The organism is Amycolatopsis sp. NBC_00345 (genome assembly GCF_036116635.1).
Lineage (GTDB): Bacteria > Actinomycetota > Actinomycetes > Mycobacteriales > Pseudonocardiaceae > Amycolatopsis.
Genome location: NZ_CP107995.1, coordinates 1650926 through 1707690 on the forward strand (window position 1 = coordinate 1650926; position 56765 = coordinate 1707690).

51 protein-coding genes and 1 pseudogene (2 of these 52 running past the window's edge) are annotated in these 56765 nt (G+C 70.5%); 20 read left to right on the forward strand and 32 right to left on the reverse strand.

The features are described from left to right. The 3 genes from OG943_RS07515 to OG943_RS07525 all read right to left on the reverse strand — a co-directional run. Nucleotides 1–127: the 5' portion of a helix-turn-helix domain-containing protein gene (locus OG943_RS07515; protein ID WP_328608960.1), read on the reverse strand. 848 nt of this gene lie to the left of the window's left edge; only the first 127 of its 975 coding nucleotides appear in the window; the start codon lies at nt 125–127; its stop codon lies beyond the left edge, outside the window. 110 nt (nt 128–237) lie between these two features. After that, nucleotides 238–1176 carry an NmrA family NAD(P)-binding protein gene (locus OG943_RS07520; protein ID WP_328608961.1) on the reverse strand — a complete coding sequence of 313 codons (939 nt, stop codon included), beginning with the start codon at nt 1174–1176 and terminating at the stop codon, nt 238–240. Next, nucleotides 1173–1997, reverse strand: coding sequence for a polysaccharide deacetylase family protein (locus OG943_RS07525; protein WP_328608962.1), 825 nt, complete (start codon nt 1995–1997; stop codon nt 1173–1175). Before OG943_RS07525 ends, OG943_RS07520 begins: the two co-directional genes overlap by 4 nt. Before the next feature lie 89 nt (nt 1998–2086). Between OG943_RS07525 and OG943_RS07530 the strand changes: the two genes are divergently transcribed. Then, the gene (locus OG943_RS07530) at nt 2087–2431 is read left to right on the forward strand and encodes a winged helix-turn-helix transcriptional regulator (RefSeq protein WP_328608963.1); all 345 of its coding nucleotides are present in this window, start codon (nt 2087–2089) and stop codon (nt 2429–2431) included. Between the two features lie 55 nt (nt 2432–2486). On the opposite strand, the gene OG943_RS07535 is transcribed toward OG943_RS07530, so the two are convergent. From OG943_RS07535 to OG943_RS07555, 5 genes are all read right to left on the reverse strand, one after another. After that, nucleotides 2487–2951, reverse strand: coding sequence for a hypothetical protein (locus tag OG943_RS07535; protein ID WP_328608964.1), 465 nt, complete (start codon nt 2949–2951; stop codon nt 2487–2489). A 44-nt stretch (nt 2952–2995) separates the two neighbouring features. After that, a complete protein-coding gene (locus OG943_RS07540; protein WP_328608965.1) occupies nt 2996–4453 on the reverse strand; it encodes an amidase in 1458 nt (485 codons plus the stop codon). Nucleotides 4454–4485: 32 nt separating this feature from the next. Next, complete coding sequence (locus OG943_RS07545; protein WP_328608966.1) at nt 4486–5688, reverse strand: GNAT family N-acetyltransferase; 1203 nt, start codon at nt 5686–5688, stop codon at nt 4486–4488. Further along, complete coding sequence (locus tag OG943_RS07550) at nt 5685–6326, reverse strand: hypothetical protein (protein WP_328608967.1); 642 nt, start codon at nt 6324–6326, stop codon at nt 5685–5687. Before OG943_RS07550 ends, OG943_RS07545 begins: the two co-directional genes overlap by 4 nt. Before the next feature lie 182 nt (nt 6327–6508). Further along, nucleotides 6509–8167: a gamma-glutamyltransferase gene (locus tag OG943_RS07555; protein ID WP_328608968.1), complete on the reverse strand. Its 1659-nt coding sequence runs from the start codon at nt 8165–8167 to the stop codon at nt 6509–6511. Between the two features lie 257 nt (nt 8168–8424). Between OG943_RS07555 and OG943_RS07560 the strand changes: the two genes are divergently transcribed. Together OG943_RS07560 and OG943_RS07565 are read left to right on the forward strand one after the other, a co-directional pair. Beyond that, nucleotides 8425–9735, forward strand: coding sequence for an NAD(P)/FAD-dependent oxidoreductase (locus OG943_RS07560; protein WP_328608969.1), 1311 nt, complete (start codon nt 8425–8427; stop codon nt 9733–9735). Between the two features lie 62 nt (nt 9736–9797). Beyond that, nucleotides 9798–11009 carry a PucR family transcriptional regulator gene (locus OG943_RS07565; protein ID WP_328608970.1) on the forward strand — a complete coding sequence of 404 codons (1212 nt, stop codon included), beginning with the start codon at nt 9798–9800 and terminating at the stop codon, nt 11007–11009. Between the two features lie 234 nt (nt 11010–11243). On the opposite strand, the gene OG943_RS07570 is transcribed toward OG943_RS07565, so the two are convergent. The 9 genes from OG943_RS07570 to OG943_RS07605 form a co-directional block, all read right to left on the reverse strand. Further along, nucleotides 11244–11609 (reverse strand): peptidase inhibitor family I36 protein, encoded by a 366-nt coding sequence (locus OG943_RS07570; RefSeq protein WP_328608971.1) that lies wholly within the window; start codon nt 11607–11609, stop codon nt 11244–11246. Nucleotides 11610–11699: 90 nt separating this feature from the next. Next, nucleotides 11700–12122, reverse strand: coding sequence for a lasso peptide biosynthesis B2 protein (locus tag OG943_RS07575; RefSeq protein WP_328608972.1), 423 nt, complete (start codon nt 12120–12122; stop codon nt 11700–11702). Next, nucleotides 12119–12370, reverse strand: a complete 252-nt coding sequence (locus tag OG943_RS07580; RefSeq protein WP_328608973.1) for a lasso peptide biosynthesis PqqD family chaperone — start codon at nt 12368–12370, stop codon at nt 12119–12121. The genes OG943_RS07575 and OG943_RS07580 overlap by 4 nt, the downstream gene beginning before the upstream one ends. Further along, a complete protein-coding gene (locus tag OG943_RS07585; protein ID WP_328608974.1) occupies nt 12367–14160 on the reverse strand; it encodes an asparagine synthase-related protein in 1794 nt (597 codons plus the stop codon). Before OG943_RS07585 ends, OG943_RS07580 begins: the two co-directional genes overlap by 4 nt. A 191-nt stretch (nt 14161–14351) precedes the next feature. Then, on the reverse strand, nt 14352–14495 hold the full coding sequence (locus OG943_RS48285) for a lasso RiPP family leader peptide-containing protein (protein ID WP_442874695.1): 144 nt from the start codon (nt 14493–14495) through the stop codon (nt 14352–14354). Nucleotides 14496–14497: 2 nt separating this feature from the next. Further along, on the reverse strand, nt 14498–14617 hold the full coding sequence (locus OG943_RS07590) for a lasso RiPP family leader peptide-containing protein (protein ID WP_328608975.1): 120 nt from the start codon (nt 14615–14617) through the stop codon (nt 14498–14500). A gap of 344 nt (nt 14618–14961) precedes the next feature. Continuing rightward, the gene (locus OG943_RS07595; protein ID WP_328608976.1) at nt 14962–17346 is read right to left on the reverse strand and encodes an ATP-binding protein; all 2385 of its coding nucleotides are present in this window, start codon (nt 17344–17346) and stop codon (nt 14962–14964) included. Nucleotides 17347–18351: 1005 nt separating this feature from the next. Further along, nucleotides 18352–19056 carry an IS630 family transposase gene (locus OG943_RS07600; protein ID WP_328608977.1) on the reverse strand — a complete coding sequence of 235 codons (705 nt, stop codon included), beginning with the start codon at nt 19054–19056 and terminating at the stop codon, nt 18352–18354. A 117-nt stretch (nt 19057–19173) separates the two neighbouring features. Next, entirely contained in the window at nt 19174–19971 is a 798-nt protein-coding gene (locus tag OG943_RS07605) for a hypothetical protein (protein WP_328608978.1), read from the reverse strand. 163 nt (nt 19972–20134) lie between these two features. Here OG943_RS07605 and OG943_RS07610 point away from each other — a divergent pair, with 163 nt between their 5' ends. After that, the gene (locus OG943_RS07610; RefSeq protein WP_328608979.1) at nt 20135–20593 is read left to right on the forward strand and encodes a YybH family protein; all 459 of its coding nucleotides are present in this window, start codon (nt 20135–20137) and stop codon (nt 20591–20593) included. A gap of 67 nt (nt 20594–20660) precedes the next feature. Here OG943_RS07610 and OG943_RS07615 read toward each other — a convergent pair whose 3' ends face one another. The 5 genes from OG943_RS07615 to OG943_RS07635 form a co-directional block, all read right to left on the reverse strand. Then, a complete protein-coding gene (locus OG943_RS07615; RefSeq protein ID WP_328608980.1) occupies nt 20661–21020 on the reverse strand; it encodes a hypothetical protein in 360 nt (119 codons plus the stop codon). A gap of 142 nt (nt 21021–21162) precedes the next feature. Next, a complete protein-coding gene (locus OG943_RS07620) occupies nt 21163–22668 on the reverse strand; it encodes a long-chain-fatty-acid--CoA ligase (protein ID WP_328608981.1) in 1506 nt (501 codons plus the stop codon). 13 nt (nt 22669–22681) lie between these two features. Beyond that, a complete protein-coding gene (phaZ, locus tag OG943_RS07625) occupies nt 22682–23479 on the reverse strand; it encodes a poly(3-hydroxyalkanoate) depolymerase (protein ID WP_328608982.1) in 798 nt (265 codons plus the stop codon). Then, nucleotides 23476–25137 carry an alpha/beta fold hydrolase gene (locus OG943_RS07630; protein ID WP_328608983.1) on the reverse strand — a complete coding sequence of 554 codons (1662 nt, stop codon included), beginning with the start codon at nt 25135–25137 and terminating at the stop codon, nt 23476–23478. The genes phaZ and OG943_RS07630 overlap by 4 nt, the downstream gene beginning before the upstream one ends. Nucleotides 25138–25161: 24 nt before the next feature. Then, nucleotides 25162–26328, reverse strand: a complete 1167-nt coding sequence (locus OG943_RS07635) for an acyl-CoA dehydrogenase family protein (protein ID WP_328608984.1) — start codon at nt 26326–26328, stop codon at nt 25162–25164. Between the two features lie 61 nt (nt 26329–26389). On the opposite strand from OG943_RS07635, the gene OG943_RS07640 reads away from it, so the two are divergent. Then, complete coding sequence (locus OG943_RS07640; protein WP_328608985.1) at nt 26390–28960, forward strand: LuxR C-terminal-related transcriptional regulator; 2571 nt, start codon at nt 26390–26392, stop codon at nt 28958–28960. Nucleotides 28961–28996: 36 nt separating this feature from the next. Here the strand turns inward: OG943_RS07640 and OG943_RS07645 are convergent, their stop codons facing one another. Beyond that, entirely contained in the window at nt 28997–30160 is a 1164-nt protein-coding gene (locus tag OG943_RS07645) for an FAD-dependent oxidoreductase (RefSeq protein ID WP_328608986.1), read from the reverse strand. Between the two features lie 41 nt (nt 30161–30201). Between OG943_RS07645 and OG943_RS07650 the strand changes: the two are divergent. After that, nucleotides 30202–30414: pseudogene (locus OG943_RS07650) on the forward strand (TetR/AcrR family transcriptional regulator); the annotation flags it as partial. A gap of 235 nt (nt 30415–30649) precedes the next feature. Here the strand turns inward: OG943_RS07650 and OG943_RS07655 are convergent. From OG943_RS07655 to OG943_RS07675, 5 genes are all read right to left on the reverse strand, one after another. Further along, on the reverse strand, nt 30650–31204 hold the full coding sequence (locus OG943_RS07655; RefSeq protein ID WP_328608987.1) for a TetR/AcrR family transcriptional regulator: 555 nt from the start codon (nt 31202–31204) through the stop codon (nt 30650–30652). Between the two features lie 55 nt (nt 31205–31259). After that, the gene (locus OG943_RS07660) at nt 31260–32372 is read right to left on the reverse strand and encodes an SGNH/GDSL hydrolase family protein (protein ID WP_328608988.1); all 1113 of its coding nucleotides are present in this window, start codon (nt 32370–32372) and stop codon (nt 31260–31262) included. Between the two features lie 32 nt (nt 32373–32404). Beyond that, nucleotides 32405–33331 carry an NADP-dependent oxidoreductase gene (locus OG943_RS07665; RefSeq protein WP_328608989.1) on the reverse strand — a complete coding sequence of 309 codons (927 nt, stop codon included), beginning with the start codon at nt 33329–33331 and terminating at the stop codon, nt 32405–32407. A 127-nt stretch (nt 33332–33458) separates the two neighbouring features. After that, nucleotides 33459–34796, reverse strand: coding sequence for an amidase (locus OG943_RS07670; RefSeq protein WP_328608990.1), 1338 nt, complete (start codon nt 34794–34796; stop codon nt 33459–33461). Further along, complete coding sequence (locus OG943_RS07675) at nt 34783–34971, reverse strand: hypothetical protein (RefSeq protein ID WP_328608991.1); 189 nt, start codon at nt 34969–34971, stop codon at nt 34783–34785. Before OG943_RS07675 ends, OG943_RS07670 begins: the two co-directional genes overlap by 14 nt. A gap of 91 nt (nt 34972–35062) precedes the next feature. Here OG943_RS07675 and OG943_RS07680 point away from each other — a divergent pair, with 91 nt between their 5' ends. The 8 genes from OG943_RS07680 (at nt 35063) to OG943_RS07715 (ending at nt 44888) form a co-directional block, all read left to right on the forward strand. After that, nucleotides 35063–35941 (forward strand): MBL fold metallo-hydrolase, encoded by an 879-nt coding sequence (locus OG943_RS07680; RefSeq protein WP_328608992.1) that lies wholly within the window; start codon nt 35063–35065, stop codon nt 35939–35941. 393 nt (nt 35942–36334) lie between these two features. Continuing rightward, the gene (locus tag OG943_RS07685) at nt 36335–37702 is read left to right on the forward strand and encodes a serine hydrolase domain-containing protein (protein WP_328608993.1); all 1368 of its coding nucleotides are present in this window, start codon (nt 36335–36337) and stop codon (nt 37700–37702) included. 9 nt (nt 37703–37711) lie between these two features. Continuing rightward, on the forward strand, nt 37712–39367 hold the full coding sequence (locus OG943_RS07690; protein ID WP_328608994.1) for an ABC transporter substrate-binding protein: 1656 nt from the start codon (nt 37712–37714) through the stop codon (nt 39365–39367). Between the two features lie 3 nt (nt 39368–39370). Next, nucleotides 39371–40336, forward strand: coding sequence for an ABC transporter permease (locus OG943_RS07695; RefSeq protein ID WP_328608995.1), 966 nt, complete (start codon nt 39371–39373; stop codon nt 40334–40336). Next, entirely contained in the window at nt 40333–41274 is a 942-nt protein-coding gene (locus OG943_RS07700; RefSeq protein WP_328608996.1) for an ABC transporter permease, read from the forward strand. Before OG943_RS07695 ends, OG943_RS07700 begins: the two co-directional genes overlap by 4 nt. After that, nucleotides 41271–42269 (forward strand): ABC transporter ATP-binding protein, encoded by a 999-nt coding sequence (locus OG943_RS07705; protein WP_328608997.1) that lies wholly within the window; start codon nt 41271–41273, stop codon nt 42267–42269. The genes OG943_RS07700 and OG943_RS07705 overlap by 4 nt, the downstream gene beginning before the upstream one ends. Continuing rightward, nucleotides 42266–43264, forward strand: a complete 999-nt coding sequence (locus OG943_RS07710; protein WP_328608998.1) for an ABC transporter ATP-binding protein — start codon at nt 42266–42268, stop codon at nt 43262–43264. The genes OG943_RS07705 and OG943_RS07710 overlap by 4 nt, the downstream gene beginning before the upstream one ends. Before the next feature lie 31 nt (nt 43265–43295). Beyond that, nucleotides 43296–44888 (forward strand): N-acyl-D-amino-acid deacylase family protein, encoded by a 1593-nt coding sequence (locus OG943_RS07715; RefSeq protein ID WP_328608999.1) that lies wholly within the window; start codon nt 43296–43298, stop codon nt 44886–44888. 196 nt (nt 44889–45084) lie between these two features. On the opposite strand, the gene OG943_RS07720 is transcribed toward OG943_RS07715, so the two are convergent. Then, nucleotides 45085–46734, reverse strand: coding sequence for a PucR family transcriptional regulator (locus tag OG943_RS07720; RefSeq protein WP_328609000.1), 1650 nt, complete (start codon nt 46732–46734; stop codon nt 45085–45087). A 111-nt stretch (nt 46735–46845) separates the two neighbouring features. On the opposite strand from OG943_RS07720, the gene OG943_RS07725 reads away from it, so the two are divergent. From OG943_RS07725 to OG943_RS07745, 5 genes are all read left to right on the forward strand, one after another. Continuing rightward, the gene (locus tag OG943_RS07725) at nt 46846–47637 is read left to right on the forward strand and encodes a hypothetical protein (RefSeq protein WP_328609001.1); all 792 of its coding nucleotides are present in this window, start codon (nt 46846–46848) and stop codon (nt 47635–47637) included. After that, a complete protein-coding gene (gene menC, locus OG943_RS07730) occupies nt 47634–48746 on the forward strand; it encodes an o-succinylbenzoate synthase (RefSeq protein WP_328609002.1) in 1113 nt (370 codons plus the stop codon). The genes OG943_RS07725 and menC overlap by 4 nt, the downstream gene beginning before the upstream one ends. 16 nt (nt 48747–48762) lie before the next feature. Next, the gene (locus OG943_RS07735) at nt 48763–49878 is read left to right on the forward strand and encodes a serine hydrolase domain-containing protein (protein WP_328609003.1); all 1116 of its coding nucleotides are present in this window, start codon (nt 48763–48765) and stop codon (nt 49876–49878) included. Nucleotides 49879–50218: 340 nt separating this feature from the next. Continuing rightward, complete coding sequence (locus tag OG943_RS07740; protein WP_328609004.1) at nt 50219–51391, forward strand: 4-hydroxybenzoate 3-monooxygenase; 1173 nt, start codon at nt 50219–50221, stop codon at nt 51389–51391. Nucleotides 51392–51407: 16 nt separating this feature from the next. Continuing rightward, a complete protein-coding gene (locus tag OG943_RS07745) occupies nt 51408–53081 on the forward strand; it encodes a methyltransferase (RefSeq protein WP_328609005.1) in 1674 nt (557 codons plus the stop codon). 42 nt (nt 53082–53123) lie between these two features. On the opposite strand, the gene OG943_RS07750 is transcribed toward OG943_RS07745, so the two are convergent. Further along, a complete protein-coding gene (locus tag OG943_RS07750; protein WP_328609006.1) occupies nt 53124–53639 on the reverse strand; it encodes an SRPBCC family protein in 516 nt (171 codons plus the stop codon). A gap of 81 nt (nt 53640–53720) precedes the next feature. Next, complete coding sequence (locus OG943_RS07755) at nt 53721–55151, reverse strand: amidohydrolase family protein (protein WP_328609007.1); 1431 nt, start codon at nt 55149–55151, stop codon at nt 53721–53723. Nucleotides 55152–55291: 140 nt separating this feature from the next. Here OG943_RS07755 and OG943_RS07760 point away from each other — a divergent pair, with 140 nt between their 5' ends. Next, a complete protein-coding gene (locus OG943_RS07760; protein WP_328609008.1) occupies nt 55292–55972 on the forward strand; it encodes a GntR family transcriptional regulator in 681 nt (226 codons plus the stop codon). On the opposite strand, the gene OG943_RS07765 is transcribed toward OG943_RS07760, so the two are convergent. Further along, a protein-coding gene (locus OG943_RS07765; RefSeq protein ID WP_328609009.1) for a TIGR03621 family F420-dependent LLM class oxidoreductase crosses the window boundary here: on the reverse strand, nt 55955–56765 show its 3' portion. The gene runs 77 nt beyond the window's last position; 811 of the gene's 888 nt are visible here — the last part of the coding sequence; its start codon lies beyond the right edge, outside the window — the gene reads right to left on this strand; the stop codon is at nt 55955–55957. The two genes, OG943_RS07760 and OG943_RS07765, sit on opposite strands and share 18 nt — an antisense overlap.

Below are 56765 nucleotides of genomic sequence, written 5' to 3' on the forward strand. Positions count from 1 at the left end.
TCCGGCCGCGGAACCCGTCCCCGGCTCCGGCGGCGCCCGCGGTCACGTGCAACGGCACGAAGGACTGCGAAACCACGGTGCGGAACTCGGTGAAGTCCCGGGCGATCAGGGTCGTGGGGGCGGTCACGGGGCACCTCACAGCGTCGGGAGTGTCGTATACGATAAGCGATACGATCCTCGCCGACAATGCTCCCGCGGTACCGGTCCGGCTACGCCCGGTGGCGCCGGGCCGGCCGATCAGGCCCCGGTCCACCCGGTGCGGCGCAGCCAGTCCTCGAAGGTCAGCAAGCCGGGGTGCAGGCGGCGCAGGAGGGTGATGTCCCGGTCACGGCTGAAGACGTCCCGGTCGCCGAAGAACCGGAACATCGCCGCGTAGTCGTGGCCGGAATCGGGGATCGCGGCGCGCAGGTCGTCGTGCGACATCGGGGTGTAGGCGCAAGGTCGGCCCGTGACCCGCTCGAAGGCGGCGGCGATCTGGTCGCCGGTCAGGCTGTCGCCGATCACCGCGAGGTCGCGGGCGCCCCAGGACTGCCAGTGGCCGAACATGTGGACGGCGAACCAGGCGATGTCGTCGAGGGCGACGAGCGGGTAACGGGCGGCGCCGAGGGGGAGCTCGAAGGTCAGGCCGCCCCGGCCGTCCGGCCGGGGAGCGAGCCGGTCGCGCAGGTTTTCGAAGTACGGCGCCGTGGTCAGCACCGAAACGTGGTTCGTGTACCAGCCGTCGGGCTCCTGGCGGAGCATCTCCTCCGACCGCATCAGGCCGATGTGCGCGGCGACCGCGGCCTTGCTGTCGAAGTGCGGGACGGGGTGGCCGGTCAGCGTCACCGCGCTGTCCAGCGACGACCAGATGAACCGCTCCACGCCCGCTCGGTGCGCGGCGGCCAGCAGGGCCAGGCCTTGCCGGTATTCGCCCACGGCGCTGCCCGTCGCGAAGAAGTCGGTGTTGGCGAACACGGTGTCGGTCTTTTCGACCAAGGCGTCGATGTCCGCCAGGTCGGAGCGGAGCAGCTCGATGCGGCCGGGCGCAGTGGCGGCGAGTTCGGTGGCGTGGGCCGACTCGGGATCGCGGGTGGGGACGATGACGGTGGCGGTGTCGTTGCCGCTGGTGGTGAGCAGGCGGTGGACCACGCGGCGGCCCATCGCCCCGGTGCCGCCGACGACGAGGATGCGGTTCATGACTTCCTTCCTTGGTGGGTGAGCACGTGCTCGGCGGCCTGCGCGTGGGTGGCGACCCAGACGTCGCCGGAAGCGCGGACGTGGTCGAGGATCTGGGCGACCAAACCCGCGAGGAGCGGCCGGCCGCCGACATGGGCGTGGACGGTGAGCCGGAAAACGCCGGGGCCGGGGGCGGCGAGCAGCTGATCCAGCAGCTCCCGGTGCAGGTCGCGGTAGGCGTGCGGGCTCGTCGCGCCGTCGCGGACGTCGGAGTGGTCGCTGTGCATGAGCGAGACCAGCGGGCCGTGGGCGGTGGGCAGGACCTGGGGGAGGTCGTGGTCGCTGTGGTCGCCGGTCCAGCGGTAGCCGGCCTCGGTGAGCAGGCCGGAGGTGTGCCTCGACCCGGTGGCACGCGGGCTCATCCAGCCGGTCGGGCGAACGCCGGTGACCCGGCTGAGGATTTCGGTGCAGCGGCGGATGTTGTCCCGCTCGGCGTCGAGGCCGAGCATCGCCGGCACGATCTCCTGGGCCCAGGAGTGCGCGGCGATTTCGTGCCCCGCTTCGTGCACGGCCGCGACGGTGCCGGGGTGCCGCTCGGCGACGAGGCCGTTGACGCCGAAGGTGGCGGGCAGGTCGCCGAGGACGTCGAGCAGCCGCGGGACGCCGGTGGTGACGCCGTAGTCCACCCAGGACGTGCTGTGGGTGTCGTCGACGCCCGGCAACGGCCACGCCGCGGCCATCGGCGCGTAGGCGGGCCAGTGCCCGGGCGACCACAGCTCCACCGCGACCGTGACCAGCACGGCGACCTTCCGCCCGCCCGGCCAGCCGATCCCTGCTGTCATGCGCTTTCCCCTCTCCGGTGGCTCCTGCCGGAGACGTTAGAGAGGAGGCAGGAACCTCCAGGTTCCTGGCGGCGGGCTACCGTCGGGGGGTGCGTGCGTACTCCGGCAGCGTCTTCCTCGCCGACTGCCCGGCCCGGCTGGCGATCGAGATCATCGCCGACAAGTGGGCCGTGGTCGTCCTTTTCGCGTTGAGCCGGGCGCCCTGCCGGCACGGCGAACTGGTCGGCCTGATCGGCGGGATCTCGCGGAAGGTGCTGACCCAGACCCTCCGGCGGCTGCAGGGCTACGGCCTGGTCGACCGCCACGCCGCGGGCGGGAAGGTCGAGTACGCGCTGACCGGCCTCGGCCGGACGCTGGTGGAGCCGATCGGCGTGCTGACCGAGTGGGCCCACGTGCACGGCGGGGCCGTGGTGGAGTTCCGGGATGCTCGGTGATTCAGGTCTCGTGAGTGTTTATGACGGTTAGAACCGTCATAAACACTCACGAGGCTTACTGCGCGCGGCCCGGGCGTCCGGCCAGTCCGGTGGCCGCGGCCAGCGCCGCCAGGCAGGCGGTCGCGATGAAGAGGTTGGGGTCGAGGCCGAGCACCTTCGGCGTCTGGTCCTTGAACTCCTCGTCCACCAAGGTGGTGCCCGGGAAGAGCGTGGCGCCGTACATGCCCAGCCAAGGGGTGGACATGATCGCCGCCGCGGTCAGCAGGTTGCGGTCCGGGTCGCCCTTCTTGGCCGCGAGCAGCGCCAGCCCGCCGGCGCCCAGCAGCTGGCTCATGACGATGTACTGGGCGTCGTGGAACTTGGCGTGGCCCGGCCACCGGGGGTTGCGCAGGTGCTGGCGAGCGGTCCGCGGCACCAGGAAGTCCGCCGTCAGCGCGCCGACGGTGGTCGTCGCGCCGACCAGTCCGACCAGGAACCGGGCGGCTGACTTCTTCCTGCTCCGAACACTGCGTGGTTTCATGGCGACCAGGAAAGCACCTCCACCTTGCTTGAGGTCAAGCCCGGTCACACCGCCGTCGCCGGTGGACGGCGATCGGACCAGGCGGCGGCGCGTTCGAGCTGGCCGGCGAGCCGGATCAGCACGTCCTCCCGGTTCTGCGCGGCGACGAACTGGAGGCCGATGGGCAGGCCGTCGGCGTTCCAGTGCAGCGGCAAGGAGATCGCGGGCTGACCGGTGATGTTGAACGGAAGGGTGAAGGCGGCGAGTTCGGCGGAGCCGGCGGCCAGGTGCTCCGGCTTGGCCTCAGGCGCCAGTTCGCCGAGTTTTCGGGGCGGTACCGCCGAAGTCGGGGTCAGCAGGACGTCCAGCTCGTCCTCCCACAGGGCGGCCACACCACGAGCCCAGCGCTGGGACGCGCTGATCGCGCTCAGCCACTGGACCGCGGTGACCTGCCGGCCCGCTTCGACGAGCGCCGCGTTCATCGGCTCCAGCACCGACGGGGACAGCTGCTCGCCCAGGCGTTCCGACCAGCTCTCGAGTTCCCACGCGACTGCGGCGGCGAGCACCGGCGGCATCGTGTCGAACAGGCCGGGGGCGTCCAGCGCGGGGGCCGCGGCCGGAGCGACGTGGTGGCCGAGCGATTCGAGCAGGCGGGCGGTGTCCTCGACCGCGGTGACGCAGTCGGGGTGCGCCGGTTCGCCGGTGCCGGGCGCTGCGGTCCGGAAACCGATGCGCAGGGGCTCGGGATCCGTGCCGGCCTCGACCCGGTAGGGACGGGCCGGCGGCGGTGCGCTGTAAGGATCGCCGGCCGCTGCCCCGGCGGTGGCGTCGAGCACCGCCGCGGTGTCCCGGACCGACCGGGTCAGGACGTGTTCGTGGGTAAGGAAACCCCAGTAGTCGCCGTACTGCGGCCCGAGGCTGTTCCGCCCGCGGCTGGGCTTGAGCCCGACCACCCCGCACGCGCTCGCCGGGACGCGGATCGAGCCCGCCATGTCGTTGCCGTGGGCCACCGGGACCAGCCCCGCGGCCACCGCGGCGGCCGAGCCGCCGCTGGAACCGCCGGGCGAGCGCGTCAGGTCCCAGGGATTGTGGGTCGCGCCATAGGAGAGGGGCTCGGTGGTGAAGCTCGTCGCCAGTTCGGGGGTGTTCGTCCGGCCGCAGAACACGAAACCCGCCGCGCGCAGGCGTGTGGCCAGATGCGAGTCCTCCGTCGCCCGCCAGTCGCGGTCGCGCAGCGCGCGCATCCCGCCGTGCACCGGATCACCCGCCCAGTGGGCGAGGAAGTCCTTCAGCAGCAACGGAACCCCCTGAAACGGTCCCTCGGTGATCGAAGCCGCTTCACGCCGCGCCAGCTCGAAACGTGTGCTGATCACGGCGTTGAGGTCGCCGTTGTGCTGTTCGATCCGGGCGATCGCGGCGTCGACCAGTTCCAGCGGCGTCACCGAACCCTGGCGGACGAGGCCGGCCTGAGCCGTGGCGTCCAGCCACCTGAGTTCGTCGGCGGTCGTGGTGGACCGGCTCATCCGTGGCACTCTCCTTCGTTCTCGTGGGCTCGTCAGAAGTAACTCCCGGCCCAGGACGGCCTTCGGGTGGCGAACAGCGCGTCGGCGTCGGGCAGGGCGGCGGGGTCGCGGACCTCGACCCGGCCCGCGCCGGCCAGCGCGGAGAGCCGCCAGCCGCCGAGGTAGGCCATGGCCAGCGTGGCCGCGTCGCAGCGGAGAGCGGCGGGTTCGTCCGTGCGGACAGCTCCGTCGGACGTGATCCGGTAGGGGCCGGTGTTGGCCGGCAGCAGCGGGTCGTCGACCGCCACGACCACGGGCCGGGCCGCGCCGTACTCGCGGGCGGCCAGTGCCTCCGGCACGTCGACGAGCCGGACCCAGTGGTCGTCCTCGATCAGCGTGACCTGGCTGACGCGGTGGTCGGCGAGGATCAGCTCGATCGGCTCGTCGAGCGGCCGGGACCCGGCGACGATCCGGTCGACCAGGTCGGCGCCGAGCAGGAAGCGCCACAGCCCCGCGAACGCGTCCGGGGTGCCCGTGACCAGGTCGGTCAGCTTCAACGTCCTGGTCTTCGGGCGCTCCTGCTCGGTCGTGACGGTGTAGCAGGCGTACCCGTCCGGCCCGTCCGGGCCGTGGTGCACCACGGTTTTCACCGGCGCCGGCTCCCGCCGGGCGAGGTCCTCGTACAGCCGCCACACCACGTCCGGGCGGGTCATCATGCCGGGCCGGTGCGCGATCCGGTCGTAGACGGCGGGCAGGACACCGGTCGCGTCGCCGGCGTCCAGCAGCTCGACCCGGCCGCCCGCCGGAACGCCGGGGGTCAGCCGGGCACGGTGCCGGTCGACCTCGTAGGTGCGCCGGCGGCCCGCCAGGCCGAAGCCGAACCGGCCGTAGATACCGGCTTCGGAAGCGCCGAGGCAGGCGAAGGCGACGCCTCGGGCGGCGAAGTCCTCCAGCTGGGCGGTCATCATCGCGCGCAGGACCCCGCGGCGGGTGCGGTCGGGGCGGACGCCGACCCCGCTGATGCCGGCCGCCGGGAGCCGGGCGCCGCCGGGAACGGTGAGCTCCGCGTCGAAGGAGCGGGAAGTGCCGATGAGGTCCGGGTCGAACGCCCCGATCGCGCCACCGGGCTGGTAGGCGAGCGCGGCGCCCGCCCACTCGGCGTCGGTGTTCGGCGGCAGGTGGAGCGCGCCGCGGAAGAGCGAACTGGCCGCTCGGTGCTCGTCGGTGCGCAGCGTGCGGACGGTGGTGCCGTTCATCCGGGCAGGCAGGCCTCGTCCGCGCCGAACCGCGACCACCACGAGGTTTCCCCTCGCGCGCCGGGACGGCTGAACGAGAAGTGGACGTGATCGGTGTGCGGGTGCGGCCCGGCGTACGGCCGCCAGCCCTGGTCCGCGGCGTAGGCGGCCCAGATGCGGGAGTCCCAGATCAGGTACATGATCCCGAACCGGCGGGCCGCCGCGAACGGGTTGCCGTGCCGGTCGGCGGCCAGCAGCCACGACAGCAGCTCGTCCGCCAGCTCGCCCTGGGTGCCGCGGCAGACCTTCCAGTCCCAGGCCCGGCCCTCCTTGTGCTCACTGCGCCCGGGCGCGTCCGCCGGCCGGACGATGCCGAGGCTCCCGGTGCTCGGGAACGCCCCGAGCACGAGATCCCGGAAGGCGAGCACGCCCGGCTGTGGCACCGGTGTGGTGGTGGTCTGCGGGTCGTAGTCGGCGGGATCGTCGATGCCGGGCCCGAATCCGCGCAGCGCCGCGGCGAGATCCTCGACGGTGTCGGCTCGCCGGTCCGGGCGGGGCCACGTCGTGGTGCCGGCAGTGCTGATGATTACCTCCTCGGTCGCGGGGTTCGGCCGGGGCGGGAGGTGACGCCGAGGGACTGGGCCTCGTCGGATCCGCAAACCCGCGCGGTTCGGCCGATGCGCCGCGAGCGTAGCCAGCCCGGGACGAGCCGGTCCAGCGTTCGCCGGTGCGCGCGGCCGACTCTGCCCGTTCGTCCCTTACACAGGAGGGATTGGACTGTCCACAATGGTCTTTGACCGTAAATGAGGGGTGAACGGCAGGGTAACGCCTTCGCTGTGATTCAGAACCCGGCGGCGACGCCTTCCCGGCGCGGGCCGGTGCACGTGCCGAGCCGGCCGTCCGGCTCCCGCCAGGCCATCTGGTAGGTGCCCATGTGGTAGTCGTACTCGGGCAGCGGGTTGGTGAGCACGCCCAGCCGGGCCAGCCCCGCGGGCACCTCGGGGGAGAGCCGGGATTCGACGGAGATCGTGTGATTGTCCTCGTACGGCAGGCAGCGCGGGGCGTTGTCGGCCTCGTACGGGTCCATGCCGAAGTCGAGGATGTTGGACAGTACCTGCGGGACGGTGCAGTGCACGTTGCCGGGTGAGCCCAGCGACAGCCACGGCCTGCCGTCGCGCAGGACCATCGTGTTGGACAGGATGGAGCGCATCCGCCCGCCGCCGGTCAGCCAGCCCTCGATCGGCGAGTTCAGGCCGTTGAGGTTGTGGCTGCCGACCATCGGGACGCCGCCGACGACCTCGCCGGGGATGCCGCCGCTCTGCAGCGTGTTCATCATCTGCACCCAGTTGCCCTGCTCGTCGACGACGGTCAGCTCGCAGCTGCCGGCGGGCTGTTTGGACGCCCCTGACGCGGCCATCGCCGGCAGGCCCCGGGACAGCTTCACGTGCTCGGTGAGGTCGACGTGCGCCTTGGCGTTACGCAGGATGTCCGCGAAGCCCCTGATCAGCGCGGGCGAGGTGAGCGGGCCGGTGGTGTCGCCGAACAGGGCCGGGTCGTTGAGCAGCCCGGTCTCCAGCGTGGCGCGGCGCAGCGCGTGGGCGAGGTAGTACAGCGCCTCCGCGTTCTCCGACCAGTGCCCGACCGAGGTGATGTCGAGCTCGTCCAGGATGCCCAGCACGATCTGGCAGAAGACGCCCTGGCGTTCCGGCGCCGACTGCTGCACCACGGTGTTCCCCTTGTGCTCCCACCGGTGGCCGGACATCCACAGCGGCGGCATCGCGGTCAGGTGCTCCAGTTTGACCGCCCAGCCGAGGCTGTTGCCGCGGGCGACGAAGTCCTGCGCCCACTTGCCGGTGAGGAAGTAGTCCGGTCCCTCCGCGGCGAGGTTCCGCATGGTCTCGGCGAGTTCCGGCACCGCCCAGCGGTCGCCGACCTGCGGCAGGTGCCCGCCGGGGGTGAAGTGCCTGCGCCCGGATCCGGTGTGCAGGAAGAAATCCACGGTCTGGGCCATGACCAGGTGCTCGAACGACGTGACTTCGTGGCCTTCTTCGGCCCAGTGGACCGCGGGCTCGCACAGCCGCGCCCACGGCAGGGTGGCGAACCGCTCGTACAGCGCCTTCATCCCGGGCATGAAACCGGGGACGACCGCGCTCGGCGTGCCGGGAATCTGCGCGTACAGCCCCTTGCCCGCCGGGATCGGGGCGAACGCCGGGAGGCCGGGCACGATCCGGCCCATGCTGTTCAGCTCGGCGACCTCGCCGGTCTTCGCGTCGTGGACGAGCGCGGTGACGGTGCCGGTGTGGTTGGTCATGTCCGGCTGGACCACCGCCTGCACGAGGGTGGCGGCGATCGCCGCGTCGACCGCGTTCCCGCCCGCGCGCAGGGTGTCGAGCAAGGTGGTGGTGACGACCTCGTGCTGGCTCGAAGCGACCGCCCGCTGGCCGGTGACGGTTTTCTTCGGGCCAACGCGGCCGGGTCCGGACGTCGTAGTGGTGCTCATGGTCCTCCTCGGAGTGATCACTGGCTGGGTGCGGGCCTGTCCCTGAAGGCCACCTTGAGGGCACATACGACCCTGAAGGTGGCCTTCAGAGCACGGTGGATCAGTGCCACTCTGGACCCGGCCGCGACCGGGGGACATGGACATTCGTTGACCACTGCGCTGCCACGGCGCGACACCTGTCGACAGACCGGGCGAGCCCGGCCGGAGAAACTGGACCGGTCCGTGAGAGCACGGGAAACGCAGGGAGGACGGGGACCATGAGCGCGGAAGTCGGCGCGGATGCCGTGGTGGTCGGCGCGGGGGTGATCGGGTCCGCGATCGCGCTGGAGCTGGCCAGGGCGGGCCGCCGGGTGGTCGTCGTGGACCGCGCGGGCGGGGCCGGGCTGGGCTCGACGAGCGCGTCGAGTGCCGTGGTGCGGTACAACTTCTCCACCCTCGCGGGGGTGACCGCCGCGTGGGAGGCGCGCGCCTGCTGGTCGTCTTGGGCCGAGCACCTCGGCCACGACGTCGGCGACCTGGCCCGGTTCGAGCGCAGCGGCCTGGTCATGCTCGACGTGGACGCCGCCCCACGGTCCGGCTGGCTGCCGCTGTTCGACGAAGTCGGTGTCCCGTATGAAGAATGGGACAGCGCGACGCTCGCCGAGCGGGTGCCCGGCATCGACGTGGGCCGCTACTGGCCGCCGCGGCGCATCAACGACGACCGGTTCTGGTCGGACGCGCCCGGCACACTCGGCGGGGTCTACACCCCCGACGCCGGTTACGTCACCGATCCGCAGCTGGCGGCGCAGAACCTGGCCGCCGCCGCGACCGCGGAAGGCGCGGAGTTCCGGTTCCGCGCCACGGTGACGGCCGTCGAATCCGCCCACGGCCGCGTCGGCGCGGTGGTGCTCGCCGACGGCACGAAGATCTCCGCGCCCGTCGTGGTGAACGCGGCGGGCCCGTGGTCGGGCCGGCTGAACGAGCTGGCCGGCGTCGGCTCGGACTTCACCGTCGGCGTGCGGCCGCTGCGGCAGGAGGTCGCCCACGCCCTGGCGCCCGAGGGTTATCACCCGGCCGGTGGAGCCGGGCCCGCGATCGCCGACGCCGACCTGGGCACGTACTTCCGCGGTGAGGTCGGCGGCGGGCTGCTGGTCGGCGGCACCGAGCCGGACTGCGACCCGCTCCAGTGGCTCGACGACCCCGACGACGTGAACCTCAACCCGACCATGGCGGTGTTCGAAGCGCAGGTGACCCGGGCGGCGCGGCGGCTGCCCGGGCTGCGGGTGCCGAACCGGGCCCGGGGTGTTGTCGGCGTCTACGACGTCGCCGACGACTGGACCCCGATCTACGATCGCACCGAGCTGCCCGGGTTCTACGTCGCGATCGGCACCAGCGGCAACCAGTTCAAGAACGCCCCCGTCGTCGGACGGCTGATGGCGACCCTGATCGACCGGGTCGAGGCGGGCGCCGACCACGACGCCGAACCCGTGTCCTACCGGGGCGTGCACACCGGGCTGGCCATCGACCTCGGCAGCTTCTCCCGCAAGCGTGAGCGCAATGCCGGCAGCTCCGGCACGGTGATGGGCTGAGCGTCCGGCCCGGGCGGCGGTCTACCTTGGACAGCAGCGGGTAGCCGAGCGGAAGGGGTTCCATGCCCGAGGGCGATCTTCAGTCCCTTGTGGACGAACTCGCGGAGCGGCTGCGGCGCTCGGTCGCGATCGACGACCCGTCGATCCGCCTGCTCGCGGCCAGCCGCCACTTCGGTGACGAGGACGCGCTGCGGGTCAGCTCGGTGCTCAACCGCGCGGTCGACGCCACGGTGACCGACCCGATCTTCGCACTGGGCATCGCCCGCTGGACCGCGCCCGGCATCGTCGACGTCGACGGGGCGCGGCCGCGGTTGTGCGCCCCGATCCGGTGCAACGGCATGCTGCTGGGTTACCTGTGGCTGATCGACGAGGACGGCGTGTTCACCGAGCCCGAGCTGACCGCGGCCGGGGAGGCGGCGGCCGCGGCCGGCACCCTGCTGTACCGCAGGCTGTTGCTCCACGAGCGGTCGAAGGCGAGGCAGGAGGGCATCCTGCGCGAGCTGGTCTCGCCCGATGCCGCCGTGCGGGCCCAGGCGATCGAGGACCTGCGCGCCGAGCAGCTCTTCGGCGACGACTGCGCGGACTTCACCGTGCTCGCCGTGCAGGGCCAGACGATCGCCGCTCCGCAGCAGGTCGCGTTCGAGGCCGCGATCGAGGACGGTGTCCGCGCCGTCACCGACGACGTCGCGCTGATGGTGGCGAACCGTTCACGCGCCTGGATCCTGCTCATTCAGCGCCTGCCGCCGTCGAAGGCGCTCGTCGGGTCCGTGGCCGAGCGGATCACCGCCCGCTTCCGCCGCCTCACCGATGACAGCGCGCGCCCGGTGTTCGGCCTCGGCGGCACGGTCACGAAGCTCGACGCCGTCGTCACGTCCTACCAGCAGGCGCTGCTGGCCGCCCGCGCCGCGCTGCTGTTGCCCAGCATCGGCGAGCTGGCCCGGTGGGGTGAGCTGGGCCCGTACGAACTGCTGTTGAAACTGCCGCTGGACGACCTGCTCGGCACGTCCCCGGTGCCGGCGCTGGTGGCGCTGGAGCAGGAGGACAGCCACCGCGTGCTGATCGGCACGCTCACCGACTTCTTCGACCACGGCGGCAACATCCAGCGCACCGCGGACTCGCTGCGCATCCACCGCGCCACGCTGTACCAGCGGCTCAAGCGCATCGAACAGATCACCGGCTGCGACTTCGACACCGGCGACGACCGCCTGATGCTCCACCTCGGCCTGAAACTCCGGGCGATCGCGAGCGCTTACCGCGACCATTTCGGCGGCTGACCGATGCTCGCAGCATGTTGATCCACTGTGCTGTGTGTCCCCTTGAGATGATTGAGGCCTCGTGCCGAGTGTGTTCAGAGAACGCAGAACTCCGCAGTGGCCTGGCCTCCGCTGCCGAACCGAGCGCGGCCGATTCGACATCCTAGGCGCCAGCGTCAGGTATGCGGTGGCGACTCGGCTACAAGCAGCCGAGTCGCCCAAATCGCGTCGCAACCGCGCCGGCGGACAGGCAGGTCAGGTATGTGTCACGCCCGTGAAGATGTAATTACTGTACTTGTATCCCGGTTGACCGTAGGGCTGGAGCAATCCTCCCGCCGTCCCAGAGCAGATAGTGTACTCCCACCAGTAGAAGCGTTGCGTCGACATATTGATCAGTGAGTGTGCCTGAAAGCCATCCGGCCAACCACACTGTCCTTCCAGTGAGCTGTAATGCGCCTGCGCTCGAACGCCTCCGAAGTTCTTTTCGCTGTACCAGCAAACATAGTTCGACGGGCAGCCGTACTCGGTGACGGTTGCCTCGGCCGCAGGTGCTCCCGCAACCAGCAAAGAACCTGCGATGGCCACCAACGCGGCCCGGAACACTGTTTTTGAAGTCGACATTTCTTCCCTCCATTATTCGACAACGACACTCGGGCAGCATCGTCGGAAATCCTTGAGTTTCGATCAACAATCCGAGAGGGTCTTGTCATTTCACCCACGAGCGCCAGGGACACTCAGAGTGATATGGAATCTCTCGATCTCGTCGGAATCCTCGCCTACCGGCGTTCCGGCCGCGACGATCCAGGCGTGCGCAGCGAACGGTTCGGTGCGGACACCAGCGCACCAATCTGGCCAGGTTCCTCGGCTTCGGCACACCAGGGCAGCCGCGATCGATCGTTGAAGGCACCAGGGGCCTCCGCAGCGTGGGCTGACCGCGACCACCGAGTTGCGGGCTCGGGCGGCTGTTGCCAGATCAGCGGGTTTCGCGCCACGCCGCATGACTTCGAGCGTTTTCCGGAGGGGACGTGGTCGGAGTTCGGCGAGTCCTCGAGCGAGGAGAACGGCGCAGCGCGCGGTGATTCTCCAGCGCAGCGAGGTCTCCGTGGCGGTTTCGAGTGTCACCTGCCCCGTCATGGCGTCACCAGTTTCGCGTTGACCAACGACTCGACAAGTCGTTCGGCATCAGCAGTCACTTGGCTCGCGCTGGTCGGAAAGCGTTGCTGTAGTTCGTCGAGCGCGGGCTGGATGGTGCCGGTTCGGTCGAGCTCTTCGACGATCAGGCAACCTGTTCGGTTGAGTTGCCAGTATCGTCCGCTGCGTTGGTCGAGCAGGACGGCGCCGTGCTCGGTCACGGTGAGGGTCACGTCTTCGGCGAGCATCATGCTGGTCTCCTGTCGGTAAGTGCGGTGACGGTCCGCAGCCACGTTTCGCAGGCGAGTGTGGGGTCGGCGGGCGCGAGCGTGCGAGCGTCGGGATGCATTGACGGGAGCGTTCTCCGCACCGCGTCCGGGTCGATCAGCCCGAGGCGGGCCAGGTGCGAATCGGGTCCGAGTTCGCCGAGGATGCGTTGTTGGTGTCGCCGGATGCCCGAGTACAGGTGGGGGCTGTAGTCGCCCTTGCTGCGGCGGGCCAGGATCTCGTCCGGCACGATGCCGCGCATGGCCTGTTTGAGTACGGGCTTGTACTCGGTCAGCGAGGTGCGGTCTTCCAGCCGGATGGCCATGACGGCCTCGATCACGCGATCGTCGATGTAGGGTGCTTCATACGACACGCCGAACCGAGACGTCACCTGCGATGTCCGGCGGTTGATGTGTCCGTTGAGACGCATCATCGACAGCAGTTCATGGTGAATCCGCAGTCGCGACCACGGTTGCGTCGTCGCGGCGTCGACCAGGAGTCGTCGGGCTGCCGAGACCGCGTCCCCCGTCGCCCAGGCTGGCATGTGAGGCACATTCTCCCAGCCTGCAGCGGGGGACCAGGTAGAGTCCGTCAGCCGCGTGGCGCAACGGTTCAACCAGTGAGGGTAGGTCGTCTGATCGGCCAGGTTCCGGACAGTGTTCGGTAGCGTCCAGCGCCACAGCGACCTGGCACCGTGCGCCAGCCGGAGCGCGGCGAGCGGGCGCGTCCGGAGCAGGCTGTGCAGCCAGACCGGGCCGGGGTGGAACAGTTCGTCGCCGCCGCTTCCCTGTAAATGACGGCTCGCCCCGAGCGCGCTCACCTGGCGGGCGAGATGTTCTACGGTGCTTCTGGTGCGGAGCACGGGATAGGGACCTTCGAGGTCGCCCTCGCCGAGGGTGTAGTCGCCGTACCACTCAGGTGACTCGTCGGGTTTGAACACGACGTGCCGAGCGTGCGGTAACGCTGTGCGTGCGCGTTCCGCCCACGTCGCGTCGTCGTTCGTGGCGTCCATCGGCGTGTAGTGGGTGGTCAGCAGATCGCGGGTCCGCTGCGTGGTCAGGAAGCACAGACTCGTCGAATCCAAGCCGCCGGACAAGTCTGCCGAAACCCGGTTCGCCTGCGAAGTTCGTGCTTCCACCGCGTGGATCAACGCTTCCCGGACCATCTTCACGCCTGTATCGCGTGAGACCTCCGGCGCCGGCGGGGCCCACCAGCGCACTACGCGGCCCGTTCCGTCCGGGTCGACGCGCAGGTATTCGCCGACATCGAGCGACTCGACCCCGCGCCACAGAGGGCGACCGGCCAGATTCCCCGGCGCACGCAAGGAGAGGAGGTGGAGCGCCAGGACATCCTCGTCAATCCCCGCCCCCACAAGTCGGGCCAGCGTGTGCGGCCGGTCCGCGGCCACGGTCACACCATCGATCTGCGTGTGGAACACCTGGTGGGAGGTGGACACGGTGCCTTGGACCCGTGTGTTCCCCCGGATGGAACCGATCAGATGGAACGCTCCGGCCAGCGAGCCGGAGAGCCGGTCGAGGTCTTCGACTGAGCGCACCCGTCCAATCAGGCACCGCAACCGCTCCGCACCAACGGAGGCGCAGCCCAGGAGCACGACACTGACATCGCCGACAGTCTCGATCGTGAGATCCGAGTCCGCCCACCGACCCATGACCCACGGACGCCCGGAACCGGGATGGTCGAGCCTGCGCATACCACCGGAACACACGACGACGTGTGCTGCGTCCGGGCAATCCGGCAAAACGAGAAATTCCACAGTGCGCTCCAAATCGAAGGTCCGTCTTGTGCCATCACCAGATGAGGCGATGACACAAGACGGACATACTGATCAGCATCAGAACCAGACGGACTCAAACCGAGGGCCAGCGTCATCACACGCGACGCCAGTGAAGTCGCCAGTCTGAGCGAGCACTGTTCCAACGCAGGTAGACGCAACCGGTCCGAGCGCTACCGAAAGTTCAGAGCCACCACGTGAAAAAATCGGTCGAAATACCCCGATCCCCCACCGCAGGTAACATCAGCAAAGCTGCCGATTTCGACGAGTTCCGGTGAGTCGTATTTCGGAGCGTCCTGGTCGATTTCCGTGACCATGGTCAGTACCACCACCCACCCAAGAAGTCGATCCAGTAACCCTGAGAGGTCGCCCGGGTCAGCTTCGTGAACTCGCCGACCTCGACCATGTTCGGAGCTTCGTACTGAGTGATTTCGTGCATTATGCCGTGTCCTTATCTCTTGGAACTTCCTGTCGGCGGCCACTGCTAGGCGTTGCCGCGGTCGCCTACCCCAGGTGCAGGGGACCTTCGTTGTTTGAGGCCGGGGACTGAACACTGAACAACAACGGCTGGTAGCGGCACGGTCCTCGTGCCACCACCAGCTTCCCCGACCTGCAGCGCCGGTGGGGCGCTGTCCGACTAGTCCGGACAGCTCAAATCTCGCATCCAGCTGCGGCTTCGGGGAGGGAGGTTACGAGGGAGGAACTGTGGGATCCTGCGGCACATCTGGCTCAGTGGCAGACCGATCACCATCATCTCGCCCATTGACAGATGGTCCGTACGAGTCAGTTGAGCTCGTCGAGGCGGCGTTCGATCCGTTCGATGTCGGATTTTCGATGCTGTTGTCGGCAGAGCACGAGGGCCTCGAGCCAGAGTTGCCGGGCTCGGCGATGTTTTCCGCCAGATGCGTAGACCTCGGCGAGGTCGGCGAGCACGACAGCCTCCTGCTTGGGGTCGCGCTCTCCACGTAACAGGTTCACGGCGCGTCGGTAGTGGCGAACCGCGCTGTGGTGTCGTCCGGAATGGTGGTCGATGTAGCCGAGAGTATGCAGGGCGTAGGCCTCGGCGTCGAGATAGCTGTGACAGCGGTAGAGGTCGAGCGCAGCGGTGCAGTAGGTGGTGGCCTGGTCGAGTTCGCCGAGACGGGCGTAATGCCACCCCACCGTGTTGAGAGCGTTCGCGGTCCGGGCCGGCTGGTCGAGGTTCTGGTACAGGTTCAGCGCATGTAGTGCCGGCGGTAAGGCGCGCTGGTGGTCACCTTGTTGCTCCCAGGCAGCTGCGAGTGCCTCGTGGGCGCGGGCTTGGCCGGCCACATCATCGGCGTCCTGGAACAATCTGAGGGCGCGGTCGAGGTGTTTCATCCCTTGGTCGTGGTCTCCGACCATAATGTGCGCCCAGCCGTAGAGACGGTGCACATCCGCCTGGTCGGAGACCTCGGGGATGTGTGCGACGGCGTCGATCGCGGCCTGCCAGATGCGGAGGTTGTCGTCTCGGCGATCGTGGCGCATGTGGTACGTGTTCAACGTCCACGCGATCCGCCAGACCTTGTCGTGCCAGCTGTGTCGGATCGCGAGTTGCTGGGCGGCGAGGAGGTTGGCGTGTTCCTCGGTGAACCATCGTTCGGCCGCGGCGCGGTTCCGGGGCGCAGTGGTGTGGCATCCGGGGTTCGCAGGCGGGAGATCGATCGAGGGTCGGCGGGCGTCGAGGAGATGCTCCGCCTTGAACGCCGTGTGCAGGTAGAAGTCTGCAAGCCTGCGGATCGCCTGGTCTTGCGACTCCGCCGGCAGATCGGTGCGTGCGCGATCGCGGGCGTAGAGGCTCACGAGGTCATGCATCCGGAACCGGCCTGGACGGTGCTGCTCAACTAGGTGCGCGCTCTCGACCGTGCGGAGCTGCCTACGGATTAGGTGAGCGGGCAGGCCGACCAGGCTGGCGACGGCTGCGGTTCCGATGTCTGTGCCCGGAACCAGACCAAGATGCCGGAACAGGGCCGCAGCGTCGTCATCGAGCGCGTAATACGAGGCGGAGAACACCGAGGACAGGCGAACAGGCACCTCACCGGCATCGAGCCCGTCGAGTCTGCTGGTTTCGTCCGTGAGTTCGTCCGCTAGCAACGCCAGCGGGAAAGTCGGGTTCAATCTGGCCCGGGCGGCGATGATGCTGATAGCAAGGGGCAGCCCAGCACAAGTTCGGATCAATACACTGCTCGCTTCGGGCTCGGCATGGATTCGGTCGGTGCCGAGATGCTTGGCGAGCAACTCATGTGCTTCAGCAGGGGTGAACGTGGGCAGCCGTATCGTGTGCGCGCCGCGGGCGACGATCCCTGGCAGGTAGTTTCGGCTGGTGACGATCACCGTGTTGACCGTGCTTCCGGGAAGCAGGGGCTCGACTGCGGCAGTGTCCCTGGCGTTGTCGAGGATGATCAGCATGCGTTTTCCGCTGACCAGGGTGCGGTACAACGAGATCTGTGCAGGCAGGCTTACCGGAGTGGCTGACGGTGCCACACCCAACGCGTCCAGGAATCCGCGGATCGCGGCGGCAGTGGGCAACGGAGGATTGACGGGGTCGAATCCGCGGAGATCGACATAAAGTTGGCCATCCGGAAAGCGGTCCAGCCAACGGTGGGCCCAGTGTAACGCAAGCGAGGTTTTTCCCACACCACCGGCGCCTGCGACTGCCGAGATGACCATCACGGAGTCTCTTAGCACCTGGGCGTCGTCACACGCGGCAGAGAGGGCTCGCATCTCGTCTGCGCGGGCCGTGAACTGCAGCGGCGGCGGCGGAAGCTGCCGCGGCACCATCACGTCCGGTCTCAACGACGCCTGGTCCGCGCCTTGCCGATCACCTGAGGAAGCATGTTCGTCATGGGCCGGATCGCTGCTGTTGAGAGGGACAGCCTGCCGGCGAGAGTTGATGAAGCCCAATTCCGAGTCGGTATTGACGTCCAGCACGGCACGGAACGCTTCGCGATATCGGGCATTCGGCCAGCGGATCGTGCCGCGTTCAAGCTTCGCGATGTAGTTGTCATCCAGCGCGGCATGTTGCCCACCGCGCTTCCAGAGATGCGCGTTGACCAGGTCCGCCAGCTCCCGCCGCGACAGACACTCGCCGAGGTGCAGCAACGATTCCGAGCGTTCCCGGGCAGCTCGAAGCTGCTTGTTCTCGGTCACCGCCACTGAGCTTCCTCCCCACAGCTCACGTTCCCAGCGTGACCATCCAGGCGCACCATGTCAACGCCCGAGGTCACGACGTACAGCACCAAAACCCAAGCTCGCCCAGCCTGGCTCCTGCAGTGCACCGATCCGCCCTGGCTTGCGCGTGCCAGGCCGAAGTTCGGGATGATTACGGTGGGTGAGCATCAACCACGCAATGTGAGAAGCTTTGCATCGGCACTTGGTCGCGTCGCCCCGAGGTTGTCCATCGTCCTGACCGCCACGGCGAGCGGCTCAGGACAGCTGTGTGACCATTCGGCATGCGGGCGAGCTTTGAGCACATACTCTCCCCGGGAATCTCGTGCGTGTCGCGGGACTAGGACGACTGCGAGCTCAGCCGCATTATGTGGGTCGCGAATCCCTGGAACGGTGTGCTGCTCTGTAGTTCAGTCGTGACTTGCCCCAGCATCGGCTGCAACGGCAGTTGCTGCGAGGTCAAAGACCAGCCCTACGCCGGCCCGCTGTTTCCGTTCCTGCTCTTGACGCGGTCTCCGAGTGGCTACCGCGGACTCATGCCAGCTTCGCCGTTCACTGCACCCAACGCCTGGACTCGATTTTCGCACCGGCGAATACATGCACCACCCCGGTAAAGTGGGCGAAGCTGCATTTGCTGCGACAGGTGGTCCGGCTGGGGTGTCCGCAATTCAACCAGCTGTGCCGGAATTCTAGTGCCGCATCAAGCAACGTTGGGTAGGTAATCCGGGCGGCGGATCTTGGAGCTGACTGCGAAGTGGCGTTTCGGGTGGCAGTAGCGGTTGCGCCAGCGAGGGGTAGCCGGCGATGGCAGCTTCCTGGGCAGTGTGGCTGGGGTAGTCGCTGCCGTCGAGGGTGCAGTAGCGGGCTGCGGTGAACTCGCACTCGATCCAGCTCAACCACGACGAAGTGGTGGGTGTGTAAACCAGCTCGATGCCGTTGGCCACGCACCAAGTCCTGACCTCGGCTTTGCCGTGTGGTCCCTAGTTATCACAGATCGGGTAGAGCTTCCCAGCCGGGAAGCGACGGCGGAATTGCTTGGGAGAAGTCGAGAAACTGCGGCCAGCGCTTGCGGTCACGGAACCGGTAGAACATCTGCCCGGTGGCGAGGTCGAGCGCGGCGAACATGTGCCGCACCCCGTTAGCGCGGGTGTAGGTTGCGCGCGGCCGGGCCGGTCGGCCGCGGGGGAGCCAGCCGCGGCCAGGGCGGGGTTGCAGGTTCAGCGGCCCGAACTCGTCGACACAGATCACTCTTCCGTCGACGGGCGGATGGTCGTAGAGATCGAGGATGCGGGTCTTCTTGGCCACGAAGTCCGGGTCCTTGCTGGCTTTCCAGGTCTTCGTCGCCTGCCAGGACACGCCCTCCTTACGCAGGACCTGCCAGACGGTCTCGGCACTCGCCTTGATCCATGCGTGCTCGGCGAGGTAGCCGACCAGTTTGGCCAGGCTCCAGGTCGTGAACGGCAACCCTAGATCGGCGGGTTTGCAGGCCGCGATGCGGCAGATCTGATCACGGGCGGCCGGCCCGAATTTAGCCGGTCGGCCGCCCCTCCATTTTGGGGACAACGCCGCGAACCCAGAGGTGTTGAACGCGTGGATCACCTCCCACACGTAGCCTTCGGTCGCCGCGAACATCGCCGCGAACATCGCCGCGAACATCGCCGCGAACATCGCCGCGAACATCGCCGCGAACATCGCCCGCGGACCGGCCCCGCACCGAGGCCAGCACGATCCCGGACCGCCGCAGCCGCACCCGATCCCGGGCGGACCGCGTGATCTTGACGCCATTCCCCGAGCCTGGACCTCGGCGTTTCACCAGCTCAGGATCCGCAAAGCTCTGACGTTGCTGTCCAGGCCGGGCTCGGCGACGCGGTCCCGTAACACCTGGACACCCCACGGCACGAGGACCAGGCACAGGGCGCCGTACTCGAAGAGGTCCGGGAGGTTGGCCGCCTTGAGGACGCCGCCCCACAGCGTGCCCGCCCACAGCAGGATCAGGCAGCGGCCGGTGCCGAACGTGCCCGACCGGAACGCGCCGATCGCCAGCAGCAGCATCCCGGGATATTGGCAGGCCGACGCCACGACGCCGACGCGCCACGGGCCGTAGGAAATGCTCGCGTAGTCGCCCAGCACGAAGTCGGTGGCCCGGCCGAGTCCCTGCGACGCGGCCAGCTGGAAAGCGGCCTGATCGACGCCGGCGTCGTAGAGCCGCGCGAACAGGCCCAGGATGACGAGCGTGCCACCCCAGCAGGCGAGTATCGGCGCCCGCGCCGCGACGAAACGGGCGAGGGTGACGAAGGCCGGGCACAACAACAGCGCCCCTGCCGCGAAGCACGCGTACCCCGCCGTGACCAGCGCGGGGTTCGCCAGGTACGCCGCCAGCTGCGACGGTGCGGCGAACGGTTGCCGGGAGAACGCCGCCAGCTGCTCGGCGGAGAAGGCCCCCGAATGCAGCCCCAGGTACCGCAACAGCAGCCCCGTCCACCACACCAGGGGACCGGCCACGAGCGCGCCGCCCCCGACGAACCGGCCCGGGAACCAGGCGTTCCGGTTGACCGGCGCGGGGGCCCGCCACCGCCGGAGGAGCGGTTGCGAGTTCGTTCGGCTCATGGCTGACAGCCTGGATCGTGGGGCGCGCCCGGCACATCTTCCGATGGGCATCGGCCCGGTTCACTTTGGTCAGGGTGGGTGCGTCACAACCAGGAAGAGCGCGGCCTGGTTGCGCGGCCGTCCTTCGCCGATCATCACCAGGGTGAAACGAGCAGAGCAACTGATGACGGAAACCGTGGTGGCGGCGCACCTGCGCTGGTTGTGTGGCTGGGACCGCGAGCCGGGTGATCCGCCGTTCGACTTCCGGGCGGTCCAGGGCGAGTTCTGCAACTGGGAAGCCGAAGACCTCCGGCTGTACGACGACGCCGACCCGGAGCACCGCGTGGCGCACAGCGCCGAGGAATACCGGTCGCTGTGGGAGCCGGTCTTCGGTGGCCTGGTGACCGCCGAGCACCGGCTCGCCGACGGTCCGCACGCGCTGGTCTCCGGTGACCTCGCCGTCACGCGACTGGTCTTCGTCGCACGGCTCGTGTCCACCGACGGCACGGAGACAGGCTTGCGCGCCACCAGCTCACTGACCTGGCGACACTCGGCCGCGGGCTGGCGCATCGCGTGGGACCACACCTCTTCGGTGATCTTGGACGCTGAAACGCTGGCCGAGCTGATGAACGTCGCGCCGTGAGCCTGAGCAGGCTCAGGCAATTGCCGGCGTCACGTGTTCGCCGTCGACGCACCGAGTGAGTCGTGTTTCAGCAGGGCACCGGTGGCCCGTCCTGGACGATGGTCAGATTGTTTTTGGGAACATATCCCCCTACTTCGTTGTCTCCCAGGACCACGTACCAATCTCCGCCCTCGCCGGACGTCACGCAGTAGAGCCGGTAGCTGTATTTGTGACTCATGTGGTCGCAGATTTTGACGCCGCTGAGCCGAGGTCCGGAGCGGACCCCCATATTCGCCACGGTCGGGTGCACCAGGCCTGTGTACGGTATGCCCCCGTAGTAGCAACCCTCGGCGTTCGCGGTCGGTGCCGTGGCCAACGTGACGACGCTCAATGCGCCCATGGTGGCGAGTGCCAGTGCGAGCGACTTCTTCTTCCCGCCGTACTTCACCACAGGTCCGTCCCCCTCTTTCGGTTGACGCCTCCGCCGACGTGGTGAGGCGATGACGTTGCGTAGTGCGCTGGGACCCTGTGTAGCGCATCGAGGTTGTTCTGTATCGATCGCCGGGCGCAGAACAACAAGATCCGAACAATCAGCGCAGATCCCGCTTGAGCACCTTGCCAGTCGACGTCATCGGGAACTCCTCGCGGAACTCCACCAGGCGCGGGTACTTGTACCCGGCCATGTTCTCCTTGCACCACGCGACCAGCTCCGCCTCGGCCAGTTCGGCCCCAGGATGACGGATGACAAACGCCTTGACTTCCTCGCCGTGGCTCGGGTGCGGGACGCCGAGCACGGCGACCAGGCTGACCGCCGGGTGGGTCATGATCACTTCCTCCAGTTCACGCGGGTAGACGTTGAAGCCGCCGCGGACGATCATGTCCTTCGCGCGGTCGACGATGAAGTAGTAGCCGTCGGTGTCGCGGGTGGCGATGTCGCCGGCGTGGAACCAGCCGTCGCGGATTGCCTCGGCGGTGGCGGCGGGGCGGCCGAGGTAGCCCTTCATCACGTTGTGGCCGCGGATCGCGATTTCGCCGGCTTCGCCGTCGGGGACCTCTTCGCCGTCCTTGCCGACGAGGCGGAGGCTGACGCCCCAGACCGGCTGGCCGATCGAGCCCGGCTTGGCCACCCGGCCGGGGTGGTTGAAGGTGGCGACCGGGCTGGTCTCGGAGAGGCCGTAGCCCTCGCGGATCGGCACGCCGTAGATCTTGCGCACCTGTTCGAGGATCTCCACCGGCAGGGCGGCGCCGCCGGAGACGGCGATCCGGAGCGAGCCCGCGATGGCCTCGAGGTCGAACGCCGCCGGGTCCGCGCCGGCCAGGCCCCAGTACATCGTCGGGACCCCGGCGAAGAACGTCACGTGCTCGCGCTGCATCAGCTCCAGCGCGGCCTTCGGCTCGAACCGCGGCAGCAGGACCATCGTCGCGCCGGACCCGAACCCGGCGTTGAGCTGCACGCTCTGGCCGAAGGAGTGGAACAGCGGCAGCGTCACCAGGTGCACGTCGTGCTCGACCGTGCCGAAGACCCGCTGGCAGGTCAGCGCGTTGAGCACCATGTTGGCGTGGGTCAGCTCGGCGCCCTTCGGGGTGCCGGTCGTGCCGCTGGTGTAGAGGACGACGGCGGTGTCCGACGGCTCGGTCACGACCGTCTCGAACGTCGGCGGCTGCCCGGCCAGGGTGTCCATAAAGGACTCGTTGATCAGGAAGAAGTGTTCGCACGCCGGCGTCGCGTCGAACCCGGCGCGGCCCTCCTCGCCGAGCGGGAGGCCGGGGCCGCCGGCGAAGCAGAAGAACGCCTTCGCGCCGGAATCGCCGAGGTGGTAGGCGATCTCGCGGGCCTTGAGCAGCACGTTGAACGGCACGACCGCGGCGCCGGCCTTGAGGATGCCGTAGTAGACGATCGGGAACGCCGGGATGTTGACCGACGCGAGCGCGACCTTGTCACCGTGGCCGATCCCGTTGGCGCGCAGCAGGTTCGCGACCTGGTTGGCCGCCGCGTCGACCTCCTGGTAGGTGAGCCGGGTGTCCCCGGCGACCAGCGCGTCGCGGCCCGGCCGGGTGGCGGCGCTCTCTTCGAGCATCATGGCGAGGTTCAGCATCGGAGTGTCTCCTTCAGGACAGGAAGCGGTGGATGAGCGGGACGAGTTCGGACGCGTGGGTGAGCAGCGCCAGGTGGCCGCCGCCGGGGACGATGTGGACGGTGCCGTGGCGCAGCAGACGGGCCATCAGCCGCGCGTTGGCGGCGGGGACGATCGGGTCGTCGTCCCCGGCCACCAGCAGCACGGGCTGGCGCAGCCAGTGCAGGTACCAGGCGCTGGTCCAGCCGGCCCCGGCGAGGATCTGCCAGTAGTAGCCCAGCGGGTCCGGCGCCCGGGTGGACGCGGCGAAGTGCGCGGCGAGCCCGGGGTCGTCGCCGAACCCGCCGCCGTAGAGCCGGGCGGCGGTCTCGCGCATGCGGCCAGGGCCGAAGTACCGCAGCGGGCTGGCCAGCGTGAGCAGCACCGACGGCTTGGCCGGGACCATCACCATGCCCATGCTGGTCGCGCAGAGCACGACCCGGCGGCACCGGCGCGGGTAGCGGTGGGCGAACTCCTGCGCCAGCGCGCCGCCCCAGGAGATGCCGAGCACGTCGACCTCGTCGTAGCCCAGCTCGGTGACCAGGTCGGCGAGCATCCGGGCCAGCTGCGGCATCCGCCGGGGCAGCCGGGTGACGGGGGAGCCGCCGGTGCCCGGCATGTCGAACCGGATCACCGGGACCCGACGGCCCGGCTGGTCACTCAGCCGGTCGACCAGCGGCTGGAGCAGTTCGAGGTTGGCGCCGATGCCGTTGCACAGCAGCAACGGCGTGCCCTCGCCGGGACGGTGGTCGATATGGAGGCTGATCCCGTTCGCCCGGATCGCGGTAGTCATGCGCGGACGTAACTGCCGGGCGCCGCTTCGAGCGCCGGGTGCTCCGCACTGCCCACAGTGGACGGTGCGGCGACCTGCCCGCCGGAGCGCTCGCCCAGCCACTCCATCCAGCGCGGCCACCAGCTCCCGGCCACCTTCTCCGCCCCGGCCTTCCATTCCTGCGCGGAGTCCACGCTCGAAGGGTTGCGGTAGTAGCCCGCCTTCGGGTTGCCGGGCGGGTTGAGGATGCTCTGGATGTGGCCGGAGCCGCTGAGCACGAACTCGACGTTCCCGCCGAGCCGCCGCGACGAGCGGTGGCAGGCCTCCCACGGCGTGATGTGGTCGGTGGTGCCAGCCATCACGAACGCGTCCGCGGTGACCTTCCCGAGGTCCAGCGGGGTCCCGTCGACGACGACCGAGCCCGGGTGGGCCAGCGCGTTGTCGCGGTAGATGTCGATCAGCTGGCCGTGGAACGCGGCGGGCAGCCGGGTGGTGTCGTTGTTCCAGTACAGGATGTCGAACGCGGGCGGGCGCCGGCCGAGCAGGTAGTTGTTCACCCAGTAGGTCCAGATGAGGTCGTTGGGGCGCAACAGGTTGAACACCCGGGCCAGCTCACGGCCGTCCAGCACGCCTTGCACGTGCGAGTGCCGCTTGGCCGCGGCGAGGGTCTCCTCGCTGGCGAAGACGCCCAGCAGGGTCTTGTCCTCGGCCATGTCGAACACGCTCACGAACAGCGTCAGCGCGTTGATCACCGGCTTGCCCCGCGCGGCGAAGTAAGCGGCCAGCGAAACCGACGTGATGCCGCCGGAGCAGGCGCCGGCCAGGTTGACGTCCGGGCTGCCGGTGATCGCGCACACCGCGTCGATGGCCTCCTCCACCGCGGTGAGGTAGGTGGCCAGCTCCCAGTCGCGCTGTTCGGCGGTCGGGTTGCGCCAGCTGACCATGAACACTCCGAAGCCGTGGTCGAGGGCGTAGCGCACCAGGCTCTTCTCCGGCGACAGGTCGAAGACGTAGAACTTGTTGATCTGCGGCGGCGCGATCAGCAGCGGCCGCTCGTGCACCTGCTCGGTGCGCGGGGCGTACTGGATGAGCTCCAGCACCTCGTTGCGGAACACCACGGAACCCTCGGTGGTGGCGAGGTTCCCGCCGACGGTGAACTTCTCGGTGTCGACCTGGCTCGGGAAGCCGCCGTTGTGGCGGACGTCGCCGGCGAAGTGACGCGCGCCCTCGACGGCGCTCTCACCGCCGGTGGTGATGAACTGCTTCACCGCGGCCGGGTTCAGCGGCAGGTTGCTCGGCGCGAGCGCGTCGAGCGCCAGCGACAGCACGAACCTCGCCCGCTCGCGGTCCACATCGGACAGTTCGGAGCCGCCGAGCCAGGCGTCGAGTTCGGCGTCCGCGGCGAGGTAGACGCCGAGCAGCCGGCGGTAGAGGAAGTTCTGCGTCCAGGCGGAGTCGGTGAAGCGGCGGTCACGGGCGCCGGGCACCAGCTCGCCGCGACCGCGGGCGGCGGCGACCGCGGTCCTGGCCAGGTGGCGCAGGCTCGCCGCGGTGTTCCGGGGGTTCTTGACCGCCTCGCCGGCCACCGTGCGCAGCGAGTCGAGCAGGTCCTTGCGGCGGAACCCGACGATCGGGTTGGGCCCGCCGATGGCGTCGGCGGCGATCTCAGGGGTGGACATGGCTTCTCCTTGCCGGTAGACGGTTCACACGAAGGCGGACAGGCCGGTGATCGCCCGGCCGACGATGAGGGTGTTCATCTCGCGCGTGCCCTCGTAGGAGTGGATGGCTTCGGCGTCGGCGACGAACCGGCCGACGTCGTACTCCAGCAGGATCCCGTTGCCGCCCATGAGCTCACGGGCCATGCCGACGGTCTCGCGCATCTTGGTGGTGCAGAAGGCTTTCGCCAGCGATGCCTGTTCCTCGGTCATCTTCTCGGCGTCCTGCAGCCGGGACAGCTGCGCGACCAGGCAGAGCGAGGCGGTGATGTTGCCGAGCATCTTCACCAGCAGGTCCTGCACGAGCTGGAATCCGCCGATCGGACGGCCGAACTGCTCCCGCTGCTTCGCGTAGGCCAGCGCGCGCTGGTAGGCGCCGATGGAGCAGCCGACGGCCTGCCACGCCACCGACGTCCGGGTCATCCGCAGCACGGCGGCGGTGTCGGCGAACGTGTTGGCGTGCTGGAGGCGGCTCGCTTCGGGGACCCGGCAGTCGTCGAGCCGGATGTGGGCGTTCTGCACGGTCCGCAGCGCGATCTTGCCCTCGATCTTGGTCGGGGTGAAACCAGGCGTGCCCTTCTCTACGAGGAAGCCCTTGACCTGGCCGTCCTCGACGTCCTTGGCCCAGATCACCACGACGTCGGCGAAGGTCGCGTTGCCGATCCACTTCTTTTCGCCGTTGAGGACCCATTCGTCGCGCTCGCGGCGGGCCGTGGTCTTGAGGCCGCGAGAGGCGGCGGAACCGACGTCCGGCTCGGTCAGCCCGAACGCGCCGATCTTCTCGAAGCGGTGCATCGGCGGCAGCCACCGCTGCTTCTGCTCCTCGGAGCCGCACAGGTAGATCGACCCCATGGCGAGGCCGGTGTGCACGCCGAAGAACGTCGCGAACGACGGGTCGGTGCGAGCCAGCTCCAAGGTGACGAAGCCGTCCAGCAGGCTGGTCCGGCCGGGCAGGCCGTAGCCGGTGTAGGACAGCCCGCCGACGTCGAGCTTGCCCAGCGGTCCGAGCAGGTGGTGGGGGAAGCGCTCCCGGGCCCAGTGCCAGTTCGCGACCGGCGCGACCTCGGCGTCGAGGAACTCGCGCAGCCGCGCCAGCAGTTCGAGGTCCGGCTCCGGCAGGTCGTCGGCCAGTGCGTAGAAGTCCGTGGTGTCCATGTGGATGACGGTAGGTTCACGCGCTGGTCGGCGGCCCTATCCAAGGTTAGGGTTCGAGGTTATGCAGGTGGTGGCGACGAAGCTGCTGATCCCCCCGGCCCGGCCGGCCGCGGTGCCGCGGGCCCGGCTGCTGCGCCTGCTCGACGCCGCCGCGGCGCACCCGGTCATGCTGGTCGTCGCGCCCGCCGGGTTCGGCAAGACCACGCTCGTCAGCACCTGGCTGCGGGAGGTTCCGGCGCGGACCTCGTGGCTCACCCTCGACGAGGACGACGACGTCCCCGGCCGCTTCCTCGACTACCTCGTCACCGCGCTGGGCACCGGACGGACGCTGCTCGACTCCGGCACCGCGTCGACGCCGGCGGTGATGACCGAGCTGGTCAACGAGCTGGTCGACGAGGAGTGTGTGCTCGTGCTCGACGACGTCCACCTGCTCGCCGAGCAGGAGATCCTGGACGCGCTGACGTTCCTCGTCGAGCACTGCCCGCCGCGGCTGCACCTGGTGCTACTCGGCCGCACCGAGCCCGACCTCCCGGTGGCGCGGTGGCGCGGCCGCGGCCTGCTGGCCGAGATCGGCGCGGCGCAGCTGCGGTTCTCCCCGGAGGAGGCGGCGGGACTGCTCGCCGCGGTCACCGGGCGCGCGGTCGACGCGGGCACGGCCGACGAGCTGAACCGGCGGGCCGAGGGCTGGGCCGCGGCGTTGCAGATGCTCGGCATCGGCCTGCGTGACGGGGCCGCCGCGGCGCCGTCGGTGCGGTTCCGGCCGGGCAACCGGTACGTCCTCGACTACCTCGCCGAGGAGGTGCTGGCCGGCCAGCCTGCGGACGTCCGCGACTTCCTGCTTCGCACGAGCGTCCTCGAGACGCTGACGCCGTCCTTGTGTGACGCGGTCACCGGGCGGTCCGACAGCGACCGCGTGATCCGCGACCTCGAACGCGCCAACCTGTTCCTCACCCCGCTCGACGAGGCGGGGGAGTGGCACCGCTACCACGGCCTGTTCGCCGACTACCTGCGTGGCGAACTGGATCCGGCGGTGGCGCGGGAGTGCCACGGCCGGGCCGCCCGGTGGTTCGCCGCGCACGGAATGCCCGCCGAGACGATCCGGCACGCCGTGCCCGGGGGCGAACTCGACCTCGCCGTCGTGACCGTGCGCGAGCACGCCGAGGTCCAGGTCCGCCGCGGCGAGCTGGCCACCCTGCTGTCCTGGCTGAACCGGCTGCCCGAGGAGCAGGTGCGGGCGCACGCCGACCTGGCCGGGTTCAAGGGCTGGCTGCTCTACCTCGCCGGGCGCGCCGACGAGGCCGAGGCGTATGCGGCGATCGCGGACGCGGGCATGGGCCCGGACGCCCCGGCCGTGGACCGGGCGATGCTGCGGACGTTCCAGGCCTACCTCGCGCTGACCCACGGCCGTCCGGCCGACGCGGCCGGGCTCGCGACCGCCGCGCTGGACCTGCTCGGCGACAGCACGTCGTTCTTCCGCGCCGCCGCGATGGGCGTGCTCGGCCAAGCGCGCCGGCTGACCGGCGACCGGCGCGGCGGGATCGAGGTGCTGCGCGAGGCCGTGCGGCTGGGGGAGCGCAGCGGAAACCCATTGAGCGCACTGGAAGCCACCGGGTACCTCGCGCCGCTGCTGTACGTGCAGGGCCGGCTGCGCGAGGCCGTGGTGCTCTGCCGGGACGCCTTGCGCGGGCACGCGGACGCGCCGATGGCGGGCCTCGCCGAGGTGCCGCTCGGCACGCTGCTCTACGAACGCGACGAGCTGGACGAGGCCCGCACCCACCTGGTCGACGGGATCGCCCGGTGCGAACAGCTCGGCACCACGTCGTACACCCTGCTCGGCCTCCGGACGCTGGCCCGGCTGCACCACGCGTCCGGCCGGCCCGACGAGGGGTTCGAGGCCCTGCTGGCCGCGCGCCGCCAGGCGGACGCCGCCGAGGACTACCGCCGCGCCCGGCTCGTGGTGGCGACGATCGCGGAGCTGCACCTGCGGTCCGGCCACCCGGCCGCGGCCGGGCAGGCGCTTGAAGAGATCACCGGCGACCAACCGTCCTCTTCGGACTACGAACAGCTGACCCGCGCCCGGTTGCTGATCGCCCGCGGCACCCCGGACCGCGCCCTGGACGTCCTCGGCCCGATCGAGGACCGGGCCCGTGAGGAAGGCCGGGACGGCAGTCTCGTGGCCATCCTCGCCGTCACCGCGCTGGCGCGGCACGCGCTGGGCCTGCCCGCGCGGGACCTGGTCGCGCGCGCCGTGGAACTCGCCGCGCCGGACGGCTACCGCCGGACCTTCCTCGACGAGGGCGCCCCGCTCGTGCCGCTGCTGAAGGACGTCCGGGCGACCGCGCCCGCCTTCGTCGCCGATCTGCTTTCGCGCTCGCGCGGGACACCGGCGCCGTCCGCCCGCGGATCCGGGCTGCGGACCGTCGAGGGCGTCGGTGTGGTCGAGACGCTCACCGAAACCCAGCGGCGGATCCTCGGGCTGATCGCCACCGGGATGTCGAACCAGCAGGTGGCGGACAAACTCTTCATCACGGTGGGCACCACGAAGTGGCACCTCAACCAGATCTTCGGGCGGTTGCAGGCCCGTAACCGCACCGAAGCGGTGGCACGGGCGCGTGAGCTGGATCTGCTGTGACGGTTTGGCCGGTGGTGAGCCGTCCTTCGGATGCGGTCAGGCCGTGCCCGGGTTGAGCAGGCGTTCGTTGAGCAGTTCCCTTGCGGTGCCGGCGTTTCCGGCCGGGTCCTCGTCCATGAGGACGGCGACCTCGGCGTCGGCCTCGGCGGCGGCGGCCGCGCGCGGGAGCATGATGTTCTCGTAGGCGCGGGCGGCTTCGTCGAGCTCGGCGTGGGTGACGATGATCGTGGCCAGGTCGCTGCCGTCGATCAGGGCGAGGTTCGCGCCGATCCCGTGCGGCGGTAGGAGATGCGCGGCGTCGCCGAGCAGGGTGACGCCGGGGACGTGGTCCCAGGTGTGGCCGGACGGCAGCACGTGGATGGGGCGGATGACGAACCCGCCGTCACTGCGGCGGATGAGGTCGAGCAGGCGGCCGTGCCAGCCGTCGAACCGGGCCAAGAGGTGCGCGCGCACGGCTTCGGTGTCGGCGGGGTCGATGCCGGCGGTCTCGAGCCAGCCGAGGGGGATGCCGTCGAAGTCGGCGGTCACGCGGACGTGCCCGCCGCTGTTGCGCTGGGCGCCCAGCATCGTGCGGCCCGCTCCGGCGACCAGGCTGCCGGGGCCGATCAGGTCCGCGAGCGCGGGGTGCCGGGTGTCGACGTCGTCGAAGAACGTTTCCACCAGGGTGTTGCCCGTGTAGGCGGGCGTGGCGGGGGAGACGGCCGGGCGGGTGCGCGACCAGGCGCCGTCGGCCCCGATCACGAGGTCGAAGACTTCCGTTGTGCCATCAGTGAAAGACACGCTGGCGGTGCCGTCGTCCCGTGCGGTGACCGTGTCCAGCGAGTGTCCCCAGTGGACAGTCCCGGGGGGCAGGGAGTCCAGCAGCAGTCCGCGCAGCTGGCCCCGGTCGATCTCGGGGGCGTAGTACTCGCCCTCGACGGGCTTTTCCTGGTGCACCAGCGCGGCGGTGCCCGGGTCCAGCATTCGCAGCTCCTGCGCTTCGGGGCGGGCCAGCTCGCGGAACCGGTCGAACAGGTTGACGACGCGCAGCGCGGTCTGGCCGGTGGGGGCGTGCAGGTCGAGCATGCCGCCCTGCGGCCGGGCGGCCGCGGAGGCCTCGCGCTCGAACACGGTCACCGGATAGCCGTAGGCCTGGAGGCCGCGGGCGCAGGTCAAGCCGCCGAGGCCGGCTCCGATGACCGCGACGCGGGGAGAGGACATGGGGTGGGTCCTTCCGGTTCGGGGTTCGCACCAGAAAAGCGCTGGAGCTGTTCCTCGCCCGAGGCTACGACCAGGTGAGCGTCAAAGAGGTGGCCGACGCGGCGGACGTGTCAGTGACCACGCTGTTCAACTATTTTCCCAGCAAGGAGGCCCTGGTCTTCGACCTCGACGGGGACGTCGAGACGGCGCTGGTGGCCGCGGTGCGCGACCGCGCCGCCGGCCAGTCCGTCCCGCAGGCCTTGCGCGAGCACCTCGGGCAGCGGATGGCCGTCCGCCCCGCGCACCCGGAGGTTGAAGCGTTCCGGATCCCAACGCGGCCGAGATGATCGGGCCGATTTTCGACCTGCTCGAACGCGGGTGGCCGGCCGCGCGTCCGTGACCCGTGCCCAGCCGGGCAGACCGGAGGAGCGGTCCAGCCGAGCGGTCCAGCCGAGCAGAGTGGCCGGGCAGCCCAGCTGCCCAGTCCGGCCGAGTTGCTCGGCCAGCAGCTCAGCCGAGCAACTCGGCCAGCAGCCGCCGGGCGTAGGCGTGGCCGAGCGGGCCGGGGCGGAACAGGATGCGGTACATCATCGGCGCCACCACGCGGTCGAGGACCGTTTCCACGTCCGGCGCGGGCTCCCCGCGTCCGGCGGCCCGCGCGAGGATCACCTCCACCTGCTCGGCGGCGAACGCCGAGCACTGCCCGGCGTTGTCCCCGTTCTGGTCGCCGAGCAACGCGTCGCGGATGTAGGCGCGGCCGGGGGGCGAGGACATCTCGTCGAGGAACTGCTCGGCCCAGGTCGTCAGGTCGGCCTTGAAGTTGCCCCGGTCCTCGGGCGGGGCCTCGGGCCGCAGCCGCTGGACCGCGACGTCGGAGAGCAGCTCGTGCAGGTCGCCCCAACGGCGGTAGATCGTCGAGGGCGTGACGCCGGCCCGTGCGGCGATCAGGGGGACGGTCAGCGAGGCGCGGCCGGACTCGGCCTCGAGTTCGCGGACCGCGGTGTGCACCGACTCCTGGACGCGCGCGCTGCGTCCCCCCGGGCGCGTCATCGGCTTACGGCTCATGATGTCCACCTTAAAGCAAACATCTTGCGTCAAGCGGCACAGCGGCGAGGGCCGGTCACAGATGCGGACCCAGGAGCAGGCGGGCGGCCCGGTCGCCCATCCGCAGGTGCGCGGCCGGGTCGGGGTGCAGGCCGTCGGGCAGGGACCCGGCCTCGTCCGGCCCGAGCAGCTTGCGCCCGTCGAGGTAGTGCAGCGCCGGGTCCTCACGGACGTCGACGATTTTGGCGAGCAGCGTGCGGACGCCGGTCAGCGTCAGTGCTCCGGTACCCGCGGAACCCAGGGCGCGCTTGCGGCCGGTTTCCGGGTCGGGCGTGACGGGGCCGGACGTGGTTTCCAGCTCGGCAAAGGAAGTCGGCGAGACGAGCACGACCGGCGTGTCCGGATGGCCCTCGCGGATCGTGTCCAGGAATCCGTGCACAGCCGGGACGAAGGTGCGCTCGCGCATCGACGCCTCACCGACGATGTTGATCCCGGCCTTGAGCGTGACCAGGCCGGCCGGGGTGTCGCGGATGGCGCGGGCGACCTCCGGGTCGAGCACGGCGTTGCCGGCGAACCCGAGGTTGGTCAGCGCCGCTCCGGCCGTCAGGGCGGCGACGGCCGGCCAGGTCAAGGTCGGGGCGGGGGCCTCCAGGCCGTGGCTGATCGAAGAGCCGTAGTGCACCCAGGCGACGCCCGGCGGCGGGGTCGGCGCGAGCAGCGGCGCATCGGAGTCGAGCGTGCGCAGCTCGACGGTCGCGCCGTGCGGCAACCAGATCTCGACGTCCTTCTCGCCGGCCGGCAGCTCGTCGAACCGCACGGTCTCGGCGGGACCGGGGGCCAGCCGGGCGTCGGCGAGGTCGGCCGCGAGGGTCAGCACGTCTCCGGCGGTGGCCGGTACGCGGGCGAGCACCGTGCCGTCGACGACGAGGTCGAACGACGCGGGCAGCCGGCCTTCGGGCATCACCGGCACGGTGACGTGCACGCCGAGCGCCAGCGACCGCGCCGCCGTGCGCAGGCGCAGCCGGACCCCGGCCGTGTGGGAGACGACCAGGTCCATCCAGCCGTCGTTCAGGCGCGGCCGGGTCCAGGCCGGGAGCCGTCGCGGGCGGACGCCGGCCGGGGTGCGTTCCAGGTCCAGCGCGCCGAGGATCGTGACCCGGCCGTCGGGCCGGGAGAAGTGGTAGGTCATGCCGGATTCCTTGGTGTGGTGGGAAGCCGCGGTCAGCCGACCAGCAGCACGAGCTTTCCGCGGACCTGGCCGGCTTCGCCGACGCGGTGGGCCTCCGCGACGTCGGCCAGCGGGAACGTCCGCCCGACCGGGATCGAGAACCGGCCGGACTCGATCAGCTCGCCGATCTGGCCGAGGGTGTAGAGGGCGCGGCCCGCGTCGCCCCGGCTGAACCGCACGCCGTACTGCTGCGCGCCGTCGAAGTCGGCGACCGTGATGACGTGCTCCGGGCCGCCCGCCAGCTCGATGAGGTCGGGCAGGACGCCGCTCCCGGCGATGTCGAGCGCCCGGTCGACGCCGCCGGGGGAGAGCTCGTTGACCCGCTGCGCCATGCCGTCTCCGTAGGTGACGGGTTCGGCGCCGAGCGAGCGGACCACCTCGTGGGAGCCGGGGCCGCAGGTGCCGATCACGCGGGCGCCGCGCGCCACCGCGAGCTGGACGGCGGCCCGGCCGATGGTTCCGGAGGCCCCGTTGACGAGCAGCGTCTCGCCGCTCCGGATGCCGCCCTGGACGCCGCTCTGGACGCCGAGCTGGTCGAGCGCCCGCGCGGCCGTCTCGACCGCGACCGGCAGCGCGGCGGCCTCCGCGAAGCCGAGCGATGGCGGGATGGGCGCGTAGTGGGGCAGCACCGCCAGCTCGGCCTGCGAGCCGGCGTCGGCGCTGAACCCGAACACGCGGTCACCGACGGCGACGTCCGTGACGCCCTCACCGAGCTCGTCGACGATGCCCGCCGCTTCGTACCCCATGGTCTGCGGGAGCTCCGGGTCCATCAGGCCTTGACGCTTCTTCCAGTCGCTCGCGTTGACGCCGGCGGCCCGCACGGCGATCCGGACCTGGCCGGGGCCCGGGTGCGGGTCCGGGAGGTCCACGATCTCGAGGACCTCCGGGCCCCCGAAGCGGCTGAACTGGGCTGCCTTCATGCGTTGTTCCGTTCTGGCTCGGCGGATCGGGCCGCGGACGCGTTCTCCGCGATGGATACGAACACCGTTCTATATTCGAATACTGTTCGTGTCAAGTCGTGGCGGCCGGATGTACCCGAGAGGGGAGTCAGCTTCCCGCGACCGCGAGCGAGCGTTCACTGGCCTGTCCCACGCGCAGGAGCAGCGGCTCCGAGTGCGGCCGTCCCAGCAGTTGCAGGCCGATCGGCAATCCGGCGGCGTCGGCGCCGACGGGCACGGTCAGGGCCGGCACCCCGGTGATGTTGGCGGGTGCCGACAGCCGGACGCAGGCGTCGGAGACGGTCTCGGTCGTGCCGTCGGGCCAGGTCACGGTTTCCTGCCCGGCGGGCACGGCGGTCAGCGGGACGGCCGGGGCGGCGAGCACGTCGACGTCGTCCAGCAGGCGCAGCCAGCTTTGCCGCAGGAGCGTGCGTGCGCGCCGGGCTCGCAGATAGTCGCCGGCGGGCAGCAGTTCCCCGGCTTCGAGCAGTACCCGGACGTCGGGCGTGTACAGCTCGGGAACGGTGCGCAGGGTGCGCTCGTGGTACGCGGTGGCCTCCGGGACCATCAGGCCCCATTGGATCGCCTGGAGGTAGCGTGTCATCGGGACCTCGACGTCGACGACCCGGGCGCCGAGGGACTCCAGCCGTCCGATCGCTTGGCGCACCACGGTTTCCACCTCGGGGTCGACCCGTTCGAAGTAGTGGTTGCGGGGCACTCCGACCCGCAGGCCGGCGAGGTTTTCGTCCGGAGTGGACAGTCGCCGGCCGGTCAGCGCGGGCAGGACGAGCGCCGCGTCCGTCACGGTGCGGGTGATCGGGCCGACGTGGTCCAGCGACCAGGACAGCGGCACCACGCCGTCGCGGGGCACCAGGTCGTAGGTCGGCTTCAGGCCGACGACGCCGTTCAGCGCGGCGGGCACCCGGATGGAGCCGCCGGTGTCGGTGCCGAGTGCGAACGTCGCCGTGCCCGCCGCCACGGCAACGGCCGACCCTCCGCTGGAGCCGCCGGCGATCCGGCTCGGGTCCCTCGCGTTCGCGGTCTGCGGGGTGATCAGGCCGAAGGCGAACTCGTGGGTGTGGGTCTTGCCGACCAGTACCGCTCCCGCGGCCGCCAGACGGGCCGCGACGACGCTGTCGGTCTCCGCCCGGTGGCCCGCCCGGACCCGCGAGCTCGCGGTGGTGGGCAGCCCGGCGACGTCGATCAAGTCCTTGAGCCCCAAGGGAATTCCGTGCAACGGACCGCGTACGCCGCGCTGGGCGATCTCGCGCTCGGCCCGGCCGGCCGCTTGCCGCGCGCGGTCCGCGTCCACGGTCACGTAGGCGTTCAGCCGGGGTTCGACCTCGTCCAGGCGAGTGAGCACCGACTCGAGGAGTTCGACGGGGGACAGCTCGCGCGAGCGCACGGCCGCCGAGGCGGCGGCGAGGGTCAGCTCATACGGCTGCATCGGGTTCCCCTGTCCGGCCGGGCGCCGTGTCGCCGAGGTCGAGCTCGCGCAGGAGGGACACGACGGAATGGAGGTGGTCGGCGGTGGCGGCCACGACGGCGTGGCGGTCATCGGGAAGCACCAGTCCGGCACGCGCGGCCCAGCGGGCGGCTTCGAGTGGGGCGAGGTCGGTCATCGGGTCTCCAAAAGCTAAGTGTTTGCCTCAGGCGAGGCTAGGGCCTACCGTGACTTAAAGCAAACATGTTGCTTTTAGATGAGGAGAAGTCATGGCTGTCCCGTCCTGGACCATCGGCGAGCTCACCGTGCACCGGGTGGACGAGGCGCTGCTGCCGCCCGCCACCGGCCGCTGGCTGCTGCCCGCCGCGAGCCCGGAAGTCGTTGCCCGGCATGGCTGGCTCCAGCCCGACTTCGCCGGGGGCGACGGTGTCCTGCGCCTGGCCACCCACAGTTTCGCCGTCACCGCCGGCGGCTTGCGCATCCTCGTGGACACCGGTGTCGGCAACGGCAAACAGCGGGCGAACCCGGCCTGGCACGACCTGCGGACCGATTACCTGGACCGGCTCGCGGCGGCCGGGTTCGCCCCGGAGTCGGTCGACCTGGTGGTGCTCACCCACCTGCACGCCGACCACGTGGGCTGGAACACGAGGTCGGTCGACGGCGAGTGGGTGCCCACGTTCCCGCACGCGCGTTACCTGACTTCGCGGGTGGAGCGGGAGTTCTGGGCCGGGTACGCCATGGACGGGCCGCGGCGCCAGATGTTCCGCGACTCGGTGCTGCCGGTCGAGGCCGCGGGACAACTCGACCTCGTCGACGTCCCGGCCGGCGGCGTCGAGGTCGCGCCCGGCGTGCGCCTGGAACCCACCCCGGGCCACACGCCCGGCCACGTCGCGGTGCGGCTGGACAGCGGCGGCCGCACGGCGCTGATCACCGGCGACAGCGTCCACCACCCGATCCAGGTGTCGTCGCCGGACATCGGCAGCTGCGTCGACATCGACCCCGGACTGGCCGAACGCACCCGCCGCGGGTTGCTCGCCTCGCTGGCCGGAACCGGAACCTTGGTGCTGGGCACGCATTTCCCGGCGCCGACGGCCGGTCACGTCGTCGCCGACGGCGAAGGACTGCGGTTCGCGGCGGTTCACGGGTAGCTCTGGCCAGTATTTCGAGAACAGGGACGCGGTGCTGCAGACCGTCCTGGACCAGGGCAACGCGGCGTTGCTGCGGGCGGATGCGGGAATACCTGATGGCCCCGTCGCACACGTTGATCATTCCTCTTGCGACAGAAGGAAGATGGACCCAGGGGCTGCGACTGGCGATCACCGCCGCCTTATGAGAGACCCGCTGGACGATCGGCCGTTGGCCTGGCGCGCCACAGTGCGTAGCGGGCTGAGGCGCCCAGCTGCGCCTTTGGCCACCCCGACAAGCCCGCGGGCGAATCTCTGGCGGCTCGTCCAACGAAGCCCGTTCCGGCCGGGACACATACTGGCGCCCATCGACCCGCCGCGGTCGGGACACCGACGTCCCGGAGGTTTCAGATCATCATGAGCGCAGCCACATCCTTGGTGCTGGACGGAGTCTGCCGGGAGGCACTGCACCACAGGTCCTTCGCCACCGGACTGTCCATAGCGGTCACCGACCGCGAGGAAGTCCTCACTTCCGGCGTGTTCGGCCACACCGACGGAACCGCCGGCCGACCGGTCACAGAGGACACGCTGTTCCAGATCGGGTCGATCACCAAAGGCCTCACGTGCGCCCTGCTGCTGCGTGCGCGTGACGCCGGTCTGATCGACCTGGACAGTCCCGTCACCGCGTACCTGCCGTGGGTTTCCGTGCGGTCGCAGCATCAGCCGATCAGGCTCCGGCACCTGATGACCCACACGGCCGGGATCATCGAGGGCTCGGACGTCTCCGGCGACGCCGCGTTCGAGGTGTGGGCGCTGCGGGACACCGACGCCACCGTCCCGCCGGGAACCTGGTTCTCCTATTCGAACGTCGGGTACAAGGCGCTGGGCCTCGTGCTGGAGGCCGTTTACCGGCGCCCGTACCACGAGCTGCTCGGCCAGCTGCTCGGCGAGCTCGGGATGCGGACGGCCGAGCCGGCCATCACCCACGCCATCCGGTCGCGCTCGGCGGTGGGGCACGAGCCGCGGTACGACGACCGTGCGCCGGTCCGGGAAGACGGCCTCGTCCCCGCGACGTGGATCGAGAGCGCCACCGCGGACGGCTGCGTCGCGGCGACGGCACCGGACATGACGGCCTGGCTGCGGATGCTGATGCGCCTCGGCCCGAATCCGTCGGAAACGGTGCTGTCGGAGGAAAGTCTCAGCGAGCTGCTCACCCCCGCGATTCCGATCGAGGACGAACACCCGCCCGGCGCCTACGGGCTCGGCCTCCAGCTCGGCGACATCGACGGGCGCCCGCACGCCTGGCACACCGGCGGCATGATCGGCTACTACGCGGCGATCGCCTGCGATCTCGAGGCGGGGGTCGGCGCCGTCGTCCTGGCCAACGGCCGCGGCCCGTGGCGGGAAACGGCTATGCAGCTGGTGGCTGCGACACGGGCCTTACGCGACGGTGCCCCGGTGCCCGGGATGCCCGAGCAGAAAGAGCCGACGCCCAAGGAAAAGCCCGAAGAAGAACCACCAGCGCACTGGGCCGCCGTAGTCGGCCACTACCGCTGTCACAACCCCTGGCTGTCGAATCTCCACGTCTACGCCGCCGGGCACAAGCTGTGGGTCTCGGTCGGGGGCGGTGAGCCGGACCAGCTCGTCCCCCTGCCCGGCGGCGCGTTCCGGGTCGGGGCGGACGAGCGGTCGCCGGAGCGGCTGCGGTTCGACGTCCTCATCGACGGGACCGCGACGCGTGCCGACTATTCCGGCTGCCCCCTCTACCGCACGTTCACGCCGTAGGGGGCTCGGATGACCAGACGAAGTCTCCGTCGCACGGCCGCCGCGCTCGTCGCCGTGATCGTGGCCGGCTGCGGTCTCGTTTCCTGCGGTGGCACCGAAAACGAGTCCGCCGGCGGCGAGGTGTTCCGGCTCGGCGCCGATCAGCCCATCGACTCGCTGAACCCGTTCGTCTCCGTGGTGACCATGTCGTTCGCGGTGTTCGAGCAGATCTACCCGACCCTGGTCCAGCTGGACCCGCACGAGCAGTACGTGCCCGACTTCGCCGGCAGCTGGTCCACCTCACCGGACGGCCGGATGTGGACCTTCCACACCCACCCCGGCGCGAAGTGGTCCGACGGCATGGCGCTCACCGCCGCCGACGCCGCCTGGACGCTGACCACGATCGCCAAGTTCCAGGACGGGCCGACGGCGGGACTGGCCAACTACGTGACCGCGCTGGACAGCGCCACCACCCCGGACCCCGACACCCTGGTCCTCCAGTACTCCCGCCCGGTCGCGAACGTGCTCAACCAGCTCAAGAGCGTGCCGATCCTGCCCGAGCACGTCTGGCGGGAGTACGCGCAGGGCGACGGGGGAGCGCTGACCACGTTCCCCAACACCGCGCCGATCGTCTCCGGCGGCCCGTTCACCCTGGTCCGCCACCAGCCGAAGCAGATCGCGCTGTTCAAGCGCAATCCGGCCTACTACGGCCCCCCGCCGCACATCGCGGGCTTCGGCATCCAGTTCTTCAGCAGCGCCGACGCGATGATCACGGCGCTGAAAAGCCATCAGCTCGACGCCGCGCAGAGCGTGCCGGCCACCTCGGTGGCCAACCTGAAGTCGGCCGGGTTCGAGGTCGTCTCCTCACCGGGGCTGAGGTTCGACAGCATCACCGTCAACGCGAACCCGAAGCAGCGGGCCGAGCACCGGGAGCTGACGAACCCGTTGGTACGCCAGGCTTTCGACCACGCGATCGATCGCGTGGGCGTGGTCAAGACCTCGCTGCTCGGACACGGCCACCCGGGGTCCTCGATCATCCCGCCGGGCACCGCGGGCTGGTACGACCGCTCGATCGCGCCGACGCCGTTCGACCTGGACGCCGCGAACCGGCTGCTCGACGAAGCCGGCTACCGGAAGGGGCCGGACGGGGTGCGGATCGCGAACGGCCACCCGATGGACTACCCGATCATCCTGCCCGAGGACACCTACAGCGGCGCGGGCCTGCGCTCGTTCCAGATCGTCCGGGCCGGCTTCGCGCGGATCGGCGTGCGGCTCACCCCACGGCTGCTGGACAACGCGGCGGCGAACGACGCGAACATGGCCGACGACTCCCAGGACTTCGCGATGACGATGTGGGGCTGGAGCGGGGCGGCGAGCGACCCCGACGACACGCTCAACTACCTGACCTGCCGGAGCTGGGGCATCCTGAACGACACCGGGTACTGCGGCGAGGACTGGGACCGGCTGTACGACCGGCAGAGCGTCGCGATGGACCCGGCCGACCGGCACCGGATCGTCGACGAGATGCAGCGGCTGGCCGCCCAGGACCGGGTGCTGCTGGTGCTCGACTACCCCGACTCGATCGAGGCGCACTCCCGGTCGTGGGCCGATCTGCCGCAGGTGGGCGGCGACTCGTTCTCGTCGGAGTCGAAGATCCCGCTCCTTTCCGTGCGAAAGGCGGGCTGAGCCGTGCGCAATTTCGACTACGTGCTCCGCCGGGGGATCTTCTCCCTGGTGACGATCTTCCTCGCGGTCACCGGCAACTTCTTCCTGTTCCGGCTGCTGCCCGGCGACGCGGTGAGCAACCTGGCCAAGGTGCCGCACGCCGGCCCGGAGCTGCAGCACGCGCTGATGGTGCGCTTCGGCCTGGACAGGTCCACTTGGGACCAGTACCTGCTCTACCTGAAGAACCTGCTGCACGGTGACCTCGGGGTTTCCTTCACCTATCAGGAACCGGTGAGCCACCTGCTGCTCACCGACCTGGAGAACACGGTGCTGCTGGCCGGCGCCGGCACGCTCGGCGCGATCGTGCTCGGCGTCCTCTCCGGCGTGGTCGCGGCCTGGCGGCGCTCCTCCCCGCTGGACCACCTGAACACCGGCCTGGCCACCCTGGTCTACTCGTTCCCCGCGCAGTGGCTCGGCCTGGTGCTGCTGATCATCTTCGCCGGGGTGCTCCCGGCGGGCGGCATGTCGGACCTGTTCGTGTTCGACAGCCCGCCGTTCTGGCCGCACCTGGCGGACGTGGGCAGCCACATGGTGCTGCCGACGGCGACCCTGATCCTGACCGCGTACGGCGGCTACACGCTGGTCGTCCGGTCCTCGATGCTGGAGACGCTCGGCGAGGACTACGTGCTCACCGCGCGGGCCAAAGGCCTTTCGAGCCGCCGCATCGTGTGGCGGCACGCGGTCCGCAACGCCATGCTGCCGATCGTCACCATGGTCGCGCTCGACCTCGGTTACGTGGTGGGCGGCGCGGTGCTGGTCGAGGTGATCTTCAGCTGGCCGGGCCTCGGCATGGCCACCTACACCGCGCTCGGCCAGCGGGACTACCCGATGGTCCAGGGCGGCTTCCTGATCCTGACCGTTTCGGTGATCCTGCTGAACTTCCTGGCCGACCTGGTCTACTTCCGCCTCGACCGGAGGGTGAGCGCATGAGTGTCCGCATCAGTGCCACCGAGCCCGCGGCGCGGCGCCGCACCGGGGTGTTCCGCACGGTGCTGCGTGAACACAAGTCCGCGGCGGCCGGGCTGGCCATCCTGGTGTCCTTTGTGGTCATTTCGGCCATCGCGCCCTACATTTCGCCGTACAGCACGGCCGAAAGCAGCTGCGCGGTCTTCGAGCCGCCTTCGGGGAGCCACTGGCTCGGCTGCGACGACGGCGGCGTCGACATGCTGTCGCTGCTGATGCGCGGCGGGCAGACGTCGCTCGTCGTCGGGTTCACCGCGACCCTGGTCTCCATGCTGATCGGCGGCACGGTCGGCATCGTGTCCGGTTATTTCGGCGGCTGGATCGACGTGGTCCTGATGCGGGTCACCGACTTCCTGCTCGTGCTGCCCGACCTGGTGCTGGCCATGGTGATCGCCGCGGTGTGGGGGCCGAGCCTGTTCCACGTGATCCTGGTGATCGGCCTGCTGGAGTGGACTTCCACCGCCCGGATCGTCCGCGCGGAGGTGATGTCCCTGCGTGAGCGCGCGTATGTCAAGCGCGCCAGGGGACTCGGCGCGAGCCACACCCGCGTGATCGCCCGGCACATCCTGCCGCAGGCCGGCCCGCTGCTGATCGCCAACACCGTCCTGACCGTCTCGGTGGCGATCTACCTGGAGACCGCGCTGGCCTTCCTCGGGCTGGAGGACCCCAGCGTCACGACCTGGGGGACGATCCTGGAGCACGCGTTCGCGCGGACCGCGATCAGTTCCGGGGCCTGGTGGGCGATCGTGCCCGACGGGTTTGTCATCGCCGCGGTGAGCATCGGGTGTTTCCTGCTCGGCCGGGCGATCGAGGACGCGCTGAACCCGCGGCTGAAGATCTCGCACGTTTCGGGGCGCCGATGGCGCTTGCGCACCCTGGCCGGAAGGACGGCGGACGCCCGATGAGCCTGTTGGAGTGCACCGATCTGCACGTGTGGTTCGACCTGCCCCGCGGCGGGCGGGTCCACCCGGTGAACGGCGTGAGTTTCGCGCTGGCGCCCGGTGAGCGGTTCGGCCTGGTCGGCGAGTCCGGGTGCGGGAAGTCCACCACGATCCTGGCGTTGATGGGGCTGCTCCCGGCCACCGCTTCGGTCGCCGGGAGCGTGCGGGTCAACGGCACCGACATCCTGGCGGGCGGCGAGGACTCGGTCCGCGGCCACCGCTGGCGCGACCTCGCGATGGTGTTCCAGGGCGCGATGAACGCGCTCAACCCGGTCAAGACGGTGGGCTGGCAGATCGCCGAACCGATGGTGTACCACGGCCTCGCGCGGCGGGCGAAAGCCCGTGAACGGGTCCGCGAGCTGCTCGAACTGGTCGGCATCCCCGCGGCGTCCGCGGACCGCTATCCGCACGAGTTCTCCGGCGGCATGCGCCAGCGCCTGTCCATCGCGATGGCGCTGGCCTGCGAACCGAAGATCTTGCTCGCCGACGAGCCGACCACCGCGCTGGACGTGATGGTCCAGGCGCAGATCCTCGAACTGCTGACCCGGCTGACCGACGAGCTCGGCATGGCGCTCGTCCTGGTCACCCACGACCTGCCGGTGGTGTCCCAGTCCTGCCATCGGGCCGCGGTGATGTACGCCGGGAAGATGGTGGAGGACGGGCCGGCCGACCAGCTCAGCCTGGCCTCGCGGCACCCGTACACCCGGCTGTTGTTCGGGGCTACCCCCGACCTGTACGGCCAGGAGCCGGTCACCTCCATCCCCGGTGCGCCGCCGCGGCTGGACGACGAGATCACCGGCTGCCCGTTCCGGCCCCGGTGCGACGTGCCGATGGACCGCTGCGCGGGGGAGCACCCGCCGCTGCTCGCCACCGGGCCCGGACATCGCGCCGCCTGCTTCCGCAACGACGCCGTTCACACCGATGCTGGCCACACCGACGCACGAGTGGAGTCGCGATGACCCAGGCCCTGCTCGAAATCGAGGACCTTTCGATCCACTACCCGGTGCGCCGCGGCCTGTTCCAGGCGCTGGGCCGGCGTCCCCGGAGCGTCGTGCACGCGGTGGACGGCGTCAGCCTCCGCCTCGCCCGCGGCGAGATGGTCGCCGTGGTCGGGGAGTCCGGGTGCGGGAAATCCACTACGGCCAAGGCGATCTGCGGGCTGGTCAGCCCCACCGGCGGCTCGGTCCGGCTGGACGGCCGCGAGATCACCGGGCTGCCCGAGCGCCGGCTGCGGCCGGTCCGCCGCCGCGTCCAGATGATCTACCAGGACCCGTACGAATCGCTGGACCCGCTGTGCCGGGTCCGCGACATCCTGGCGGAGCCGATGCTGATCCACGGCCTCGGCGGCTCTCGGGCCGAGCGGGCCACCCTGGCCGAGGAGGCCCTCGAACGCAGCGGGCTCGCCCCGGGCCGGGCCTTCCTCGACCGTTACCCCCACGAGCTTTCCGGCGGCCAGCGGCAACGCGTTGCCATCGCCGCCGCCCTGGTCCTCGGCCCGGAGGTGCTGCTCGCCGACGAACCGGTGTCCATGTTGGACGTCTCCGTCCGCGCCGGGGTGCTGTCCTTGCTGGACACGCTGCGCCGAGACCAGGACACGGCGATCCTGATGATCACCCACGACCTGTCCACGGCCGCGCACTTCGCCGACCGGATCGTGGTGATGTACCTCGGCCGGGTCGTCGAGCAGGGGCCCGCCCACGAGGTGGTCCACCATCCCCGGCACCCCTACACGCAGGCGCTGCTGTCCGCCGTGCCCCAGCGCGATCCCCGGGACCAGGCCAAGCCGCAGCTGCTGACCGGCGAAACCCCGGACCCGGTGGACATCCCGCCCGGCTGCCGGTTCCGGTCCCGCTGCCCGGTCGGCGAAACCGACTGCGAGCTGACCGATCCGGTTCTGCGCGTGGGACCGTCCGATATGGACTCCGGACACGAGGTCGCCTGCCTGCACGCCTGATTCCCCCTGTTGAGGTTAGGAAAGGATCTTGATGTCTGCTGATCTCGTCATCCGAGGAGGCCTGGTCGTCGACGGGACGGGAGCCCCGGCCCGTCGCGCGGACGTGGCGGTCTCGGGGGATCGCATCGAGGCCGTTGGCGAGCTTTCGAGCACTGGCGGCCCGGAGCTGGACGCCGAGGGTTGTGTGGTGGCGCCGGGATTCATCAACGTCCTCAGCCACGCCTACGAAACCCTGCAGCTGGACCCGCGTGGGCTGTCCGACCTGTACCAGGGGGTGACCACGGAGATCTTCGGCGAGGGACGCTCGATGGGGCCGGTCACCGGCCGGATGACCGAGCTGGTGGCCGCCGAACCGCCGCAGTTCGGCGGGCGGACGAGCTGGCCCCGGCTCGGCGATTTCCTCGACGGCCTCGAAAAGGCCGGGGTCGGCCTCAACATCGGCAGCTTCGTCGGCGCGGAGAACCTCCGGATGCCGTTCGCCGGAGCCGACGACCGGCCGTTGACCGAGGACGAGCTGAGCGCCGCCTGCGCCCTGCTCGACGAGGAACTCGCGGACGGGGCGCTGGGCGTGGGCTCCGCGCTGATCTACTCGCCGGGAAGCTATGCCTCCACTGAGGAATTGATCGCCTACGCGCGGGTTCTCGCCCGGCACGACGCGCTCTACATCTCCCACATCCGGGGCGAGTCCGACCGGCTCGTGGAGGCGGTCGACGAGCTCATCCGGATCGCGCGGGAGTCCTCGGCCCGCGCGGAGATCTACCATCTGAAGGCGTCCGGCCGGCCGAACTGGCCGTTGATGGGCAGTGTGCTCGGGCGCGTGGAGCAGGCCCGGGCGGCCGGGATCGAGGTCACGGCGGACGTCTACCCGTACGAGGCGGGCTCCACGTTCCTGTCCGCGTTCATCCCGCCGCGGTTCCACGCGGGCGGGCACGGCGGGCTGGCGGCCCGGATCGCCGACGCCGGGACCAGGGCCGAGATCAAGGCGGCCATCAGCGATCCCCGGCAGGACTGGGAAAACCTGTACCTCGGGTCCGGTGGCGCGGACGGGATCCTGCTGCTCGGCGACGAGGCCGCCGGGCTCAAGGGCCGGACCCTCACCGAGGTCAGCCGGGCCCGGGGCGACGATGATCCGCTCGACACCCTGCTGGATCTTGTCGCGGCTCAGCCCAAGCTCATGGTAGCCGAGTTCACCGCGTCCGAGGCGGACGTGCGGCACGCGCTCGGGCACCCGTGGGTGTCGGTGTGCACGGACTCGGAGGCGCTCGCCGCGGAGCCGCCGTTCACCGACAGCTCGATCCATCCCCGCACCTACGGCGCCTTCGCCCGCGTGCTCGGACTCTACGTCCGCGAGGGCGTGCTGACACTCGAAGAAGCCGTGCGGCGTATGACAAGCCTGCCCGCGGAGAACCTCCGGCTCGTCGACCGCGGAGTGGTCCGGCCTGGCGCTTTCGCGGACTTGGCCGTCTTCGTCCCCGAGGCCGTGCGGGACAACGCGACGTACCTCGACCCGCACCGATACGCCGACGGCATGCGCCACGTGCTGGTCAACGGCCGCCCCGCGTTCCGGGACGGCGAGCCGACTGGGATCCTTGCGGGTCAGGCGTTGCGCCGCCGCCGCGGGTAGGGTTCACCAGCCGAGTTGGTCGCCGAGCCGGAGTCGTAGCCATAGCACCAGCCGCTCGTCGGGGTCGCGGTCGCGGTGTCGCCGTTGGCGTCCGGTTGGCGAGCAGGGTGGCTGCGTAGGTGGCCTGGCGTTCCGGGATGGCGAGCGGACCGGAATCCTTGCGGGGCAGGCGTTGCGTCGCAGCCGTGGGTAGGGTTCACCAGCCGAGTTGGTCACCGAGCCGCAACCGCAGCCACAGCACCAGCCGTTCGTCCGGGTCGGCGAGGTCGAACCCGAAGATCTCCTCCGCGCGGGAAAGCCGGTACCGGATCGTATTCGGGTGCACAGAGAGCCGGGTGGACGCAGTGGCGGTGTCGCCGTTGGCGTCCAGGTAGGCGAGCAAGGTGGCCGCGTAGGTGGTGCTGTGCTCAAGGTCGTGGGCGCGGATCGCCGGGCCGAGGCGGCGGGGGAGGGCCTCGTGCGTGGCGAGGATGCGGGCCAGCTCGGACAGCGCCGCGGCGGCCCACACCTCGTCGATCGTGGCCACCTGGCACGGTTCCGGGGCGCCCGGGCGCTCGGTCAGCGCGCGCAGGACGAGATCCGCGTCGGCGCGTGAGGCTGCGATCGAGCGCAGGCCCTTGACCGGCGAGCCGAGTCCCGCGTGGACCCGCACTCGCAGGGCGCCGTAGGCCCGCCGGGCGATGTCGGCGACGAGTTCGCGGTGCCCGTTCGGCGAAGGCCCGCTCGGCAGCAGCGCGTACACCGTGCCGTCGATCAACGCGCAGCCGTGCCGGCCGTAGTGGGCCTCGCAGTGCAGGCTCACCAGGTCGGCGAGCCGGCCGGCCGCGTGGGCCGCGAGGACTTCCTCCGCGTCATCGGAGACGACGGCGAACGCGGCCACCGCCACCGCGGCGTCCGGGTCCAGGCCGAGTTGCGGGGCCACGGCGGTGACGCTGCTCGGATCGGCGAGCACCCGCCGTAACAGATCCGCGCGCCGGCGCCGGACGACGTCGTCCGCCGTGCGGGCCGCGAGCAGGTGCAGGGCGGCGAGGTCCGCGGCGTCGAAGAGCGCCTGGTCGGCCGTGGCGTCAAGGCAGTCTTCGGCGTCGACGACCCAGATCGAGCCCAGCACCTCGCTGCCCGCGCGGACCGCTACGGCGAGGCGGGGGAGGCCGCCGGGGATGCCGGGGAACCGGCAGGTGCGCCGCGCCAGGGGGAGCGCGCGGTACTGCTCGTCGTAGTAGTCCGGGGCGACCGGCACCTGGAGGCCGAGGATGCCCTGGCGGCGGCCGTCGTCGATGGCCTGACCGGGCAGGGTCGAGTACGCCAGGATGCGCCGGTGCGGATCCTCGATCACGGTGGCCCCGCCGACCATCCCCGCGATCGCGTTGGCCAGCGCGAACAGGTCGCCGACCGCCGGGGCGCCTGCGGCCCGCGCCGTGGAGGCCAGTGCCGAGGAGATCATGGCATCCAGGTGGTGCCAGGCCACGGCTTCGTCGGCGGCCAGCAAAACGATGCCCTGCGCGGCTTCCGCCAGCGCGGTGACCGGCTCGCCGAAACTCTTCAGCACCACGGCGGCGTACCCGGCTTCGGCCGCCGAGCCGACCAGCTCTTTCGCCTGCGCTTCGGCCGGGCCCACGCCGACGGCGAGCAGGATCGCGTCCCTGATCGGGGGGAGCGGCGTTCGCGGCTCGAAGATCAGCACGCCCGAAACCGGCACCGGCCGGCCCGGCAGCACGGTCAACGGCCGCAGCAGCGAAGCGCCCAGCGCGTCGAGGACCTGGCCGAGCTCGGGTACCTCCGGGTCGAGCATCTTCACCTCTTTGTCCGGCCGCACAAAACATTCGCGGAATCTCTGGCCGGGCACCGGTAGGTCCCCGGCCGGTACAGACGCGACGCTGTCAGCATGCACATTCCAGCAGGTGCGACGAGGGCAGCACCAGCGACCGTACCCGCCTCGGCCCAGGGCGGCGTCACCGTGACCGCCACGACCGCCGCGGCCCGGGCCGGCGTCCGGATCCGGCTGGCCGAGGACGTCGCCACGGTCGAGGCGGTGTCGCGATTCCTCGCCGGGGTCTGGCAGACCCCCGAATCCCAGCCGCCGCTCGGACCCGATGCGCTGCGGGCTTTCGCGCACGCTGGTGGCGCCGTGCACTACGCCGCCGACCAGGAAGGCGTCGCCGCCGCGTCCGTACTGGTCTTCGGCTCGCCGGCCTCCCATTCCGTCTACTCGATGATCGCCGCCGCCCGCACCAGCGACCGCGGCGTCGGGTTCGCGCTCAAGCAGGCGCAACGGGCCTGGGCGCTCGAACGCGGCGCGACCGCCATGATCTGGACCTTCGACCCGCTGGTGAGCCGCAACGCCCGGTTCAACCTCGCCAAGCTCGGCGCGACCGCCACCGAGTACACAGTGGACTTCTTCGGCCGGATCGCCGACGGCGTCAACGGGCCCGACGAGACCGACCGGCTCACCGCCGTCTGGCCGCTGGCCGATCCCCGTCCCGTCCCCCTCGCCGAGCCCGAGTTCGAGCCCGCGGAACTCGACCGGCGGCTCGCCCCGGACGGCCGGCCGTTCCGCGCCCGGGACGAAACCGGGCTCTGGTGCCGGGTGCCGCCGGACATTCTCGCGACGCGCCACCAGGACCAGCGGCTCGCGGCCGAATGGCGGGCCGCCGTGCGCGAGGCCCTGCTCCCGGCCTTCGAAGCGGGCTTCACCGCGACCGGGTTCAGCCGGTCCGGCTGGTACCACCTGACCAGGGAGCGGCCGTGAACATCGAACTCATCGAACTCGTCGAGGTCCGCCTGCCGCTCGTCCGCCCGTTCCGGACCTCGTGCTCGGCCGACACCGAGCGGCATACCTTCCTGCTGCACGTGGTGACAGACGCGGCCGAAGGCTGGGCCGAGTTCGGCGGCGACCCGGAACCGTTGTACAGCCCGGAGTTCGCGGCGGGCGCCGAACGCGTCCTGCTCGACCACCTCGTGCCGAGGGTCACTGCGCTGCCCCGGCCGGGCGCCGCTCGGATCGCCGCCGCGATGGCCCCGGTCAAGGGCAACCCGATGGCCAAGGCGCTGCTCGAAACGGCGATCCTCGACGCCGAGTGCCGCGCGCACGCGATGCCGCTGGGGACCTACCTCGGCGCGGTGCGTGACCGCGTCGCCGCCGGAGTTTCGGTGGGGATCACGGACACCATCCCGGAGCTGCTCGACACGATCTCGGGTTACCTGGCGGAGGGCTACGTCCGGATCAAGCTCAAGATCGAGCCGGGCTGGGACCTCGAACCGGTGGGCGCGGCCCGCCGTGAGTTCGGCGACGGGCTGGCGTTGCAGGTCGACGCGAACACCGCGTACTCGCTCACCGACGCCGAACACCTGCGGCGGCTCGACGAGTTCGGGCTCGTCCAGATCGAGCAGCCGCTCGCCGAGGACGACGTGGCTGGTCACGTCGAGCTGGCGAAACTGTTGCGCACACCGATTTGCCTCGACGAGTCGATCCGCTCCGCGCGTGACGCCGCCGCCGCGATTCGGCTGGGCGCCTGCCGCATCGTCAACATCAAGCCCAGCCGGGTCGGGGGATACCTTGAGGCCCGCCGGATCCACGACGTCTGTGTCGCGCACGGGATTCCCGTCTGGTGCGGCGGGATGCTCGAGACCGGCATCGGCCGGGCGCAGAACCTCGCGCTCGCCGCGCTTCCCGGTTTTGTCCTGCCGAACGACATCTCGGCCTCCAGCCGGTACTACGCCGAAGACCTCACCGAGGCGTTCGAGCTGGCGGACGGTTGTCTGTCCGTTCCGGACGGTCCGGGCAGCGGCGTGACCGTGCTCCCCGCGGCGCTCCGCCGGCATTCCGTTGCGACGCGGAAGCTTTACCAGAAGCGGTAACCTGGAAGGAGACATCATGCGAGGTTGGACGAGCGCGGTCGTGGCCTTGGCGGTCACGGCTTCCGTCGGGGTGGTGCCGGTCGCGTCGGCCGCACCATCGGCCTGTGACACCAAGCCCATCCAGACGGCGCTGGCGGCACTGAAGAACATCGGCGCACCCGGTGTCGCGGTGACGGTGAAGAGCCCGAACTGCGGCGTCTGGAACGGCGGCGTCGGTCTCGCCGACCGCAGGACGGGACGCAACGTCGTCGGTGACGAGCACAGCCGGATCGCCAGCGACACCAAGACCTGGACCGCCGCCGTGGTGCTCCAGCTCGTCGGCGAGGGCAAGATCGACCTGGACGAGACCGTCGACCACTACCTGCCCGGCGTCGTCCGCACCCCGGTCTACGACGGGCGCAAGATCACGGTCCGGCAGCTGCTGCAGCAGACCAGCGGCCTGCCCGACTACCTGGACGCGCCCTTCTGGAATGACGAGGAAGCGCACCGCTGGGAGCACATCGACCCGTCGCTGACGGTCCGGCAGGCGCTCGCGCTGGACCCGCCCGAGCAGGCCCCGTCCGGCTTCGCCTACGCCAACACCAACTACAACCTGGCCGGGATGATCGTCACGAAGGTCACCGGCCGGCCCGTCGGCACCGAGCTCACCCAGCGGATCATCAAGCCCCTCGGGCTGTGCGAGACCTACTGGCCCGGTGACGAGACCACGATCGACCAGCCGGAGCTGCGGGGCTACCCGGAACAGGAGGACGGGACGCTGGCCGACAAGACCGAGTGGAACACCTCCGAGGCCGACGCGTCGGGCGAGCTGATCTCCACCGGCGCCGACGCGACCGCGTTCTGGACCGCGCTGCTGACCGGGAAGGTGCTGGCGCCGGCCCAGCTCGCGGAGATGAAGCGGACCGTCCCGGACGACTACGGCGAGGGCTACGGCCTGGGACTCCAGCAGTACCAGCTCACCCCGGGCCTGTTCACCTGGGGCCACAGCGGCGGCATGTCCAGCGGGCACGAGTTCCGCAACGCCGTCACCGACGACGGCCGCCGCGCCGTGACCCTGCTGATCGACACGGACAAGTACGACTCGGACGCGGTCGACTCCATCATCGGCGCGCTGATCCGCGATCTCCGCTGACCCCGGGTTGGAAGCCGTCAAGGCCTCCTTACCCGCGTGGGACGCGGGTAAGGAGGCCTTGACGGACAAACGGAAGCCGGGACCGGGGAGCCGTCGGGGACTTTCGCGCAGGATTCCGGACCGGGCAAGCCGGGCGAATCGCCCCTCTCGCGCGCGTTCCCTTGCTGCCACGGCATTGTCAAGGGCGGCGCGGGGTGGAAAACATCGCGCTACACCATGGGGTGCATCGGCCTGGACTGGTCGATGCCACTACTGCTAGTTTCGCCCAGCGGATCAGCGCCGATCGGCCAGATAGTTGTGACCACAACCATTTCCGGGGTCGTTGGGGGCGAGCGCGAGCATGACCGATCGGGCGACCGTGCTCATCGTGGGCGCCGGGCCCGCGGGCCTGGTGCTGGGCAATCTGTTACGGGACAAGGGAATCGACACCCTGATCCTGGAACGCGGCAGCCGGGCGCAGGTGCAGGCGAGGGCCAGGGCGGGATTCCTCGGCGCGAACAGCGCCAGGGTGCTGACCGAGCACGGGCTCGGCGCCGGCCTGGCCCGCGACGGCCAGTTCCACGACACGTGCGCGTTCCGGAGCGAGGACGGCCAGTTCGAGCTGAAGTACAGCGCGCTGGGCCGCGGCGAGGCGCACACCGTCTACCCGCAGCAGAATCTCGTCACCGACCTCATCGCCGAGTACCTCGACCGGGGCGGCCGGCTGCGGTTCGACGTGACCGTCACCGACGTCGACCCCGGAACCGGGACCGTCGGATTCCGGCACCAGGGCGGAACCGGCACGGCGCAGGGGCAGTTCCTCGTGGGCTGCGACGGCAGCAACGGCGCGACCCGCACGGCCATGCCCGCCGCGCTGGTCACGCGGTATGCGCGGGACCACGGCGTCGCCTGGCTGGCCTTGCTCGCGGAGGCGCCGCCGAGCATGCCGGCGGTCACTTACGCCATCCACGACAACGGGTTCGCCGGCCACATGGCCCGCAGCGCGGAGGTGACCCGGTACTACCTCCAGGTGCCGCCGGACGAAGACCCGGAGGCCTGGCCCGACGAGCGGATCTGGGCCGAGCTGGGCGTCCGGATGCGGACCGAGGCGTTCGGCCCGCTGCGCGAGGGGCCGGTCATCGACCGCCGGGTCGTGCGCCTCCGCTCGAACGTCGTCGACCCGATGCAGCACGGCCGGATGTTCCTCGCGGGCGACGCGGCCAGCCTGATCAGCCCGTCCGCGGCCAAGGGCGCCAACCTGGCGCTCATGCAGGCCGAGGTGCTGGGCCTGGCGCTGACCGACGCCCTCACCCGCGACGACGAGCGCGCGCTGCACGCCTATTCGCGCACCTGCCTGCCCCGGATCTGGCGGGCGCAGGAGTTCTCCCACTGGATGATCACCCTGCTGCACGGGCCGGACGCCGGCGATCCGGACCGGGACTTCGAGCGCGCCGTGCGCCGCGCCCGGCTGCACAGCCTCCGGGACTCCCGGGCCCACCAGGACTTCTTCGCCGAGAACTACGTCGGCATCTGACCCGTTGGAGTGGACCATGACCGCGACGATCGCGCCCGCGCTCGCCCCGGAAGACCTCACCCGCCTCAGCTCGGTGACGGCGCTCATCAGCGCCAACGACACCGGGTCCGTGCTCGCCACGGCCCTGCCGTCACTGGACGCGGCCGAACGCGCGGCGCTGGCCCGGCACACCCGGTTCACCCACGCCGCGGTGCTGGTCTTCCCCAGCACGTTCGACCGTTTGCGGGAAGAGCTGGCCGGCCACGGGATCGAGACCGCGCCGATGATCCCCAGCGTGGTGGTGCGCAACCGGCTGAGCAGCCGGTACGGCGTGCCGGCGGACGAGCTGGCCGTCGGCATCCTGCACGCCGCGGTGCCCGACCGCGCGGGCGATCCGTGCGAGGTGGAGATCTTCGCCATGGCGACGCCGCCGGAGCTGGCCCACATCGCCGCCGACGAACGCCGGAACGGGCGGGAGAACCACTTCGCGCTGGTCGTGCCGTCGGCCGACCCGATCGTCCTGAGTGGACTGCGGGCGGCGGTCGCCGCGCAGATGCGGCCGGACGGGGGCGGGTACAACGGCCACGAGGACAACACCGTCCTCTACTTCCGCGACGCCGATCACCGGCTCCCGGCCTTCCGCCGCCTGGAACTGGTGTGCGCGGGGCAGTTCCCGCGGCTGCTGGCCGACCACCAGCGGGAGTCCGCCGCCGGCACCGGCCTGCTGCGGCTGATGACCGGGGCCTGGGCGACGCAGGCCATCGCCGCCGCGGCCGAGCTGCGCCTGCCCGACCACCTCGTGACGATCTCCGACGTACCGGGCCTGGCCGCGGCCACCGGCGCCGACCCGGACAGCCTCGGCCGGTTGCTGCGCTACCTGACCTCGCTCGGCCTGGTCCGTGAGACGGAGGCCGGTTACCGGCTCACGGACCAGGGCTCGCTGCTGCGGTCGGACGTCGACGGCTCGCTCCGGCCGCTCGCCCTGATGTACGGCGGCCCGTTCTACCAGTCGTTCGCCGCGCTCACCGACGCCGTCCGCACCGGCGAGGAGTCCTACGCGAAGGTCTTCGGCGCCCATCACTTCGCCCACATGGCGACCGACCCCGGGCTGGCGGAGCTGTTCCACCAGTCGATGGCGGCCAGCAACGCCGCGTTCGCCGACCTCGTCAGGGTCGTCGACCTCTCCGGCGCGCACACCGTCGTCGACATCGCCGGCGGCAGCGGGGAACTGCTCTCCCGGGTGCTCGCGGCGAACCCGGCCGCGCACGGCGTCCTGCTGGAACGCCCGCACGCGCTGGCCGCGGCCGAGGCGACCCTGGCGCCGGTGGCCGAGCGCTGCACCCTCGTCCCCGGCGACTTCACCGAGGCCGTGCCCGAAACCGGCGACGTGTACCTGCTGTCCCGCGTCCTGCACGACTGGGACGACGCGCAGTGCCGGGCCATCCTCGCCACGATCGAGGCCGCGATGCCCGGCCACGCCGAGCTTCTGGTGATCGAGCGGCTCCTCCCGGCGGACACCGGCAGCGACTCCCTCGCGGTCGCTTGGGACGTCCACATGCTCTGCAATGTCGGCGGCCGGGAGCGTGCCGAATCGCATTACCGTGCTTTGCTGTCGGACGCCGGTTTCGAGCTGACCTCGGCTATCGCGCTGCCGTTGGACACCTGGGTGCTGCGGGCCCGCAAGCGCTTGCGGGCCACCCGCGACGAGTAGGTCCTGCCAGACGGTGTCCCTTGTGGACGAACACAGACCGAGTCAGCCGGCTGTGCCTTCGAGGTGTGCCTTGATCAGTTCCAGGCCGGGCTGGATGCGTGCCGGGTCTTCGACCGGGTGCGGGCCGGCGGGTTCGGTGTCCGGGATCAGTCGTTCGAACAGGCGGCAGAACAGGGTTGTCCCGTCGCCGAGGTCGAAGGTGGTGAAGGTGGCGATGGCGTGCATCGCCGGGGCCAGGGTGCCGTCGTCGAGCACGTCCCGGCCGACTACCGTCCACAGTTTGCCGGGGACGCGTGCGACCACGGTGTAGAGCTTCGGCTTTTCGTTCAGTTCCGGTTGGATGGTTTCGAGTAGTACGTCGCCCAGTTCGGCGGGGACATCCTCCTTGCCGCGTCGCACCTCGGTGCCGATGGCCATCGGCAGCCATTTCGGCAGGTTCGACCAGGTGGTCACCCAGTCGTACACGTCCTGCGCCGGGCGGTTGATGACGATGCGGTTTTCGACGAACCGGATGTTCAGGTTGTCCGGGATCTGGGGCACGTACAAGTCTACTGACATGATCTCTCCTTTTCGGGTCAGGCGCGGGGTTCCCCACTGCCTTCAATCAATTGCTAACGACGCGTTATCGCTTCGGCGGGGTTACCCGTGGGTGGCTGCTGGCCGGTAGTCGGTGTAGGTGTAGGGGTTGTCGAGGACTTTGGTGTCGGGGATTTCGGGGTTCATGCCGTCGCGCCAGGCTTGCTCGCCGAGTTCGGCGCGCAGGTGGTCGACGGTGGCGTTGACTGCGCGGCGGGCGCTGGCCAGGTCGACGCCGACCAGGCGGTGGTCGCGCTTCACGATCCGGCCGTCGACCAGGACTGTGTCGACGTCGGCGCGCTGAGCCTGCATGACGATGTGTCCGTGCGGGTGCAGTATCGGTGTCATCGCCGGCGAGTTGTCGTTGCGGACGAGTACGAGGTCCGCTTTCTTGCCGACCTCGACGCTGCCGATCTCGCTGTCCCGTCCGAGTGCTCGTGCTCCTCCTCGGGTGGCCCACTCGACGACCTGGTCGGCGTGCAGGGAGACGTGGGTGACGGTTTCGTCGCGGGCGTGTGCTTGCAGGTGCTCGTAGGCGCGGTCGGCGCCGAGTGTCGAGCGCATGGCGGAGAACAGGTCGCTGCTGCCGAGTACGCAGCTGTCTTGTGACAGCGAGATCGGGATGCCGTGGGCGCGCAGTGCGGCGGTCGCGGGATAGCCTTGTCCGGCGTTCTGCTCGCTTTCGGTGGCCACTGATACCGATCCGCCGGTCGCCGCGATGCGGGCGTAGGAGTCCGCGGAGAACGTGGAGGCGTGCACGTACACGGTCCTGGCCTCGCTGTAGCCGTGCTCGTGGATCAGTCGCAGGGCGTCGTCGCCTGATGCGCCCCGGATTCCGGCGTGGGTGGTCACCGCCAGGTCGAGGTCTCGGGCGACCTCGAACGCGGGCTGTTCGGGGAAGCTCGGGTCGCCGGTGACGTCGAAGGCGATCTGGAAGCCTTCGAGGTCGCCGGACCGGCGGTCGAAGAACGTGCGGAACTCGGGTGTGCCGGTCCAGTTCGCGGGTGCGTCCTGGATGTTGCCGTAGGCCAGCACGAACTTCCCCGGTACCGAGGCGAGCGCGTCGACCGCGGCGTCGGCGTGGTCGATGGTCTGCAGCCCGTGCGACCAGTCCACGCTGGTGGTGACCCCGGCGTCGAGCGCCTCCAGCGCGCCGAGGACGTTGCCGGCGTGGATGTCCTCGGGCCGGAACTTCGTGCCCCAGTTCAGGTAGTACCACACGAAGTACTGGGTGAGGGTCCAGTCCGCACCGTAGCCGCGGGTCGTGGTCTGCCACATGTGCCGGTGGGTGTCGACCATCCCGGGCATCACCACGCCACCGCGGGCGTCGATCTCGTCGGTGCCGTCAGGAACGACGAGGCCAACACCGATGGCGGCGATCCGGCCGTCGACCACCAGCACGTCGTGCCCTTCCAGCACAGTGCGGCCGGAATCCATGGTGAGGACCGCCCCGCCACGGAGGACGGTCGGACGTGGACGGTTGTTCGAGAGCATCAAGCGACTCCTCGGTAGTGCGGCGGCTGACGGGGGCGCGGGACTCCCCGGCGTCACTGCCTTCAATAATGTCTTCAATCATGAAGGCAGATTGGGCCGCTGTCAAACGTGGTGCTGGGCGGGCTGGTACCGTCCGCCGGGTGGCCACATTTGCCCGTCCCGCGAGCCGTACCACGGCGAAGGTCCTGGACGCCGTCCGCGGCGCCATCCTCAACGGCGAACTCTCCCCGGGAGAGCAGCTTCGCCAGCAGATCTGGGCGGAGCGATGCGGCGTCAGCCGTCCACCGGTCCGGGAAGCCCTCGAGATCCTCAGCAACGAGGGACTGCTCACCCACGGCCTGAACCAGGGCTACTTCGTCGCGAAGTTCGGCAACGACGAGGTGGAGCAGCTCTACACCATGCGTGATCTGCTGGAGACCGAGGCGATCCGCACGCTCGAGTGGCCCGGCCCGGAGGTGCTGGCCGAGCTGTCCGCGCACATCGACCGGATCGAGTCCGACGCGCTGGTCGGCCGCCCGGACCTCGCGCGGGTGGCGATGGCGGACTTCTACCTGTCCATCTACCGCCTCTGCCACCGCACGCTCATCATCGCCGAAATCGAACGGCTCTGGGCGCGCACGGCCTCGTACCGCGCGCTCAACTACGACGTCCTGGCCGCACCGGGGGAGTCGAAAGCCCAGTTCCGCTTGATCCTCGACGCACTGGCCGCGAAGGACCGGAAGCGGCTCGCCGAGCTGATCCAACGCCCGGTCGTGACCATCCTGTCCCGGGCGCGGGCGGCGATCTCGCCGACCGGGGCCGGTTCAGCTGCCGGACAGTAGTTCCACCACCGGCGCGAAGTCGTGCAGCGCGGATTCCGGCACGCTGACGTAAGAGAATCCGTAACGCTCGCGCCGGTCGCGCAGCCGGGCGGCGATCGCGGCCGGGGAGCCGACCAGGACGGTCGGGATGTCCGCGATCTGATCGGTGGTCAGGCGCGGCATGCGGCGGCGCAGGGCGGCCAGCGCGGCCTCCTGGTCGTCGGTCACCACCACGGTCTGCGCGAGCAGGTTGCGTTCCACCACTTCGGCGCGGTCGCCGGCGACCGCGCCGAAGTACTCCGTCCGCTCCTGCACCGCTTCGGCGCCAAGGAGGTCGAGACTTCCCCTGGTGGCTCCCGGTTTGAGCACCGCGGCGGAGAACGACACCACGTCGGCGTGGCGCGCGGCCAGGCGCAGCACGCGGTCGCCGTTGCCCCCGATCATCAGGGGCGGCCGGGCCGGCGCGGTGGCCACGCCGAGTTCACGCGGGTGGTCCAGCAGGCGCACCAGCTCGGCGACGGTGTCTTCGAGCCGGCTGACCCGCTCGCCGGCCGTGCCCCACTCCAGCCCGGCCTTGTCGAACTCCGAACGGACGTAGCCGGTGCCGATGCCCAGCTCCAGCCGCCCGCCGGTGAGCCGCCCGGCGGTCAGCACCTCCCGGGCCAGCAGCACCGGATTCCAGAACGCGCTGTTGAGCACGAACGTGCCCAGCCGCACCCGTTCGGTCACCGCGCCCGCGGCCGCCAGCGCCGGGAACGGCGACTGCCCGCCCAGGTGGTCGGACACGGTGAGCACGTCGTAGCCCAGCCGCTCC

Excerpts from the sequence above, each read along its gene's own strand:
- OG943_RS07520 (WP_328608961.1), bottom strand. The coding sequence starts at position 1,176 with ATGAACCGCATCCTCGTCGTCGGCGGCACCGGGGCGATGGGCCGCCGC.
- OG943_RS07525 (WP_328608962.1), bottom strand. The coding sequence starts at position 1,997 with ATGACAGCAGGGATCGGCTGGCCGGGCGGGCGGAAGGTCGCCGTGCTG.
- OG943_RS07535 (WP_328608964.1), bottom strand. The coding sequence starts at position 2,951 with ATGAAACCACGCAGTGTTCGGAGCAGGAAGAAGTCAGCCGCCCGGTTC.
- OG943_RS07540 (WP_328608965.1), bottom strand. The coding sequence starts at position 4,453 with ATGAGCCGGTCCACCACGACCGCCGACGAACTCAGGTGGCTGGACGCC.
- OG943_RS07545 (WP_328608966.1), bottom strand. The coding sequence starts at position 5,688 with ATGAACGGCACCACCGTCCGCACGCTGCGCACCGACGAGCACCGAGCG.
- OG943_RS07555 (WP_328608968.1), bottom strand. The coding sequence starts at position 8,167 with ATGAGCACCACTACGACGTCCGGACCCGGCCGCGTTGGCCCGAAGAAA.
- OG943_RS07560 (WP_328608969.1), top strand. The coding sequence starts at position 8,425 with ATGAGCGCGGAAGTCGGCGCGGATGCCGTGGTGGTCGGCGCGGGGGTG.
- OG943_RS07565 (WP_328608970.1), top strand. The coding sequence starts at position 9,798 with ATGCCCGAGGGCGATCTTCAGTCCCTTGTGGACGAACTCGCGGAGCGG.
- OG943_RS07570 (WP_328608971.1), bottom strand. The coding sequence starts at position 11,609 with ATGTCGACTTCAAAAACAGTGTTCCGGGCCGCGTTGGTGGCCATCGCA.
- OG943_RS07575 (WP_328608972.1), bottom strand. The coding sequence starts at position 12,122 with ATGACGGGGCAGGTGACACTCGAAACCGCCACGGAGACCTCGCTGCGC.
- OG943_RS07580 (WP_328608973.1), bottom strand. The coding sequence starts at position 12,370 with ATGATGCTCGCCGAAGACGTGACCCTCACCGTGACCGAGCACGGCGCC.
- OG943_RS48285 (WP_442874695.1), bottom strand. The coding sequence starts at position 14,495 with ATGGTCACGGAAATCGACCAGGACGCTCCGAAATACGACTCACCGGAA.
- OG943_RS07590 (WP_328608975.1), bottom strand. The coding sequence starts at position 14,617 with ATGCACGAAATCACTCAGTACGAAGCTCCGAACATGGTCGAGGTCGGC.
- OG943_RS07600 (WP_328608977.1), bottom strand. The coding sequence starts at position 19,056 with ATGTTCGCGGCGATGTTCGCGGCGATGTTCGCGGCGATGTTCGCGGCG.
- OG943_RS07605 (WP_328608978.1), bottom strand. The coding sequence starts at position 19,971 with ATGAGCCGAACGAACTCGCAACCGCTCCTCCGGCGGTGGCGGGCCCCC.
- OG943_RS07610 (WP_328608979.1), top strand. The coding sequence starts at position 20,135 with ATGACGGAAACCGTGGTGGCGGCGCACCTGCGCTGGTTGTGTGGCTGG.
- OG943_RS07620 (WP_328608981.1), bottom strand. The coding sequence starts at position 22,668 with ATGCTGAACCTCGCCATGATGCTCGAAGAGAGCGCCGCCACCCGGCCG.
- phaZ (WP_328608982.1), bottom strand. The coding sequence starts at position 23,479 with ATGACTACCGCGATCCGGGCGAACGGGATCAGCCTCCATATCGACCAC.
- OG943_RS07630 (WP_328608983.1), bottom strand. The coding sequence starts at position 25,137 with ATGTCCACCCCTGAGATCGCCGCCGACGCCATCGGCGGGCCCAACCCG.
- OG943_RS07635 (WP_328608984.1), bottom strand. The coding sequence starts at position 26,328 with ATGGACACCACGGACTTCTACGCACTGGCCGACGACCTGCCGGAGCCG.
- OG943_RS07640 (WP_328608985.1), top strand. The coding sequence starts at position 26,390 with ATGCAGGTGGTGGCGACGAAGCTGCTGATCCCCCCGGCCCGGCCGGCC.
- OG943_RS07645 (WP_328608986.1), bottom strand. The coding sequence starts at position 30,160 with ATGTCCTCTCCCCGCGTCGCGGTCATCGGAGCCGGCCTCGGCGGCTTG.
- OG943_RS07655 (WP_328608987.1), bottom strand. The coding sequence starts at position 31,204 with ATGAGCCGTAAGCCGATGACGCGCCCGGGGGGACGCAGCGCGCGCGTC.
- OG943_RS07660 (WP_328608988.1), bottom strand. The coding sequence starts at position 32,372 with ATGACCTACCACTTCTCCCGGCCCGACGGCCGGGTCACGATCCTCGGC.
- OG943_RS07665 (WP_328608989.1), bottom strand. The coding sequence starts at position 33,331 with ATGAAGGCAGCCCAGTTCAGCCGCTTCGGGGGCCCGGAGGTCCTCGAG.
- OG943_RS07670 (WP_328608990.1), bottom strand. The coding sequence starts at position 34,796 with ATGCAGCCGTATGAGCTGACCCTCGCCGCCGCCTCGGCGGCCGTGCGC.
- OG943_RS07675 (WP_328608991.1), bottom strand. The coding sequence starts at position 34,971 with ATGACCGACCTCGCCCCACTCGAAGCCGCCCGCTGGGCCGCGCGTGCC.
- OG943_RS07680 (WP_328608992.1), top strand. The coding sequence starts at position 35,063 with ATGGCTGTCCCGTCCTGGACCATCGGCGAGCTCACCGTGCACCGGGTG.
- OG943_RS07685 (WP_328608993.1), top strand. The coding sequence starts at position 36,335 with ATGAGCGCAGCCACATCCTTGGTGCTGGACGGAGTCTGCCGGGAGGCA.
- OG943_RS07690 (WP_328608994.1), top strand. The coding sequence starts at position 37,712 with ATGACCAGACGAAGTCTCCGTCGCACGGCCGCCGCGCTCGTCGCCGTG.
- OG943_RS07700 (WP_328608996.1), top strand. The coding sequence starts at position 40,333 with ATGAGTGTCCGCATCAGTGCCACCGAGCCCGCGGCGCGGCGCCGCACC.
- OG943_RS07705 (WP_328608997.1), top strand. The coding sequence starts at position 41,271 with ATGAGCCTGTTGGAGTGCACCGATCTGCACGTGTGGTTCGACCTGCCC.
- OG943_RS07710 (WP_328608998.1), top strand. The coding sequence starts at position 42,266 with ATGACCCAGGCCCTGCTCGAAATCGAGGACCTTTCGATCCACTACCCG.
- OG943_RS07715 (WP_328608999.1), top strand. The coding sequence starts at position 43,296 with ATGTCTGCTGATCTCGTCATCCGAGGAGGCCTGGTCGTCGACGGGACG.
- OG943_RS07735 (WP_328609003.1), top strand. The coding sequence starts at position 48,763 with ATGCGAGGTTGGACGAGCGCGGTCGTGGCCTTGGCGGTCACGGCTTCC.
- OG943_RS07740 (WP_328609004.1), top strand. The coding sequence starts at position 50,219 with ATGACCGATCGGGCGACCGTGCTCATCGTGGGCGCCGGGCCCGCGGGC.
- OG943_RS07745 (WP_328609005.1), top strand. The coding sequence starts at position 51,408 with ATGACCGCGACGATCGCGCCCGCGCTCGCCCCGGAAGACCTCACCCGC.
- OG943_RS07750 (WP_328609006.1), bottom strand. The coding sequence starts at position 53,639 with ATGTCAGTAGACTTGTACGTGCCCCAGATCCCGGACAACCTGAACATC.
- OG943_RS07755 (WP_328609007.1), bottom strand. The coding sequence starts at position 55,151 with ATGCTCTCGAACAACCGTCCACGTCCGACCGTCCTCCGTGGCGGGGCG.